Origin of the sequence: Paenibacillus sp. FSL P4-0176 (genome assembly GCF_037975265.1) — a bacterium.
Classification (GTDB): Bacteria; Bacillota; Bacilli; order Paenibacillales; family Paenibacillaceae; genus Paenibacillus; species Paenibacillus amylolyticus.
Window position 1 is genome coordinate 2,768,234 of the sequence record NZ_CP150242.1, and the last position, 57,671, is coordinate 2,825,904.

At 41.5% G+C, this 57,671-nt stretch carries 67 protein-coding genes and 1 pseudogene (2 of these 68 running past the window's edge); 63 read left to right on the plus strand and 5 right to left on the minus strand.

What is annotated here, in order from left to right:
• From MKY95_RS12820 to MKY95_RS12935, 24 genes and pseudogenes are all read left to right on the plus strand, one after another.
• Positions 1-188, plus strand: partial view of an HAD hydrolase-like protein gene (locus tag MKY95_RS12820; protein ID WP_076318564.1) — the 3' end only. Its footprint begins 457 nt before the window's first position; only the last 188 of its 645 coding nucleotides appear in the window; its start codon lies beyond the left edge, outside the window; its stop codon occupies positions 186-188.
• A 216-nt stretch (positions 189-404) separates the two neighbouring features.
• A complete protein-coding gene (locus MKY95_RS12825) occupies positions 405-809 on the plus strand; it encodes a DUF4259 domain-containing protein (protein WP_076318565.1) in 405 nt (134 codons plus the stop codon).
• 217 nt (positions 810-1,026) lie between these two features.
• Entirely contained in the window at positions 1,027-1,635 is a 609-nt protein-coding gene (locus tag MKY95_RS12830; RefSeq protein WP_076318566.1) for a Type 1 glutamine amidotransferase-like domain-containing protein, read from the plus strand.
• Between the two features lie 255 nt (positions 1,636-1,890).
• Positions 1,891-2,670: a Cof-type HAD-IIB family hydrolase gene (locus MKY95_RS12835; RefSeq protein ID WP_179088645.1), complete on the plus strand. Its 780-nt coding sequence runs from the start codon at positions 1,891-1,893 to the stop codon at positions 2,668-2,670.
• Between the two features lie 200 nt (positions 2,671-2,870).
• A complete protein-coding gene (locus tag MKY95_RS12840; protein WP_076318568.1) occupies positions 2,871-3,638 on the plus strand; it encodes a nucleotidyltransferase domain-containing protein in 768 nt (255 codons plus the stop codon).
• 117 nt (positions 3,639-3,755) lie between these two features.
• A complete protein-coding gene (locus tag MKY95_RS12845; protein WP_076318569.1) occupies positions 3,756-4,214 on the plus strand; it encodes a VOC family protein in 459 nt (152 codons plus the stop codon).
• 184 nt (positions 4,215-4,398) lie between these two features.
• Complete coding sequence (locus MKY95_RS12850; protein WP_076318570.1) at positions 4,399-5,031, plus strand: hypothetical protein; 633 nt, start codon at positions 4,399-4,401, stop codon at positions 5,029-5,031.
• Positions 5,032-5,167: 136 nt separating this feature from the next.
• On the plus strand, positions 5,168-5,968 hold the full coding sequence (locus tag MKY95_RS12855; protein ID WP_076318571.1) for an inositol monophosphatase: 801 nt from the start codon (positions 5,168-5,170) through the stop codon (positions 5,966-5,968).
• A 208-nt stretch (positions 5,969-6,176) separates the two neighbouring features.
• A complete protein-coding gene (locus MKY95_RS12860) occupies positions 6,177-6,830 on the plus strand; it encodes a lysozyme inhibitor LprI family protein (protein ID WP_036670467.1) in 654 nt (217 codons plus the stop codon).
• Positions 6,831-7,309: 479 nt separating this feature from the next.
• A complete protein-coding gene (locus MKY95_RS12865; protein WP_179086413.1) occupies positions 7,310-7,531 on the plus strand; it encodes a helix-turn-helix transcriptional regulator in 222 nt (73 codons plus the stop codon).
• A 186-nt stretch (positions 7,532-7,717) separates the two neighbouring features.
• Positions 7,718-8,119, plus strand: a complete 402-nt coding sequence (locus MKY95_RS12870; RefSeq protein ID WP_076249971.1) for a GNAT family N-acetyltransferase — start codon at positions 7,718-7,720, stop codon at positions 8,117-8,119.
• 102 nt (positions 8,120-8,221) lie between these two features.
• Positions 8,222-8,434 carry a helix-turn-helix transcriptional regulator gene (locus tag MKY95_RS12875; RefSeq protein WP_076318572.1) on the plus strand — a complete coding sequence of 71 codons (213 nt, stop codon included), beginning with the start codon at positions 8,222-8,224 and terminating at the stop codon, positions 8,432-8,434.
• A 366-nt stretch (positions 8,435-8,800) separates the two neighbouring features.
• Positions 8,801-9,358, plus strand: a pseudogene (locus tag MKY95_RS12880) (HAD-IIIA family hydrolase).
• A 188-nt stretch (positions 9,359-9,546) separates the two neighbouring features.
• Positions 9,547-9,948: an NUDIX domain-containing protein gene (locus MKY95_RS12885; protein WP_036609128.1), complete on the plus strand. Its 402-nt coding sequence runs from the start codon at positions 9,547-9,549 to the stop codon at positions 9,946-9,948.
• A gap of 181 nt (positions 9,949-10,129) precedes the next feature.
• Positions 10,130-10,657: a YfiT family bacillithiol transferase gene (locus tag MKY95_RS12890; RefSeq protein ID WP_256721272.1), complete on the plus strand. Its 528-nt coding sequence runs from the start codon at positions 10,130-10,132 to the stop codon at positions 10,655-10,657.
• Between the two features lie 29 nt (positions 10,658-10,686).
• Positions 10,687-11,073, plus strand: coding sequence for a VOC family protein (locus MKY95_RS12895; protein ID WP_076318573.1), 387 nt, complete (start codon positions 10,687-10,689; stop codon positions 11,071-11,073).
• Between the two features lie 78 nt (positions 11,074-11,151).
• Complete coding sequence (locus MKY95_RS12900; RefSeq protein WP_076318574.1) at positions 11,152-11,706, plus strand: helicase; 555 nt, start codon at positions 11,152-11,154, stop codon at positions 11,704-11,706.
• Between the two features lie 42 nt (positions 11,707-11,748).
• A complete protein-coding gene (locus MKY95_RS12905; RefSeq protein ID WP_076318575.1) occupies positions 11,749-12,405 on the plus strand; it encodes a DUF4367 domain-containing protein in 657 nt (218 codons plus the stop codon).
• A 30-nt stretch (positions 12,406-12,435) separates the two neighbouring features.
• Positions 12,436-12,918, plus strand: a complete 483-nt coding sequence (locus MKY95_RS12910; RefSeq protein ID WP_076318576.1) for a DinB family protein — start codon at positions 12,436-12,438, stop codon at positions 12,916-12,918.
• Positions 12,919-12,972: 54 nt separating this feature from the next.
• Positions 12,973-13,512: an AAA family ATPase gene (locus tag MKY95_RS12915; RefSeq protein WP_036609118.1), complete on the plus strand. Its 540-nt coding sequence runs from the start codon at positions 12,973-12,975 to the stop codon at positions 13,510-13,512.
• 84 nt (positions 13,513-13,596) lie between these two features.
• Positions 13,597-14,394 carry an AAC(3) family N-acetyltransferase gene (locus MKY95_RS12920; RefSeq protein ID WP_162158966.1) on the plus strand — a complete coding sequence of 266 codons (798 nt, stop codon included), beginning with the start codon at positions 13,597-13,599 and terminating at the stop codon, positions 14,392-14,394.
• 36 nt (positions 14,395-14,430) lie between these two features.
• Entirely contained in the window at positions 14,431-14,910 is a 480-nt protein-coding gene (locus tag MKY95_RS12925) for a DinB family protein (RefSeq protein WP_051447114.1), read from the plus strand.
• Positions 14,911-14,997: 87 nt separating this feature from the next.
• Positions 14,998-15,933 (plus strand): acetamidase/formamidase family protein, encoded by a 936-nt coding sequence (locus tag MKY95_RS12930; RefSeq protein WP_036609114.1) that lies wholly within the window; start codon positions 14,998-15,000, stop codon positions 15,931-15,933.
• Positions 15,934-15,981: 48 nt separating this feature from the next.
• Positions 15,982-16,563, plus strand: coding sequence for an HAD-IA family hydrolase (locus tag MKY95_RS12935; protein ID WP_036609112.1), 582 nt, complete (start codon positions 15,982-15,984; stop codon positions 16,561-16,563).
• Between the two features lie 106 nt (positions 16,564-16,669).
• Here MKY95_RS12935 and MKY95_RS12940 read toward each other — a convergent pair whose 3' ends face one another.
• Positions 16,670-17,119, minus strand: a complete 450-nt coding sequence (locus MKY95_RS12940; RefSeq protein ID WP_036609111.1) for a DUF1569 domain-containing protein — start codon at positions 17,117-17,119, stop codon at positions 16,670-16,672.
• 157 nt (positions 17,120-17,276) lie between these two features.
• On the opposite strand from MKY95_RS12940, the gene MKY95_RS12945 reads away from it, so the two are divergent.
• The 7 genes from MKY95_RS12945 to MKY95_RS12975 all read left to right on the plus strand — a co-directional run bounded on the left by MKY95_RS12945 (position 17,277) and on the right by MKY95_RS12975 (position 22,354).
• Positions 17,277-18,053 carry a class I SAM-dependent methyltransferase gene (locus tag MKY95_RS12945; RefSeq protein ID WP_083669777.1) on the plus strand — a complete coding sequence of 259 codons (777 nt, stop codon included), beginning with the start codon at positions 17,277-17,279 and terminating at the stop codon, positions 18,051-18,053.
• Between the two features lie 44 nt (positions 18,054-18,097).
• Positions 18,098-18,925: a methyltransferase domain-containing protein gene (locus MKY95_RS12950; protein WP_339199050.1), complete on the plus strand. Its 828-nt coding sequence runs from the start codon at positions 18,098-18,100 to the stop codon at positions 18,923-18,925.
• A gap of 34 nt (positions 18,926-18,959) precedes the next feature.
• Positions 18,960-19,892 carry a hypothetical protein gene (locus MKY95_RS12955; protein WP_339199053.1) on the plus strand — a complete coding sequence of 311 codons (933 nt, stop codon included), beginning with the start codon at positions 18,960-18,962 and terminating at the stop codon, positions 19,890-19,892.
• 96 nt (positions 19,893-19,988) lie between these two features.
• Positions 19,989-20,795, plus strand: a complete 807-nt coding sequence (locus MKY95_RS12960) for an aminoglycoside phosphotransferase family protein (protein WP_339199056.1) — start codon at positions 19,989-19,991, stop codon at positions 20,793-20,795.
• A gap of 180 nt (positions 20,796-20,975) precedes the next feature.
• Positions 20,976-21,422, plus strand: coding sequence for a GNAT family N-acetyltransferase (locus MKY95_RS12965; RefSeq protein ID WP_339199059.1), 447 nt, complete (start codon positions 20,976-20,978; stop codon positions 21,420-21,422).
• Between the two features lie 45 nt (positions 21,423-21,467).
• The gene (locus MKY95_RS12970) at positions 21,468-21,791 is read left to right on the plus strand and encodes a hypothetical protein (protein WP_339199062.1); all 324 of its coding nucleotides are present in this window, start codon (positions 21,468-21,470) and stop codon (positions 21,789-21,791) included.
• 38 nt (positions 21,792-21,829) lie between these two features.
• Positions 21,830-22,354, plus strand: a complete 525-nt coding sequence (locus MKY95_RS12975) for a GNAT family protein (protein ID WP_339199065.1) — start codon at positions 21,830-21,832, stop codon at positions 22,352-22,354.
• Between the two features lie 136 nt (positions 22,355-22,490).
• Here the strand turns inward: MKY95_RS12975 and MKY95_RS12980 are convergent, their stop codons facing one another.
• The 3 genes from MKY95_RS12980 to MKY95_RS12990 are packed head-to-tail and all read right to left on the minus strand — an operon-like array spanning position 22,491 to position 26,855.
• Entirely contained in the window at positions 22,491-23,456 is a 966-nt protein-coding gene (locus tag MKY95_RS12980; RefSeq protein ID WP_339199068.1) for a substrate-binding domain-containing protein, read from the minus strand.
• The gene (locus MKY95_RS12985; RefSeq protein WP_339199958.1) at positions 23,449-25,038 is read right to left on the minus strand and encodes a response regulator; all 1,590 of its coding nucleotides are present in this window, start codon (positions 25,036-25,038) and stop codon (positions 23,449-23,451) included. Before MKY95_RS12985 ends, MKY95_RS12980 begins: the two co-directional genes overlap by 8 nt.
• A 5-nt stretch (positions 25,039-25,043) precedes the next feature.
• On the minus strand, positions 25,044-26,855 hold the full coding sequence (locus tag MKY95_RS12990; protein WP_339199070.1) for a sensor histidine kinase: 1,812 nt from the start codon (positions 26,853-26,855) through the stop codon (positions 25,044-25,046).
• 243 nt (positions 26,856-27,098) lie between these two features.
• On the opposite strand from MKY95_RS12990, the gene MKY95_RS12995 reads away from it, so the two are divergent.
• The 32 genes from MKY95_RS12995 to MKY95_RS13150 all read left to right on the plus strand — a co-directional run bounded on the left by MKY95_RS12995 (position 27,099) and on the right by MKY95_RS13150 (position 56,102).
• A complete protein-coding gene (locus tag MKY95_RS12995; protein WP_017689009.1) occupies positions 27,099-28,121 on the plus strand; it encodes an ABC transporter substrate-binding protein in 1,023 nt (340 codons plus the stop codon).
• A gap of 85 nt (positions 28,122-28,206) precedes the next feature.
• A complete protein-coding gene (locus MKY95_RS13000; protein WP_339199073.1) occupies positions 28,207-29,718 on the plus strand; it encodes a sugar ABC transporter ATP-binding protein in 1,512 nt (503 codons plus the stop codon).
• Between the two features lie 4 nt (positions 29,719-29,722).
• Positions 29,723-30,766, plus strand: coding sequence for an ABC transporter permease (locus MKY95_RS13005; protein ID WP_339199076.1), 1,044 nt, complete (start codon positions 29,723-29,725; stop codon positions 30,764-30,766).
• Positions 30,756-31,730, plus strand: a complete 975-nt coding sequence (gene yjfF / locus MKY95_RS13010) for a galactofuranose ABC transporter, permease protein YjfF (protein ID WP_017689006.1) — start codon at positions 30,756-30,758, stop codon at positions 31,728-31,730. The genes MKY95_RS13005 and yjfF overlap by 11 nt, the downstream gene beginning before the upstream one ends.
• A gap of 108 nt (positions 31,731-31,838) precedes the next feature.
• Positions 31,839-32,891, plus strand: coding sequence for an ABC transporter substrate-binding protein (locus MKY95_RS13015; RefSeq protein WP_036609093.1), 1,053 nt, complete (start codon positions 31,839-31,841; stop codon positions 32,889-32,891).
• Between the two features lie 220 nt (positions 32,892-33,111).
• Positions 33,112-34,176, plus strand: coding sequence for a polysaccharide deacetylase family protein (locus MKY95_RS13020; RefSeq protein WP_036609091.1), 1,065 nt, complete (start codon positions 33,112-33,114; stop codon positions 34,174-34,176).
• Positions 34,177-34,366: 190 nt separating this feature from the next.
• Entirely contained in the window at positions 34,367-34,897 is a 531-nt protein-coding gene (locus MKY95_RS13025; RefSeq protein ID WP_076249727.1) for an AAA family ATPase, read from the plus strand.
• 237 nt (positions 34,898-35,134) lie between these two features.
• Positions 35,135-35,620, plus strand: a complete 486-nt coding sequence (locus tag MKY95_RS13030; protein ID WP_245837937.1) for a GNAT family N-acetyltransferase — start codon at positions 35,135-35,137, stop codon at positions 35,618-35,620.
• Between the two features lie 12 nt (positions 35,621-35,632).
• A complete protein-coding gene (locus MKY95_RS13035; RefSeq protein WP_076318579.1) occupies positions 35,633-36,163 on the plus strand; it encodes an AAA family ATPase in 531 nt (176 codons plus the stop codon).
• A 50-nt stretch (positions 36,164-36,213) separates the two neighbouring features.
• Positions 36,214-36,681, plus strand: coding sequence for a DUF2691 family protein (locus MKY95_RS13040; RefSeq protein WP_076249724.1), 468 nt, complete (start codon positions 36,214-36,216; stop codon positions 36,679-36,681).
• 642 nt (positions 36,682-37,323) lie between these two features.
• Positions 37,324-37,683, plus strand: coding sequence for an NIPSNAP family protein (locus MKY95_RS13045; protein WP_256721273.1), 360 nt, complete (start codon positions 37,324-37,326; stop codon positions 37,681-37,683).
• 23 nt (positions 37,684-37,706) lie between these two features.
• Entirely contained in the window at positions 37,707-38,204 is a 498-nt protein-coding gene (locus tag MKY95_RS13050) for a GNAT family N-acetyltransferase (RefSeq protein WP_076318581.1), read from the plus strand.
• Positions 38,205-38,206: 2 nt separating this feature from the next.
• Positions 38,207-38,749 carry a GNAT family protein gene (locus MKY95_RS13055; RefSeq protein WP_076318582.1) on the plus strand — a complete coding sequence of 181 codons (543 nt, stop codon included), beginning with the start codon at positions 38,207-38,209 and terminating at the stop codon, positions 38,747-38,749.
• On the plus strand, positions 38,746-39,315 hold the full coding sequence (locus MKY95_RS13060) for a hypothetical protein (RefSeq protein WP_076318583.1): 570 nt from the start codon (positions 38,746-38,748) through the stop codon (positions 39,313-39,315). The genes MKY95_RS13055 and MKY95_RS13060 overlap by 4 nt, the downstream gene beginning before the upstream one ends.
• Positions 39,312-39,770: a GNAT family N-acetyltransferase gene (locus MKY95_RS13065; RefSeq protein WP_076318584.1), complete on the plus strand. Its 459-nt coding sequence runs from the start codon at positions 39,312-39,314 to the stop codon at positions 39,768-39,770. Before MKY95_RS13060 ends, MKY95_RS13065 begins: the two co-directional genes overlap by 4 nt.
• 108 nt (positions 39,771-39,878) lie before the next feature.
• Positions 39,879-40,355 (plus strand): GNAT family N-acetyltransferase, encoded by a 477-nt coding sequence (locus MKY95_RS13070; RefSeq protein ID WP_076318585.1) that lies wholly within the window; start codon positions 39,879-39,881, stop codon positions 40,353-40,355.
• A 241-nt stretch (positions 40,356-40,596) separates the two neighbouring features.
• Positions 40,597-41,271 (plus strand): serine hydrolase, encoded by a 675-nt coding sequence (locus tag MKY95_RS13075; RefSeq protein WP_256721274.1) that lies wholly within the window; start codon positions 40,597-40,599, stop codon positions 41,269-41,271.
• Positions 41,272-41,291: 20 nt separating this feature from the next.
• Complete coding sequence (locus tag MKY95_RS13080) at positions 41,292-41,759, plus strand: NUDIX domain-containing protein (RefSeq protein WP_076318586.1); 468 nt, start codon at positions 41,292-41,294, stop codon at positions 41,757-41,759.
• Between the two features lie 360 nt (positions 41,760-42,119).
• Complete coding sequence (locus MKY95_RS13085) at positions 42,120-42,653, plus strand: GNAT family N-acetyltransferase (protein ID WP_076318588.1); 534 nt, start codon at positions 42,120-42,122, stop codon at positions 42,651-42,653.
• Positions 42,650-43,285, plus strand: coding sequence for a hypothetical protein (locus MKY95_RS13090; RefSeq protein ID WP_076318589.1), 636 nt, complete (start codon positions 42,650-42,652; stop codon positions 43,283-43,285). Before MKY95_RS13085 ends, MKY95_RS13090 begins: the two co-directional genes overlap by 4 nt.
• 51 nt (positions 43,286-43,336) lie before the next feature.
• Positions 43,337-44,365, plus strand: coding sequence for an alpha/beta hydrolase (locus tag MKY95_RS13095; RefSeq protein WP_076318590.1), 1,029 nt, complete (start codon positions 43,337-43,339; stop codon positions 44,363-44,365).
• 26 nt (positions 44,366-44,391) lie between these two features.
• On the plus strand, positions 44,392-44,808 hold the full coding sequence (locus tag MKY95_RS13100; RefSeq protein ID WP_083669779.1) for a hypothetical protein: 417 nt from the start codon (positions 44,392-44,394) through the stop codon (positions 44,806-44,808).
• A 207-nt stretch (positions 44,809-45,015) separates the two neighbouring features.
• Positions 45,016-46,203, plus strand: a complete 1,188-nt coding sequence (locus tag MKY95_RS13105; RefSeq protein ID WP_076318591.1) for a glycoside hydrolase family 5 protein — start codon at positions 45,016-45,018, stop codon at positions 46,201-46,203.
• A 204-nt stretch (positions 46,204-46,407) separates the two neighbouring features.
• Positions 46,408-46,947 carry a GNAT family protein gene (locus tag MKY95_RS13110; RefSeq protein WP_076318592.1) on the plus strand — a complete coding sequence of 180 codons (540 nt, stop codon included), beginning with the start codon at positions 46,408-46,410 and terminating at the stop codon, positions 46,945-46,947.
• 166 nt (positions 46,948-47,113) lie between these two features.
• Complete coding sequence (locus MKY95_RS13115; protein WP_076249712.1) at positions 47,114-47,389, plus strand: hypothetical protein; 276 nt, start codon at positions 47,114-47,116, stop codon at positions 47,387-47,389.
• Between the two features lie 11 nt (positions 47,390-47,400).
• Positions 47,401-48,201, plus strand: coding sequence for a phosphotransferase (locus MKY95_RS13120; protein ID WP_076249711.1), 801 nt, complete (start codon positions 47,401-47,403; stop codon positions 48,199-48,201).
• 237 nt (positions 48,202-48,438) lie between these two features.
• Positions 48,439-49,320: an AraC family transcriptional regulator gene (locus tag MKY95_RS13125; protein WP_036609061.1), complete on the plus strand. Its 882-nt coding sequence runs from the start codon at positions 48,439-48,441 to the stop codon at positions 49,318-49,320.
• A 22-nt stretch (positions 49,321-49,342) separates the two neighbouring features.
• Positions 49,343-50,614, plus strand: a complete 1,272-nt coding sequence (locus MKY95_RS13130; RefSeq protein WP_076318593.1) for a sugar ABC transporter substrate-binding protein — start codon at positions 49,343-49,345, stop codon at positions 50,612-50,614.
• Between the two features lie 91 nt (positions 50,615-50,705).
• Positions 50,706-51,611 (plus strand): sugar ABC transporter permease, encoded by a 906-nt coding sequence (locus tag MKY95_RS13135; RefSeq protein ID WP_074094691.1) that lies wholly within the window; start codon positions 50,706-50,708, stop codon positions 51,609-51,611.
• The gene (locus MKY95_RS13140; protein ID WP_036609056.1) at positions 51,611-52,435 is read left to right on the plus strand and encodes a carbohydrate ABC transporter permease; all 825 of its coding nucleotides are present in this window, start codon (positions 51,611-51,613) and stop codon (positions 52,433-52,435) included. The genes MKY95_RS13135 and MKY95_RS13140 overlap by 1 nt, the downstream gene beginning before the upstream one ends.
• A gap of 53 nt (positions 52,436-52,488) precedes the next feature.
• The gene (locus MKY95_RS13145; RefSeq protein ID WP_339199099.1) at positions 52,489-54,996 is read left to right on the plus strand and encodes a hypothetical protein; all 2,508 of its coding nucleotides are present in this window, start codon (positions 52,489-52,491) and stop codon (positions 54,994-54,996) included.
• Between the two features lie 35 nt (positions 54,997-55,031).
• Positions 55,032-56,102 carry a glycoside hydrolase family 88 protein gene (locus tag MKY95_RS13150; protein WP_076216230.1) on the plus strand — a complete coding sequence of 357 codons (1,071 nt, stop codon included), beginning with the start codon at positions 55,032-55,034 and terminating at the stop codon, positions 56,100-56,102.
• A gap of 60 nt (positions 56,103-56,162) precedes the next feature.
• Here the strand turns inward: MKY95_RS13150 and MKY95_RS13155 are convergent, their stop codons facing one another.
• Positions 56,163-57,671, minus strand: the 3' portion of a protein-coding gene (locus tag MKY95_RS13155; RefSeq protein WP_339199960.1) for an FAD-dependent oxidoreductase. 774 nt of this gene lie beyond the right edge of the window; the window shows 1,509 of its 2,283 coding nt (coding positions 775-2,283); its start codon lies off the right edge, out of view; its stop codon occupies positions 56,163-56,165.

Here is a 57,671-nt window from a genome sequence, read left to right on the forward strand (position 1 = left end):
GATCTATCCTTATGAAATATCACATCAACAATGCTGCTGTAGTTGGCGACAGGATCTCTGATATCAATGCAGCAAAAAACAATGGATTGAAGGCTTTTGGTTGTCGATTTGACTTTGCCCAAGAATGGGAGCTTAAACAAGCAGATTATATTATTGATGATTTACTTGAATTGAAAAAATATATTTAACATCATGGGAAGTGGAATATTTGTGTAAGTATTTTCGAAGAAGACGCTGACATCCTATAACATCATCATATTCAAGTAGCGGCTCCTCACGGAGCCTTGGTCTGCAAGGATTTCGGAGAGGAATTTAAGCAGACACCCCCTTCGGGGTTCATGAATACAGGAACGTTATGTACCTAAGAGCTTTAAAACATAATGACACTTTTTGGAGGTTAATTGATGGGAGCATGGGGAACTGGAATTTTCGAGAACGATGATGTATTAGATTGGAAGGCAGATTTACTTGATTCTGATGACATCGATTTAATTGAAGAGACGATTGAAGAAGTATTAGAAGAAGATTATATTGAGTCAGATTTAGCTTCCAATGCTTTAGGCGCAATTGAGATCCTTGTAGCATTACAAGGTAATCCTGGGAAAGAAATTTTGAATAATCAAAGTAATACAGAGGATCTATATGACTGGATCAATAGACATAAAGGTAAAGGAAAAAAACTCATTTCAAAAGCTAAACGAGCAGTTAAGAAAATTAAGAAAGATTCAGAACTAAAAGAGCTATGGGAAGAATCAGAAGAATACCCAATATGGTTAAATACAATAAATGACTTAGAAAATCGATTGTAAAGAAATTGATAGTTTTTCGAGAAGAGGAAACTTCACTTAACAAAATATTCAAGCTGTGGCTCCGTTGGAGCCTTGGTCTGCTGGAAGGTCCGATGAGGCAATTTCGGCAGACAACCCCTTTGAGGTTCATGAATAAAGGAACGTTAGCAGAAATCAGGGGAATGATTAATTAAATTATAAAGATTAGATAAATCATTAGTTAAGGACGGTGATTTCAATGAGTAGCTTGTTACTAACCTCTTGTGGTTTTTATACTGAAGATATTAAAAAACAATTTCTGGATTTTATTGATGGAGATATCTCTCAATTAAAAGTCTCAATTATTACAACAGCATCCCCTTCAAAAGAAACGAATAGATATGCACAAAGAGCAATGCAGGAGTTTAAGGACATGGGATTTCAGCATATCAATTTTGTAGATATAGAATTTGATGACCCGCAAATTCTCTTACATAGAGATGTTATATATATCAATGGTGGAAATCCATTTACATTATTGTATTACGCGAAGAAAAGTGGTGCTGATGAAATTATCAAAACACTGGCCGCACAGAATGTAATTATAGTTGGAGTAAGTGCAGGAACGTTATTACTGGGGCCGAATATTAACATTGTCGATTTCTTTACTCCACAGATGAACACAATGAATTTAACGGATTTTAAGGCATTAGGTGTAACCGACAAGCTTATTTTTCCTCACTATGATCGAGAGGATATATTTAAAGATAGCACTAATAAAACAATTGAAGAGAGAATAGTAGAATTTGAATCCAATGAGAACTGTAAGGTGACAAGGCTTAAAGATGAAGAATATATCTCAATCTAAATGAACCAAGCACATTGAAAGTCGTAAATTCATTGAAAGTAGTTCGAAGAAGCCCCTGAAATCTTGCCAGTACCGTATTCACGCTGAGGCGCTACGCCCCTTGGTCTATCAGTGGGATTTCGAGGAAGTAGTATCCAGAAGACAACTCCTGCGAGGCTAAGTCTTCGACCCAGTCGCTCCTTTAAGTCTCTCGGGTTCGTGAATACAACAACGGTAGATAATATAACGAAGAAGTTTATATTGGGAGTTGATTCATTGAAGTATTCAACTGTAGTTCTTGACTTGGACGGAACATTATTAAATTCAAAAAAAGAAGTATCTAAGAGAAACGTAGATGCGGTCTTATCTTGTTATCAGAAAGGAATGAGAATAATACTTGCAACAGCTCGACCGCCCAGGGCGGTTAATTGGTTGCTTCCACAAGGATTAGTAGATATCGGGGCTTTTGTATATTACAACGGAGCTCAAGTGATATGTAAGGAAACCAAGATAGAAATTAATGAATCAATCCCTACTAATGTAACTACAGAAATTCTTGATTACTGTTTGAAGTGTGACCCTCAAATTGAGCTGACTATGGAAGTGAAGGATGAGTGGTTTAGTTTAAGAGAGCTTGATTATATTAGCTCAATGAACACACAATCAAACCCCATAGTAAAACCCTTAAAAGAATTAAAGCAATATGATGCTACGAAGATACTTCTGACTGGCAATAATCACAATTCTGGATTGTTTGAAAAATTCGAGGGTAGAGTGAATATACTAATTACGGATAATAATAAATTAGTACAAATCATGCCTCTCCTGGCATCTAAGGAAATGGCAATTACTAAACTCTGTGAATTATATAATGTAGAATTGGATTCCGTTATTGTATTTGGTGATGATAATAATGATGTAGGCCTCTTTAAGATGGCGGGATATTCTATTGCTATGGGAAATGCGATTAGGGAATTGAAGGAAATCGCTGATGAAATAACCGTTAATAATGATGAAAACGGTGTTGCTGTAAGTCTAGAAAGATTTTTTGGGTAACTCAAGGTACTTTATCTGACAGTACATTCATACACCGTCGCACTTGCTCCTCGGTCGCCAAGAGGGATATCGGAGAAGTTGATTAAGGCGACACATTCAATCAGCTAAGTCTATTGACCCGTTCCCTACGGTAAGCTGCTTGAACGTCAGGAGTACAACAACGTTAGCCGAAAGAAGTTCTTATTTTAGGAGGAGTCTATATGATATTAGAAAAAGTTATAAATAGAATTGCAATACAAAGTGAATATAAGGACTTGGTTGATAAGTATGTGGATCGTATCCTTAACGAATTTAAAGGTAAGATTCATAGCATATATATGTGTGGCTCGATTCCCAAAGGAACAGCTCAACCTTTTAAGTCAGATGCAGACTTTACTATTGTATGTGCAAATCCCCAAGATATCGATTACGAAAGATTGTCAAATATCAAAGACAGGCTTTTGGAAGAATATCCATTCGTCACTAAGATGGATACGATCATTTGCTCAATTGATGATGTATTAAGTAGACCGAATGATTGGGGTTTTTGGATTAAGATCATTTGTGTTTGCATACATGGGGAGGACATTGGTGAAAAAGTACCCCCGATCATAATTTCTCCAGAATTCATTGTAGACTTAAATACAGATACCAAGGAGGAAGTGGATCGTGTACATCGTTCACTTTCTAATGTTAATGATCATTCAATGAAAACTAGATATATTAAAGGTTACTCTAAGAGATTAATTCGTGCATTATACTCTTTGGTTTTAGAAGATACAGGGGTATGGGAAGATGACATTATTAAGATGAAGAATGCCATATTAAACTATTGTGAAATTGACGGCGCTTTAGTTGAGTATCTGTATGCTTGTTACTTGGATAGCGATGTATCTGTTGCAGAGTTTCTGGAAATCGCAGATGAAGTATATAGCTATTTTGAGAACGCCTTAAATACAATGGCTGCTTCCAGAAATTCATTTGGCTAACAACATATTGACGCACGAAGTCACTCTGAGAAACGAGAGAACACATCCAGCCCCTAAGGCTATTGGACGTCCTCAATACAAAAAGTCTGAAACTGGCAAGTTCGAAAGGAGAAAAGCATGATACTTGGGTTGTATGAAGCACATTTACCAGTGAGTAACTTAGATCAATCAATCGAATTTTATTCTAAATTAGGATTAGAGCTGGCCTGGAGAGATGAAGATACAGCTTTCTTCTGGATTGAAAAAGATAAGAGTTGGGTCGGTCTATGGCAAGGCGATGAGTATCTCACTTCTTATCATCCATCATTAAGGCATATAGCATTTCGAGTGAGTTATGAAGATCTTCGAGACAGTGTGAAATGGCTTCAAACCATTGAAATAGAACTTGTCCCATTTGGAAAAAGAGATTCAATAGATCCATTTGTTAGGCCTAATCAGGGAAATGCTTCGGTCTACTTTAATGATCCAGATGGAAATAGTTTAGAATTAATGTGTTTTGTAAGTGTCCCTGAAAACTTAAAGAATATATCAAATAAATTATCAATCGAAGAATGGGAAGACCTTTTGAAGAGATAAAAACTAAAGAATGTATTTGGGGATTTAAAAGAAGTATCAGCATCAGATAACATAATATTCAGGCTGCGGCTCCTTCGGAGCCTTGGTCTACCGAATGAAAGCGTTTCATAAAAAATATTAAACTAAGTTGAACGTATGAATACAGAAACGTTAGGCGAAATAATGCTAGTGGAAGGAGATTTAAATGCATATTAGAGGAGTGATTCTTGAGGGGTACTCAAATGCCGGGAAGACTTCAGTATTAAAAGCAATTAAACGATATCAATCACAAGAAGAATCCTCAGAACGGAGCGTAGTTATCCTTGGAGAACATTATACTCAAATTTTGAATAATAAACATGGAGAATATGTAAGTCTAACCCGGGAAGGACATATTGAGTTACTTAAAGAGCGGGTTGACATGCTAAAGAACCTTAACGAATGGGCAATTCAACTTGGTCCTGCATCTAGAGGATCTAGGGGACTATTTTATGTTCTGGAGAGGTTTCACTTAAATCATAGAGCTGCATTTGTAGATTCGGATTTGGATGAGATAAATAAAATAGAAGAACAGCTTGAGTCTTTAGGTGCCAGGTGTATTTTGCTTACAATCTCGCCCGAAGTTGTAGAAGAAAGAATTAAAAGTAGACAACCAGAAGAATGGATCTATAAAACAGAAGAAGAAGTAAGATCGTCGGTAAGTGAATTATTAAGAATCCAAAATGTATTAAGACATCAAGCTCAAATCTCAAGAGTTCCAACAATAGAAATCAATACAGATGATAAGAATTGGGATGAGTATGTAAGGGTAATCATGGAGGGCAACGACATTGCCTAACCAGATGTTCAAGCATCGTCGCTAGTGCTCCTTGGTCGGGTAGAAACTATAAGTAGAAGAATGTATCCAGCCAGTCGTCGTGAACACAAAATGTTAGATGAAATCAGTTAAAATCAAAATCAATATGAGGTGCGTAATGGATCGTAAGATTATTCAAACCGCAAAAGAGATAGCAATAAGAATTATTCGCGAAGCAGGTCTAATCTCTAAAGAGAAGTTTGATAACTTTGTTGAACTGAGATCTAAAGATGAATTTGGGGATGTGGTTACTGAAGTAGATCATATCTGTGAAGAAATCATCATCAAACAAATACAAGGCGTATTTCCAAATCATCAGATACACAGTGAAGAGGCAGGGCTTATCGGAACTAAGCACGATTGGTTATGGTTAATTGATCCTTTAGACGGAACTAATAATTTTGCGATTGGTTTACCTGTTTTTACGATATCAATTACCTTAATGTACAAAAGAGAGCCTGTGCTTGGAGTGGTCTATGAACCTCTAACAGAACGTTTATTTGTATCTGTTATTGGTGAAGGGACAAGCTGCAATAATCGACAAATACAAATTAAGAGTAACCCGAATATTTTCAAAGGAAATATAGGTTGGATTCAAGGTCACAGAGTACAAAACGACCCACAAGCAGTAAAACTAAGACAATACATTGATATTAGATTTAAACGAATGTTAAGATTGTGGGCTCCAACGCTTCAATGGTGTATGTTGGCCAAAGGAGATATTGATGGAATTGTTCTGTACAATTCTGAAGGTGATGACTTGTATTCAGGTATCTTAATGGTTAAGGAAGCAGGGGGGCTTGTTATAGATTTTGAAGGAAATAAGTTTAATGGAATGAAAGAAGAACCTTATTTAATTGCATGTCACCCAGACCACAAAGAAGAACTATTGCAAATTGTAAGAGAAGGATTGAGCTAACACCTAGAAGCAACTGACTTCGGCTAACATTATATCCACGTTTGGGAGCCTGACAGTTCCTCGATCGGCGAGAAGCAATCGGCAGGGAAGAGAATTCAGCGGACACATCCGTACGACTAACCGCATCGCGCCCGCTCCAATTGGTCGCTTAAGTTGGTGGGAGGGTCGTGGATACAGTAACGTTATGCGCCATTAAAGGAGATAATTTATGAAAGGTAAGATACTCTTATTAGTTTTTATTACAATAGTGTTTTCATCTTGCCAAAATAGTAGTCAATCGACTACCTTGAACAGCGAAACTAAATCAAAAATGAATTCTGAACTGCCTCCTGATGAAGAGAGTACAGGTAATGGAACAGAACCGAAAGAAATAACTGAAGGTCGATCAGATGCTTCTAACAATGAAGTGTTATCCATGAGCATTGGGAACTATGAATTGAAAGGAGAATTTTATGATGAAATGCTTCGAAATCCTATAGATCATGATTATGAAGTGGAATTTAATGAGGCTCAAAATTCAAAAGAGATTATTACAACAATGGGATGGGGGGCGTTGGAAAGCAAATATACAGAGATTTGGGATAAAGAGTTGAATCAAATATATAAAAAGCTTCGTTCTAAGTTGGATAGAGAACCAAGAGAAGCACTAATCGAATCGCAGAAAGAATGGTTACAGTATCACTTAAAGGAAACAAAATTTGTAGAGAAGGCATTTATTAATAATGGTTACCTTGGATCAAAAGGATCGGTAAGCCTAGGCACGGTTATACGGGAGAGAATTAGGGAAAGAACAATGCAATTATTTGAATATCGATATTTGTTAGATGGTGAAGTTGAGTTTTTATACCAAAGTAAAAAATAAAGTTGGAATGTTTATTATAGGTTCTAGGTGATGCTTCGAAGAGAGTAACGGCGCATAATAATGTATTCAAGCTGTAGGGATACCACCCTTTGGTTGTGAGATGTATAATCATGGAAGAACACTTAGAAAATACGACTCAGCTTAAGATAAGAGCTATCTAAGGCTGGGTATTTTCGTGAACGTGCAGGACGTTATACGACAGAATCAAAAACAATAGAAAAGAGGGTCATATAGCCCTCTAAATACTAGAATTCTGCAATACACTAAATAGTTGTAGGGCATCTTTGCAACCTTGTATGTAGATACTTCTTTCTAGGATGGATTGGAGTGAGATTTGTGCGTCTTCATAAAGAAAAACTGTATGTTGAAGTTTATCGGGCAAAGCATCACGAAGTGTTTTAAAATATTCATCTGTCTCCACAGAAAGCTGAGTGTACTCCCTATGACACTCCAGAAGATAGAATTATGGAGGGAAAAAGATGAACATAATCAAATGTAATATACGAGAACTCATGGCAGAACATCGAATAGATGATATAACAGAATTGATGGCAAAATCGGGCTTAAGTCGGAATTCGATCAATAAGCTCTATAGGGAAACGAATATAGAAACAACAAAGCTGGAAACCTTATTCAAGCTATGCGATACATTTAATTGTAAATTATCTGATTTAATTGAATACGTACCAGGAGAAAAATAAATCGTGAAGGTCAATTCGAGAAGCGATTCAGTCCTATAATATAATATTCAAGCATTGCTCCTTCGGAGCCTGGGGCTGCGGATGGATTTCGAGAAAATTTTCAACGGACACCCCCCTTTGGGGTTCATGATTACAGAAACGGTATCCAATACTCTCAACCAAAACAACAAGCATAGGAGCAATATTATGACAATCATTTTCAAAGAAATAAAAGACATTGATACACAGGCAATTCAAGAACTGTTTCATTCGGTGGACTGGAAATCAGGAGATTTCCCAGAAGATCTTAGACAAGCAATAAACAACTCGCATACGGTTATTACTGCATGGGATGATAACAAATTAGTTGGTTTAATAAATGCATTGTCTGACGGCGTGATGACAGTATATTTTCATTACATGTTAGTACACAAAGAATATCAATCATTAGGAATTGGAAAGAGAATGATGGAACAAATGCTTAGTCGATATTCTAATATCAAGACAAAAGTGCTTATATCTTATGATAGTGCAGAAAAATTCTATGGATTATTTGGATTTAAGCCAGAAGAAGGAACTAAAGCCATGTTTATTTCAGATATGGTATAGCATTGAAGTAAAGATTCCGATCAGATGAGAATTGATTATAGATGAATTTGTTTTTGAGAAGGTCCTATATAAAGCTTCAATTCGGATATGAAGGGATACCAGATGATAAGTTATAAACCATTTCAAAAATTATTGATTGACAGGGAGATTAAGAAGCAGGATTTATTAAAAATCACGGGGATCTCATCGGCAACGATGGCAAAACTTAATACGAATGAGTATGTATCGTTAGAAGTAATCGATAAATTATGTACGGCATTGGGATGTCAGCCTGGAAATCTATTGGAGCATATAGCAGATTCGAAACTCAGTTGAAGAAATAAATAATATGTTAGTCAAATCAGAGAATCGATTCCGCCGTATAACATTATATTTATGCTGTGGCTCCTAACGGAGCCATAGTCTACTGGAAGTGTATTTTATGGAAGCGCTTCAGCATACATATTTAAAAATGAACGTCGTGAGTACGGGAACGTTTTGTGAGATTATCGCTAATGTTAAAATCAGGGAGGAATAACAGTGGTTTGAAGACAGACTTTAGCTAGATTTAGAATCAATTCTTAGATGTTTTCCAAGAGATAATCTTAATATTGGTCTCGAGTGGTGATTACAGAAACGTTATCGAAAGCTTAGTGAAGGTGTATTTATAAATGATCAAAATCCGATAATTGGAGGTTAATTATGAGAGTATTCACTGTAGACGCAGTTTTTATCGATCGTGATGGAACGATCGGTGGTTCAGATGAAGTCCTTTACCCGGGGGAATTTGAATTGTTTCCATACACTAAAAAATCTCTGGAAAAATTAAAAGTACTTGGAATTAAACTGTACGGATTTACGAACTAGCCCGGTATTTCAAGAGGTGAAGCTACAAAAGAAGCATTTGTAAGAGAAATGATAGAATTTGGCTTTGATTATGTTTTTATATGTCCGCATCAACATACGGAGAGATGTGAATGCCGCAAACCGAACCCCGGAATGTTACTTGACGCTGCTAAGAAAAACAATTTAGATTTAAGTAAATGTATTGTAATTGGGGATCGATGGTCTGATATTTTAGCAGGTCATCATGCTGGATGCAAAAAGATATTAGTTTTGACTGGAGCAGGGAATGAAGCTTTAAATAAATACAGACATAAATGGTCAAACACAGAAGCGGATTTTATTGCAAGTGATTTCGAAGAAGCAGTTAATTATATTATTAGTCTGGAAGGAACGATTGAAGCGGACCTAAGATAGGAACTATCTAAGGTCTGCTTGTGTTGTGAATATGGGAACGTAATATCAGATAGATACTAACAGAAAAACTTGGAAAAGAGCCTATAAAAACTATGTTAGATGTAGAAATAAGACATTTAAGAATAGTAAATATTGGATTTTATTTGTATGATTATTTTAAAAAAATTGATTTTATAGGAGGAATTAGAATGAAATTTATCGTTTCTGCTAGTGTAATCGTTCTCAATGAACATAATGAGATTTTACTCATGAAAGGACGAAGAGGTTGGGAAATGCCTCAAGGTTGTGTTGAAGAAGGAGAGACTATTAGGCAGGCAGCAGTCAGAGAAGTGAAAGAGGAAACAGGGATTGATATTGAATTAATAAAATTTTGTGGTTTGTATCAGAACATAACGCGCGGTGTATGCAACAATATATTTACTGGAAAACCGATTGGTGGAGCTTTAACTACCAGTGATGAAAGTGAAGAGGTGGGCTACTTTACTTTAGAAGAAGCTCGACAAATGATAACATGGGGAAATTTCTATGACAGAATTCATAATGCATTAGATGAGAAAAGTCATCCTTTTTTGATTGAATTTTCAGAATAAGGACATCCATCAGATCCTAGTTTTCTAATCCAAATACAGATATGAGAGTAGTTTAATATAAGGAGCAGCCCGAGAACAAAGGTTGCTTCTTTTTTTGCTTTTACACTTCGCAAATGGAACATTGTGGGTTATATTGGATATGATTTGGTTCTATAGTAGAGAAATGGAGAGGTGGTCAACCTTGGATGAAAATGTACGCTTTCCGATAGGACACTTTGAGCCAAATCTTAAACTCTCTAATGAGGACAGAATCCATATTATTCGTCAAATTCCCGAAATTACGAAGACCTTAAGAGAGATTACACAATATCTCAATGATGAACAACGTTGTACTCCTTATCGTAATGGCGGTTGGACAATCACACAGATTGTGCACCATCTTGCGGACAATGACATGAACGCTTATATCATATTTAAGAGAGCCTTGACTGAAGATGAACCGGTGGCAAGCTCATATCGAGAGGATTTATGGGCATCATTACATGATTACAGGAATACGCCCATCGAAGATTCAATTTTGCTGATGGAGATACTGCACAAGCGATTTCTCACGTTGCTACATGGTTTACATCCCGATCGGTTTAGACGAAAACTCCAAACAGAAGTGTTAGGTACAATTTCATTGGATATTGCTCTACAAAGATTTGTATGGCACGGGCAGCATCATATTGCTCAAATTAAATCTTGTATAACATCGCAGAGGTGGTAGGGTCTTATCTCAGGTGTGGAGGTAACATAATGGGGAAAGGAAGAATTCTAGGCATAGCATATAATGTAATTCCAGCGAAAGATTTGGAAGTGTCAGCTGCCTGGTTTGTAAAGCATTTTGGATTTAACATTCGCCACCAACGCGAAGGATATTTGAGTTTATTTCGGGGTGATCGCCCAATTTTGGACTTGATTCAAAGCGACAATGAAACACGAGCGACATTTGAAGTGCATCAGAAAAAGAGATGGGTCATTACATTTTTCACTGATGACATTGGTTCTTTACATACATCAGAGAATGTGAAAGTAGGGGCTATTAGTGATGAGGGACAGTATGGGAAGTTTTTTGTGTTAGAAGATCTGGACGGTAACTTATTTGATTTGTGGGAACACCATGATTGTGAATTGAATTTTTAATGAGAAGCCTTGGTCTGCTGCTATCACTTACCTAGGATCTGTATGTAAACGAATTCAGAACTAGATTAGGGGATGCGGATGTTGATTGAAGACGAAAAAGTATACCCTGACTGTTCAGTTGAAATAAGAACGGTAGACGTTGGCGGTTTAACAAAACCACAGCTTATACAGAAACTGGACCAACACTCTATTTTATTGAATAAATATGGAGAACAGTTGTTAAATGATGAGAGATTTATAGTTTCCAGTACAAAGCGAAGATTGCAAACGGTTGAGTTGACCGTCAGACAACTTGGATTTTCGGATGGTGCTACGACTTTTCAGCTCTTTCGAAGAGCAAATGATCTTGGGTTAGAATGTTGTCCGGTTGAGTTAGGACCTTATCTAAGAATGCAATATTTGGATCAGCCTGAGATATGTTCTACCAATATTTCAGAGGGTAACAAAGCTCCGTCCGGCTCCATTACGATAGCATCTGCAGCCCTTACGGAGGATAATGAATTTCCAAAAGGTTTTTATCTCAGACGAATAAACGACAAGTTATGGTTACGAGGATATCTTACCGACGATTTGCATATTTGGAGTCCTCATGATCGTTTTATCTTCTGTAGGTCTCAGCTTTCTATAGCATGAAGATCAGAAAGGTATTTTTGAAAACAAAGGAGTGAAAGAACAATGGATATCAAAAACAAAAGCGGAGATGTGCTTGGAAAGATTCAAATTGAATCCTTACGCAATGATCATGCGATTGACCGAATCGTCTTTGACTTAAAGCCTGGTGAGGGGAAGGCGATTTATACCGCAGATGTTATAGAAAATCAATTCACGCAACAGACCAATTATGCACCCATTCCATGGGAAGACGGTTTGAAACAATTGCAGAAACATTATTCTCCATGGCAGCCGAAATTTCCGATTGATTCTGATATAGATGCCATTCATGTACTTTATGGATTTGATAATTTAACTCCGCAAGAAATTGATGAAATGATTGAAGAAAGTAACAGGTCAGGCAGAAATGTAGTGATACGCGACTTGAAGCCCAATAAGAGGGTTGTGGGCATCAGCATCACCTATAAAGAATACGGTGGTTATAAACTTAATATTTTCGGGACAACAAAGAGCCGGATCGCATTGTCTGATCATGATGGTACTAAGGTTAAACAGGTAGCCATACGTGGCGTCCAAGCATTTTATATTTTCAATAACGAAACTTCCCAATTGATATGGATCGAAGAGGATGTGCATGGGAAGGCGCTACAATACGAGATCATTGGCGGAAACATGTCAGAAGATCTTGTGATGAAGATTGCGAAGTCAATGAACGGATAAATTTTATATTAATCTGAGTGAGGTGCAGCGATGAGTTACAAAGCTATTCTCATAGACCAATTAAACGCCTGTTATCATGACAAGAGCTGGTTTATTCCGCTTCATGATATTTTGACAGACCTCAATGCGGCGGAAGCCTCTTATGTAAAGAATGAGGGAGAGCATTCCATTTGGGCGATCGTCAATCATCTTATTTTCTGGAATGAGAAGTGGCTTGAGAGATATATTGCCGAACAGGTCAACGGGCAGAATTCAGTGAATAATGAGGATACATTCGACATAGATCCGTCTAACCTGAATGATGTGGAGTGGCGCAAGACATTACATAGACTGAAAACCGTGTTTAGTGATTGGAACAGGGCACTCGAAGATAGTGAAGAACATAAATTGACCCGTGAAATCCCTGCCTATTTCAACGCGCCATGGTGGGGAGTTGTATCAAATCTATGTATTCATAACGCCTATCATATTGGCCAGATCATGCTGCTCAAAAAATCAATGAAACACACGTAGTACACGCTATATTACATTTATGAAATTATACTTAAGCAAAGGAAGATGACTATCATGGAAAAAGGCAAAATTATATTTTTGAACGGTGTAACCAGCTCTGGTAAAACTTCAATTGTAGAGGCGATGCAATCATACGATGATCCGTTTTTCTATGTTGTGGCTAATGATTTATTTGAAAATACGATTGGTGATAAACATCTACAGACGGATTACTGGAAGTATCTGAGTGAAGCGATTGTAATGATGTATCATACGGCAAAAGTATTTTCAGACCATGGCAAGCATGTTCTGATCGATGGCATACTTGTGGAAAGACCAGAGCTCGCGCCGCATTATGAACAAGTCAAACAGATTTTTGAAGGGTCTCCACTGGATATTGTGGAACTGTACTGTCCTCTCGATATCTGTCGTCAGCGGAACATTGAACGTGGTGATCGAAGAGAAGAGCAATCGGATGAGCAGCATCAAATCATGGCTAAAAACATCAACTATAGCTACTCCATTGATACCAGTATGAACACACCGGAAGAATGTGCGGAGAAGATTATTGCAGCACTGTTCAAGAACCATCATGAACCATTGAAAAATATGTAAAAATTATATTACGAAGCTGTAGCGGAATCGATATCTAGTAATAACTTTGTCTGCTTTGGTCTGGAGGATTAAATGAGGATTTCAATGGAGTTACAAACAAGAAAAAGTATAGTTAATGATTTAAATTCAATGGGGATAAGGGAGGGTATGACGATAATCGTTCATTCCTCCTTCAAAGCAATAGGTAAGGTTATAGGCGGCCCGGTAAGTGTTATTTTAGCTCTGGAAGAAGCCGTTGGAACCAATGGAACCATTGTCATGCCCACTCAAACAGAACATCTTTGTGAACCTTCAGAGCATGACGCGAACCTGTCTTCAGAGGAAATTGAGTTTATCAAAGACAACATGCCTATTTATTATCCTGATTTAACACCAACCTCGTATATGGGCATCATTCCTGAGGTGTTTCGGAGGCAAGATGGTGTGTTTCGAAGCTCACATCCGCACATGTCTTTTGCTGCCTGGGGGAAAGAGGCCAAACGGATAATGGAAGATCACAACTTGCATTATGCATTAAATGAGAAATCTCCGTTAGGAAAAATCTATGATTTGAGTGGATACATTCTGTTACTTGGTGCGCCTACAAATAGTAACACCTCCTTGCACCTGGCCGAATATAAACAGCAGAATTCATTTGTTAAGCCAAAAGTCTGGGGAGTAAAAATGCTGGTGGATGGATTTGAGCAATGGACTACATACGATGATATTAACAATGAATCAGATGATTTTGAATTAATTTTTAATGAGTTTAAGATCCAGACTAACGCTGTTACCGAAGGAATGGTAGGGGAATCTGTGAGTTATCTGATACCCCAAAGAGAGATGATTGATTATGCTTTGGGATGGATGAATCGTAACCGAAGAGAACATATTGAGCAGTGAATCATTTCAAAAAAGATAGAAGGGGGAAATGTAATCATGACTAAAGAGATTGAACATTTGCTTCAAACTTTTGAAGAATGGGCGTTGTTTGTCAAGACGATGAATCATCTTGAAGAGAAGACCTGGAATTCCAGCATGGAAGAAGGGAAATGGACGATAAAATCAATCGTCACTCATATCATGTTATGGGACCGATATTTTTACAAGGAAGCGATTGAGAAGATTGCTCTGAAGCAGCCAGTTACGTTGAAACATATGAATTTTGAAGAGTTTAATCGCAAAGCTATTGAATTTGGTAACCGCACAGAGACGTCCGAAATCGTAAACAAGGCTATCACGTACCGCCATAAAATTATGAATGACATTCGAGGATTATCGGAGGAACAGCTTCATCAGACGTATTTGGACGCAGAGGGGAACGTATTTTATATTCCCCAATACCTTGAAGATTTTATATGGCATGACCAGCATCATATGGAACCGTTGAAGAAATATCTTGCCAACCTTGAAGCGTAAAGGATTTAGCAGGCAGGGGGTGACACGGAACACAACATGTTGCTTGCTTTGAATATAATATGTATCCCAAACCAGGGAGGGATTGTAGTGAGTAGTCATACGATTGAATTAACTCAGGAAAATCTGATCGGTTCATTTACCAATGAGGTAACCCCCATTTTGAGCGTGAAATCTGGTGATTCCATTCGTTTTCAGACGCTGGATGCGGGCTGGGGAACAGGTGTGAGTTATGTGGAACGCATGAAACCTTTTGATCGTCAAGGTGAAAAAGATGGAGGTCATGCCTTAATCGGTCCGATCTATATCGATGAGGCGAAGCAAGGACAGACGTTGGAGATTATTTTCAATGAGATCGTACCCGGGAGTTACGGGTTTACTTCCGCTGGCGGATATCCGAACTGGCAGAACCAGAAGTTACATCTAACAGAGGTTGAAGAACTGTCGCTGAACTGGACACTTGATCGCCGAACGATGAGTGGAAGCTGTGAAATAAAAGGAAAGTCCTTCACTGTATCTCTCTCGCCGTTTATGGGTGTAGTGGGCATGCCGCCAGAGTCAGGTGGAATTCATACGACTTGGCCGCCTCGCTATTGTGGAGGGAACATCGACTGCAAGGAACTGGTGCAGGGAAGTAAATTATATTTACCTATCCCCGTAGACGGGGGTTATCTCGCGATTGGTGATGGTCATGCACGGCAGGGAGACGGTGAAGTCAGCTGTCAGGCCATTGAATGTCCGATGAAAGTGGTGGATGTCACGCTTAATGTGATTGATGATATGATTTTGACCAATCCTCGTGCACATACGCCATCCGGCTGGATTACCTTCGGTTTTCATGAAGATCTGAATGAGGCTACGGTTGAAGCATTAGATGGGATGCTCAATCTGATGGGTGAGTTGTACGGACTAGAACGAGTGGAAGCGATTGCACTTGGAAGCGCGGTAATTGACCTGCGTATCACCCAAATTGTGAATGGCGTTAAGGGTGTACATGCTGTCCTTCCGCATGACGCTTTTAAGTGACTTAAGGACTGTTATACGTCGTATTAGTTGAACTCGGGGGTCGATAAAATGAAAGGCAGACCACAGATCGTTTTAGATATCGCAGGGGTTTTGTTAAGTAATATGTCGTTGACGTGCTGGAAAGATATGAGTGAGGAAACCAACCTATCGGCAGAATCTTTGAAAGTACATTTTGCAGGAATCAAACGAAAGCTCTGGACAGGAATGATGAGGGAAGAAGAGTTCTGTCAATCGTTGAAGGAGATGTATCCTGAATTATCAATAAGCCGAGCGAAGGACATCTTATACAATTCGATTGTTCCCTTACCAGCCGCTCAATACCTTGAGCGATGGAGTGAGTTCGCAGATCTCCATCTACTCAGCAATCATTGTAAGGAATGGATTGAGCCGAATCTGAGCCGTTTATTCTCATTTACCAAAAGTGTAACCATCTCTAATCAAGTGGGTTTATGCAAACCTGAGATTGAGATATACCAACGGGTCAAAACCCTCCTGGCAGCTGGAGAAGAGGTTCTATTTATAGATGATCAAGAGAAAAATTTACATTCTGCTAAACTACTTGGTTGGAGGACTTTACTGGCTGACGAAGAAGGAGATTGGGTTAATGAAGTTGAGTCATTGCTAATTTAGAATGTAATCCAGAAACCAATAAGTTCCGGATATTACATGCTGAACTCGTCAGTCAATGAAAGGAATAATAGAACAGCATGCATAACTGGCACACCGTGCATAACCGCTAAACTCCAAATTGCTTTAGATGATGATCTAAATGCTTGTATATGCCTTTACCCCATTGCTCGGCTGTTAATTTTCCGAAGAAGGGATGGGGGTGGCGGGAGAATTTTTCTGAAGCACCTTGTTGAAAGATATTAATCTGCTGCTCAAGCTTTTCTTTTTCTTCTATAAACTGTCGTTGATCATCAATAATGATTGTCGGGATCGTAGACATATTATGGGGCAAGGGCTTGTCATTATAAAACATTGGTTTTGCGAACCGTCCTATAAGTCTCCCAAGTAATCCTCTAGGTGGAAAAGCATTTCCTAAGGGGATATCATGAAATGCTGAACAGTGAGCCAGCATTTGAGAGACCTGCATCGTGCCCCATTCAGGGATGGATTTTTCACTAAGTTGAGCCATGCGCTCTGTAATTTCAGCAGCATTGATCGTATCAAATATACTTTTCACAAGAACACCTCAGTCCTCTAGGATATAAAATTTGAACTTAAACTATCATCATTCTCTTATTGAAAGGTTTATCCTCTTACTATCAAGAATAATAAGATATGGTAAGTTTAGTCAATGTATTATTGGAAAACCACAACTGAAATCGGAGGATGCGAACTTGGAAAATAAGGAAACGTTTAATCTCGTAGCAGATGAATATGAACGATATAGACCCGTCTATCCGAGTGAAATGTTTGATGATATTTTTACATATCTGAATCTTAATAAAGAGGATTCCATTCTTGAGATTGGCTGCGGAACGGGGCAGGCCACTGGCGGATTGGTGAGCAAGGACTATACAAACATCACGTGTATTGAATTAGGCAGCAACTTGGCACAGTTCACCGCAGACAAATTCAAGTCCTATCCATCGATTCAAATAATCAACACTTCCTTTGAGGACTGGAATAACGAAGGAAAGCGATTTCAATTGATTATGTCAGGAACGGCCTTTCACTTCATTGATCCGGAAGTTGGTTACCACCGGGCTTGGGAATTGCTAGAGAATACAGGCGGCATTGGACTTTTTTGGACGATTCATGTTCCGAATTATGACCCGCTGCATACTGAAATTCGTTCCCACTACATAGCATTAGCCCCTCATCTGGATGATTCTCAATATCCTTCGCCAGATGAAGTTATCCAGGAGCGTAAAGAAATAACAGAAAAATCTGGCTTGTTCACGGATATTGAGGTTAAGGAGTATAACTGGATACAGTCCTGTTCCAGCGAAGAGTATGTCGCGCTGTTAAATACCAATTCCGAACATCAGCAGCTTTCTATTGATGTTCGGCGTTCACTTCTAGAGCGAATCAAACATTCCATTGATGCTGCAGGTGGAACGATAGAGAAACAACATAAGGTTGCCCTTTTTCTAGGGAAGAAAAAGGTCTAAGGATATATGTTTTTATTTTTCCACAGAAGAACAGGAGAGAATATATGAGTGATCCACGTTCAACATACAGTATCCAAACGGCAGTGTTAAGTTTACAAGAGGAATTAGAGAGGTTAAAGATGCAGGCGATAATGGGGTGGTCCAAAGAATTCCGAAATCTAGAATGGTATGGTTTGAAAAATGGAATGCGTGTATTGGAGGTCGGAAGCGGACCAGGTTACATTACAGAGCAATTATTGAACAGTCTGCCAGACAGCGAGCTTACCTCGCTTGAGATTGATCGTTCATTGCAAGCACAAGCCAAAGAACGGCTGAAAGATATTCCTTCCACGCGATTGCAATTTGTAGAGTCTTCCATCTACCAGATGGATCTGCCTGATGATTCTTTTGATTTTGTCGTGGCAAGACTGATCTTTCTTCACTTGAACAATCCTGACGAAGCTGCAAAAGAGATATATCGTGTGCTGAAGCCTGGTGGCCGTCTTGCTATTATTGATGTGGATGACGGCGTTTTTGGAGCAGTGAATCCTGATGTTCCTGCTTTGCATAAGGTATTAATGAAAATTTCGGACTATGTAGCACAACACGGCGGTAATCGCTTAATTGGCAGAAGTCTGCCGCGTCTCCTTTCTGAGAGCGGATACATCGATGTTGACATTGATTCTGTCCTTCAACATAGTGATCTGTTAGGCATAGAAGGGTTTAAGCACCAGTTTAATCTTAATCGTTTTGTACATTTTGCTGAAAAAGGTGTGATCAGTTCGGAGGAATTTGCTCAGCTGCAACAAGCATCTGAAGCGATAAATCATTCGCCGGAAGCCTATGCCATGATGAATTTCATTACAGCTTGCGGCACGAAGCCATTGACATAGCTGGGTTGAAACTAATTAGGGACGGAGGATGGGGATGAATATCGTTCATTTTTTTCAGGAATTAGTAGTTCGAGGGGATCATCAGGGTATGATTGAGTTACTGAAAAACTTCGAACAATCCAGGAAATTGTCTGTCCATGAACGAGGCTGGGTCTACTGGAATATTTCAGATGGTTATGCCTTGTTAAGAGAGCCGGAACCGCTTTATGCCAATCACCAGGAATTCTTCAAATGGGGAAAAGAAAATCTCGCCCCGGAGCAGTTACACTGGATCGTTTCGGATTCGACACAAGCGTTGTCATTATCTCTGGGGAACTACTTTGATCATTGGATGGATTGGTACCAATATGCTAGCGATTATGCCCCGAAGTTCGATACCAACCGAGGTGTTCGATTCGAAAGCCATCGGGCTTTGGGTGGTTCGCTTTGGGTTTTGGAGAGATACAGTGAAATGGGCAGTGTGCTTGAAAATATGAACCAACTCATACAAGAAGATGAGACATGGTCCAATATTCTTTTTGCCCGGATTACATATAACAAACAGCGTCTGGCCTATCTGCATCATGTTGGGGAGGTTAGAGAAGTAAATCTGCTTCTGGATGAAACGCTGAATTTGATAAACAAGATCGACTGGTCAGCATTAGATCAAATAAAAAATCAGGAAGTTGTAGGTAGCTGGAGACAATTGAATTCATCCAGTAACTCACAGAGAGATGTTCACATCGCGATGAACAATCTGGCATGTATTTTGACAGATATTGAAAAGGTAGAGGAAAGTGTGGGGTTATTCAGACGGCTACAGGACAATGGATATGCTTTGAATGGGTATGCTTTTTCTAAATATGTCTGTTCGGTCTGGAAGTCAGAGGGGGTTGAAGCTGTTAGGGAAGTGTTAGGTGCCAATAAATCTTTTGAAATCGCTGAACTGATTAAACATAGCCCTATGCTTTCAGAGATCGAAGATTAGGTTTGAGGTTGTCTAAAAGAGGACTGAACTTCAAGGACTAAGAAAGAAGGAATGTATGAAGTGAACCATGACATCTTGTTAAACAGATTTCCGAATGTGAACATTGTTAAACTAACAGGTGGTTATACCAATACGACCCTTTTACTTGAGGGAACTGATCCGCAGATGATTGCTAAAATCTATCATGTAGAAAATACAGATGCAAGGACAGAAATAAGCGCGCTAAGGTTGTTAAATCATTCTGGCGTGACTCCGCGAGTGCATGATTGCTTTGAAAAAGAAAACTGGCTGTCTGTTATGATGGATTATGTTCCAGGAATAAACGCACAGAGGCTGCTGGATCAAGATGGACGTGACCAAGGCAGGAAAATTTATGAGCAACTTGGTATATATCTCGCCAGAGACGTGCACACAATCAAACGAGGTGACTGCGAAGCAGAGCTGCCAGTCATAACGAAGTCCGCTAATGATGTGGAGGAACTTGAGTTTGTACCCTCCGGAATCAAAAGCATGGTAAAAGAAGTGTTGGACATTTCCGATCATTGGGAGCAAACTCTGATTCACGGAGATTACGGACCACATAATGTCATGTTATCCAACGATTCAATGTTCATTTTGGACTGGGAGTGGGCAGGATGGGGCAATCCGTTGTTTGATATCGCATGGGTGGTCTGGTTTGTGCATCTTCATTACCCTCACATGGCAAAGGATCTGTCAGAAGTCTTCTTAAATGCATATACAGAACGTACAAATATTGATGTAACAAATGATCTAATTCGGGCATATTCCACATCCAAAGTAATACAGATCATGAACCGAATCAAGAATGCTCATCCAGATGTACATAGGGAATGGCTCCGCAGATTAGAATGGACACTGCAAGCGAGCTTTAACAAGTCTTAATCGTGAAATTTCGTTGAAACGCTGAAATATACGTGAGAGGAGTGATGTGATATGAGAAACAATACGAATCTGAAAAGTAGAAATGAAGTTACAAGAGGTGTTTTTGTCTAGCGCAGAGGACCCAAGGAAGTCTTCAGTGGGATTCCTCTGTGTAATTTTCACTAGGAGGAGTTTCAATTTATGATTCAATTAAAAAGTGTGTCGGTGGATAATTGGTATGCATGTACTCAACTGAATGTAACGGAAGAACAGAAAAAAAGTTTTCCCGCGCCGGTTGTATATTGGATTGCTGAATCCAAGGTTGTGACTGATTTTCGACCCATGGCCATCTATTTTGATTCGGATCTGGTTGGATTTGCTGTGTACTCAGATAAGCCGGATCATGAGGATAACTACTGGCTTTTTGCTCTAATGATAGATACAAAATATCAGGGCAGAGGTTATGGAAGAGAAGCGTTGAGGAAGTTAATTGATCTAATGAAAGAATCGCTGAATTGCAAACGCATCATGATTGGACACAGGCCGGAAAATGGTATCGCCGGAAATCTGTATGAATCATTTGGTTTTCAGAGAATAAGTGAAGGGCTGATTGATGGCGAAGTCGTTCGGCTTCTAAGATGCAAGTAGTGCCAAAACACACGCGATGTGGATTGTAAAGGAGGTAGCTTGTCTTTGAAGCATGTACACATTATTTTCTCATTACTCTTTATCATGTTAGGAATTGTGATTATTACGATCTCGAAAATGATTGAAGAGGTGATTCCCAAGCTAGGCTATGCAGCATTCCAGTCAGCAGCAGCTGGCAGTTATACTCCGAGTGATTATCAAGTGAATTTTGCACTGAATTATTGGATAGCCGCGATATGTATTTTGGGTGGAGTTATCTGTTTAATTAGTACAATGAATGTTGTCAGAAACTACATTCGTGAAATGAATATAAGAAACAGAGCGTTTGATGAAACTCATAATTATGACGATACAAGAGAACTGAAATAGGTTATGATATGACATAAAAAAAGAAGGGGCGGATACACATGATTACATTCCAATACTTTGAACCGGAAGATTTTGATCAACTGATCGAATGGAGTGGGGATGAAGCATTTTTGCTCCAGTGGGCCGGCCCTCAGTTCCAATATCCACTTTCCAGAGAGCAGCTATCGGATTATTTGCATGGTGCCAATGATAAGAAGACTTCAAATAAGTTCATTTATAAAGTGATGGATGAATCGATTCAGGAGATTGTGGGACATATTGCTCTTGGCGGTATCGATCGATATAATCGTTCAGGGCGTATCGGTAAGGTGCTTCTTGGCAAGCCATATCAGGGTAAAGGTTATGGGAAGCAAATGATCGATGAGGCACTTCGAATTGGATTTGAAGAGGAGAAGTTGCACCGGATCAGTCTGGGCGTATTTGATTTTAATGTCTCAGCCATCCGATGTTATGAAAAAGCGGGCTTTGTACAAGAAGGACTTATTCGTGATGCGAGAAGATACGAAGATACCTTCTGGAATCTAATCGAGATGAGCATATTAGAAAACGAATGGAAAAAATGACTTTTTAAAAAGGATCATCATACTTGAGAGTCATCTTTCTTGAGAAACACTTCGATGAACGGATGTAATAACTACGTGTACGTAAAATTTAAATGGGGAGGTCCTCCTGTCATCAGAATGACAGGAGGACCTCCCCTTAATTACTTCCTTCCTGGTTTATTTCAATGATCCCCGTATCAATAAATTCCTTCACAGGCACACTGTCGCTAGCGAGTAACAGGGTCTCCATCATTTTGGCACCCCAGACTCCTTCATTCTGAGAAATGACAGCAGACAATTGACCGTTGAGCAACCCGTTTTCACTAGTCGGGCTATCACCGAACGCGATTAAATGCCGGTTAAGGCCTTTTGCTTTCCAGATCAGGGTAGAAGCAGAGACAGAAACAAAATCGAGCCCGATAATCGCATTGAAGTGAGGGTGAGCTTGAATCATGTTCTCCATATCGGACATGGCTTGATCTTCATTCCCTTGATGATAACGAACTTCCAAGATTTCGATGTCTGTTTCACTGCGGATATAATCAATGAATCCATTAAGCCGCTGCTGCAAACCTTGCATCTCCTCCAAACCATTCTCGACAAGAATCATGCCTTGATTATGCAGAAGTCTTGTAGTTGTCATCGCGAATTGCTGGCCGGTACGATAGTTATCGGCGCCCACATAAGCGATTCGGTGACTGGATGGAACATCTGACTCAAATGTAATGACCGGAATACCCGCAGCTTGGGCTGCATCAATAACGGGGGTAAGTGCAGCAGCATCCACAGGCGATATAGCGATTCCGTCCACATGCTGTTTGATCATATTCTCCATGATACGGATCTGCTGTTCGGTGTTGGCTTCATCAGGTGCGTTTACAATTAACGTGATATTGTGTTTCCCTGCATACTCCGTTGCATCCTTCGTGATCATCTCATAGGTTGGATACGTCATTGGATAAATAATACCGAAAGTTTTGCTCGCTGCAGATTTCTCTACAGGTGAAGTTGCAGGAAGTGCTGTAGCCATCTGTTGTGGGCGAATGTGTGCCGAACCGGATGAAATGATCATCGGGAACAGCAGTATTAGTGTAAGTAAAAGTGCAAATCTGGCTTTATTCATACATTGGCTCTTTTCTCGTATCTGATGATCTGGCTTGCGATTCCTCGGTTCCTTGAGTTCGGTATTCTCTTGGTGTAAAGCCTGTTGTTTTCTTGAATATATTTGAAAAATAGTGAGAGTCGTTGTAACCAACTTTGTAAGCAATCTCAAAGGTTTTGTTGTTGGTTGTTTTCAGCAGCTCCTTGGCTTTGCCGATTCGAATCTGGGTTAGATACTCTGTTATCGTTTGACCAGTTTCCTGACTGAAAATCTTGCTTAGATGACTTGGACTGATTCTGACGTGTGCAGAAATCATCTTCAACGAGACCTGTTCGTTATTGTATTCACGGGATACATAAGCTTTCACCTGATCAATGACATCACTGTATTTTCCAGAGCACGCTGCTCTTCTCTGCCATAACAGGTTAAGCAGGGAACACAGATATTGGGTACAATCCTCCCAGCACGTAATTTTCCGAATCGTCTGTTGCAGAGAAGTAATGTTCTCATCCGAATGGTCACTCATGCGGAACAACTGATTCGCGAGCCGAAAAGACTCCAGCGTAAGATCATTCAACAGATAGAAGCCATAATAAGAGGACTTCCAGTCGAAGGACTGTAATGGAGCGGCAAACTCTTGCACAAAATGGTCACGCAGATTGGTGCTGCCGATTTTGAGAAATTCAAGAAACGAATTCCTGTCGAGAAAAAGAGTCGTTTGCTCATCCAGGTTAATGTCATGTAGAGAAGCTCTGTTCTGAAGGGTGAGTCGATTAATATATTTATCCTCCTCCGCTTCCAGATACGAGACATGAATTCCTTGCAGCCGCTCCTGTTGACTGCCAATGCCCAGAATAATATTACATTTGAACGTATGCTCAAGCTCCATACGAACCCGCCCGCGAAGCTGCTCCAGATATACGGATATGCTGTCATCGGAGTGATACTTGAGCAGAAGCACCAACTCGGTCCGGCTTCGAATATAAGGAAGAAGTTCAACGTGGGGATCACGAGTTTCCTCCAGTAAGGGAAGCAGCTTCTTCATCAGGGATTCCGGGTCCCGGGAGTCATCTGTTAATCGAACGTCGATAATGACAATTGTATAATACCGGGCCGAGAGTGGAAGTGAGAGTAGTTTGGCTGATTCAATCGCATCGGTTGTACCGATGAGTCCTCCGCACAGATCGGCCAGCAGTTTTTCTTTGGTGATCGTTCGGTTTGTCATGCGTTGATGTTCTTCATCCATTTGTTTGCTGACCTTATGAAGCATTTGGATTAGCTCTGCTGCACTAATGGGCTTTAGACAGTACTCGGTCACACCAAGTCGGATAGCCTCCTGGGCATAACTGAATTCATCATGACCGCTCATGATAATGATTTTGATATCAGGTTGTTGAGTGCGAACGATGGAGGTCAGTTCCAATCCGTTCATAAATGGCATTTTGATATCCGTAATCAGAATATCCGGAGCCCATTCATGAATTAGTGGTAATGCAAGCTCGCCGTCGGGTGCATCCCCGCAATAGTGAAAACCTTCCTTTTCCCAATCGATGCAGCTCCGTATATTCTCCCGAATTCCAATTTCGTCATCCACAATCATCACCTTTTTCAACGGTTAACCTCCTTGCTTTTGGGGATACGAATCATAAATGTGCTGCCTTCCATATAGGTACTTTCCATTTCAACGCCATAAGCTGGTCCAAAATAGAGTCGAATCCGGTGATGTACATTGAGCAGACCGAATCCGCCTTCCTGCTCGTCATCTTGGGGTGAACGGGAACCGGCCGGCTTCTCCAGCTCTTCACGTAATTGTGCCAATCGATCCGCAGACATGCCAATTCCGTTGTCCTGTACGGTGAGAATGATGCTATTGTCCTCTACATATCCGTGTATGGATATTAGCCCTTGACCGCGTTTGTTCTTGATCCCATGGTAGAGCGCGTTTTCAATCAGGGGCTGTAGCGTCATTTTCAAAATGGGATAATCCTGAAGCTCACGATCAACGTTGATCTCGTAGGTGAGAATATCGTGGTACCTCATCTGTTGAATAACCAAGTAACTCCGCGCATGTTCAAGCTCGGTTTGAATGGATACCCAGTCGAATCCTTTGTTCAGACTCAAACGAAAGAACTTCGAGAGGGCTTGCACAAGTTTGATTACATTTTCTTTTTTCTCTGCTTCAGCCATCCATAGAATAGATTCCAACGTGTTATACAGGAAATGAGGGTTGATCTGAGCTTGCAGCGTACGTAGTTCAGCTATTTTTACCTGTTCATTCTCTCGAATGCTCTTTTCGATTAGTGTTTTGAGATTATCCAGCATCACATTGAAACTTTTGCCCAGATCAGCAATTTCGTCCGAGCCGTGTGGTGTGACTTTGGCTTCTAAGTAACCGTTTGCAGCTTTACGCATCTTGTTCATCAGAATCCGAATGGGAAGAATCAGTCGATTATTCAGGAAAAAATATAACGATATCGCAAAGAAAGCACTTAACAAAACGGTAATGATGATCAATTGGCGAATGCTATTGGCCTCTGCAATGATTTCCTGATAAGGAGCTACCCCGATCATTTTCCATCCGGTCTGTTTTGAGGTGCTGTATACAACAAACTGGGGTTTGGATCCTGCAGACAGGATAAAGCTGTCGTGCTGTAGATGTAAAGGGACCGATCGGATCTGATCCATCATGGTTATGGATGCCGGGGTGACATCCGGCCTGAAGAGTGTATTTCCGTATTGATCACTAATATAGAAAAAACCGGAATCCTTAATGGGGGTATTCGTCAAAAAATCATCAATGAATGAATCATTCAAATCAATTACTATGAACCCGATGACCTCATGCGTAATTCGCTCTTTGACCGTGGTTATAATTGAAAGCGCATTCTGTTTGGGGTAAGCAAACCCATCCAGCCTGTTATATTCGGCATAGGCTGCAGAATGAGGGATGCGCAGAATGGCATCCGGATACTGTATCAGATACTTGAAGTACGGGTTACGCAGCGGATTTCGTTCCAGCTTGAACACGCCTTTTCGTTCACTTATGCCTTTTCCATAGAAATTCACGAACGAGATATTAAGTACCTTGTCATACTTGTAGGTTTCCCGATAAAGTTTGTATGTCTGAAGGATGGCTTTGGCTTCTGGGTAGGACTCCGATTGAGAATACAAGTATTGAAGCACTTGCGGGTTCTTGCCCAGTTCGAGCAGCCGTTCCGTATCCTCAAACAAGATGTCAATGTTCCTGGCAAGCTGGTCGGCAACCAGCTGTGTCGAGGCCTTATTATGATTGGATACGACCGTATAGGATTTGTGGTAAGAAATCAATCCAACCACGATCAGTGGCACTGAACTGAGGATAATAAACATGCTGAGTAATTTAAGCCTGAGGCTTGAAGCAATCCATTGAATGAGTTTCAACGTATTCCACTCCATCTGAAGGGATCAAAAATGTATCATTAGTATAACATGATTTTCTAATATGTAAGAGAATCGCTAAATACTACACAATTAAACAAAGAAATTACACTTTTTAAACTCCATTTTTTGAAATTACTAAATTATTACATAAATAAAGTATGAGACTCCATATAAGCTCGGAATGAAAGCGTTCTATAATGTGGTCACACCACAAGGTGAAACGAAAAAAGGGAGGATCACAACATGCGAACCAAAAAAAAGTGGGGACTTGCCATAACATTGGCTATGGTGATGCTGGTCAGCACGGCATGTAGCAGTACCAATGGAGGAGCAGGCTCCGATAATGAAACTTCAACGAGTGGGAATGGCAGTACACCTGCCAGCGCCAAAACAATTACGCTTGGTTTTTCGCAGGTTGGTGCGGAGAGTGGCTGGCGTTCGGCGAATACCAAGTCGATTCAGGATTCAGCCAAAGAAGCGGGTTATGATTTGAAATTCTCCGATGCGCAGCAGAAGCAGGAAAATCAAATTAAAGCTTTGCGATCCTTCATACAACAGAAGGTGACGGTGATTGCTTTTTCCCCTGTTGTAGAATCCGGTTGGGATACCGTATTGAAGGAAGCGAAGGATGCAGGCATTCCCGTGATTTTGACGGACCGCGCTGTGGATTCCCCGGATAAAACCCTCTACAAAACCTTTATTGGCTCCGACTTTGTAGAAGAAGGACGCAAAGCAGGTCAGTGGCTTAGTGATCAATACAAGGACACACAAGACGAGATCAATATCGTTGAGCTGCAGGGTACAACAGGCTCCGCACCAGCGAATGACCGTCAAGAGGGCTTTATGGAATTGATTGCTTCCAATTCGAAGCTTAAAGTGATTGCTTCACAATCGGGTGACTTTACACGTGCCAAAGGCAAAGAAGTCATGCAAGCTTTCCTCAAAGCACATAAAAAAATAGATGTTCTCTATGCACATAATGACGATATGGCACTTGGGGCAATCCAGGCCATTGAAGCGGCAGGATTGAAACCAGGCGTAGATATTACCATTATCTCTGTGGATGCCGTGAAGGATGGTATGCAGGCTGCTGCTGATGGCAAAATCAACTTTATCGTTGAATGTAATCCGTTGTTAGGACCTCAATTAATGGAAGCGGTTCAATCGGTAGTGGACGGGAAAGACATCGAACCCCGAATCGTTACGGATGAGACGACCTTCACATCGGAGCAAGCCAAAGAAGCATTGCCAACACGTGAATATTAAAAGCAGATTCGTATAACACCGAAAAGTCATTTTTCGACCAGGCTGTCGCTAAATGACTTTTTTCCATAACAAAGGAGAGGGTTATATGGCCGAGCAAGCACCCATTTTGCAAATGACAGGCATCACCAAACAATTTCCCGGGGTTAAAGCGCTATCCAGCGTCAGCTTTCGCTTGTTTCCGGGCGAGATTCATGCCTTGATGGGTGAGAATGGAGCGGGGAAGTCGACGCTTATTAAAGTTCTGACTGGCGTTTATTCCATTGATGAAGGAACGGTAACCATGGATAACCGGCATCTTTCGATCTCCGGTCCGCTTGAAGCGCAAAAGGCGGGAATCAGTACCGTTTATCAAGAGGTCAATCTTTGTCCGAACTTAACGGTCGCTGAGAATATTTTCATCGGGCGGGAGCCGATGCGATTTGGCAAAATCAATTGGAAGCAAATGAACAAAGATGCGGAGAACATTCTGCGAGACAGATTACATCTGTCCATCGACGTTAAGGCTCCTTTACAGACCTACTCGGTCGCGATGCAACAACTGATTGCAATTGCAAGAGCACTCAGCATCTCGGCAAAAGTGCTCATATTGGATGAACCCACATCCAGTCTGGACAAAAACGAGGTTCAGCAACTGTTTCGTATTATGCACAAATTAAAGAGTGAAGGTCTGGCAATTCTTTTTGTTACTCATTTTCTTGATCAGGTATACGAAATGTCGGATCGTCTAACGGTGCTCCGTAACGGGGAATTGGAAGGAGAGTACATAGCCGCAGAACTTCCACGCATGGAACTGGTGCTCAAGATGATCGGCAAGGAGCTTGAGGTGCTTGAGGAGCTTCCGAAGGAAGCGGATACTGCCCAGGCGGAGTCGGGAGAAATGTTAATTACCGCTAAGGCACTTGGACGCAAAGGAGCAATTGAGCCATTTGATCTGGACATTCGCAAAGGAGAAGTCGTTGGCTTGGCTGGATTATTGGGGTCTGGTCGTACTGAGATTGCTCGCCTTTTCTTTGGTGCAGATCGTTCAGATGAAGGCAAGCTGCTCGTTGTAGATACAGGAAGTACGGTCAAGTCTCCGCGTCATGCAATTGATCAGAATATTGCTTTTTGCTCCGAGAACCGTAAAACCGAAGGCATAATCGATGATTTGACCATTCGGGAGAACATTATTCTGGCTTTACAAGCGACACGAGGCTGGTCCAAACCCATCTCACGCAAGAAACAGGATGAGATCGCCGAAAAGTACATCAACCTGTTAAATATCCATCCGAAAAACCCGGAGCATTTAATTAAAAATCTGAGCGGCGGTAATCAGCAAAAGGTGTTGCTTGCACGGTGGTTGCTGATGAACCCCGATCTGTTGATTCTCGATGAACCTACGCGTGGAATTGATATCGGTGCCAAGACTGAAATACAGAAGCTGGTGCTCTCTCTGTCGAAGCAGGGAATGGCCGTGCTGTTCATTTCGTCCGAGCTGGAAGAAGTGATTCGTGTCAGCCACCGGATTGCCGTAATCCGGGACCGCAAAAAAGTGCAAGAACTTAGCGGGGATCAGATCCATCAACAGCAAATCATGAAAGCAATGGCAGGAGGTTAAAGAGATGGCGGGCAAGATGCGTAAACATCATTTGTTTTGGCCGTTATGTATGCTTGGTTTACTTTTAATCTTTAATTTGCTGTACTCTCCGGATTTCTTCTCCCTCGTCATGCGTGAAGGGAATCTGTATGGCAGCTTGATTGATATTCTCAATTTTGGAGCGCCCTTAATTCTGGTATCGATCGGCATGACACTGGTGATTGCAACCGGAGGTATCGATTTGTCCGTGGGCTCTATTGTAGCGATCTCCGGTGCCGTGGCTTGTATGAGCATCAGCAGAGGAGTGGATCAGAGTTCGCTCTGGCTTGTGTTGGGTGCACTTGGATTATCTATAGGTCTCTCACTGATCTTGGGCATATGGAACGGGGCGCTGGTTTCGGTTGCCCGAATCCAGCCCATTATTGCAACGCTTATACTGATGGTAGCCGGACGTGGGATTGCGCAATTGATTACGAGTGGACAGATTATTACTGTATCCAACGCGAACTACGCCTATATCGGTGCAGGTTCGCTTGCAGCATTGCCTTTTTCCATCTTCATCGTATTAACTGTGCTGATAGTTGCCTCATTGTTGACGAGAAAAACGGCACTGGGACTGTTTATCGAATCGGTCGGAAGTAACGCAAACGCGAGCCAACTGGCAGGTATTCGTTCAAAAACGGTTATTCTCACGGTATATGTCTTCTGTGGTCTGTGTGCCGGCATTGCCGGGCTTATTCTCAGCTCGAATGTATCCAGTGCGGATGGCAATAACGCAGGTCTGTGGTATGAACTTGATGCCATTCTTGCTGTAGTCATCGGGGGTACTTCGCTCAATGGTGGTCGTTTCTATCTAATGGGTACCGTCGTTGGAGCACTCATTATCCAAACCTTAACAACGACGATCTATATGATTGGAGTCCCGCCAGAAGTTACGTTGGTTGTCAAAGCCTTTGTTGTACTGGCCGTATGTTTGATTCAATCCGATTCATTCCGCAATTCCATGGTGATCCGTTGGAAAAAACGGAAGTTTCCAGCCGAACAGGGGGTTAACCGCCATGTTTCTTAATCGTAAGTATCTCCCCGTCTTTGTCACCTTCGGTTTGCTGGCCGTGATGTTTGCCATAGGCTCTTTCCGGTATACGGGGTTCTTTTCCACACAGGTACTGCTTAATCTTCTCATTGATAACGCATTTCTGATTATCACGGCAATTGGCATGACTTTTGTGATTGTATCGGGAGGAATCGACCTGTCGGTAGGTTCTGTCATTGCGTTGACGACCATCATTAGCGCAAGTCTGGTCGAGAAGCAAGGGTGGTCGCCTGCGATCGTTATACCTATGGTGCTTGTCATGGGCGCGTTGTTTGGCACAGTCATGGGGGCGATCATCCACTATTTCAAAATCCAGCCCTTCATCGTGACATTGGCAGGCATGTTTTTGGCGCGGGGGCTGTGTTATGTCATCAGTCTCGACACCATTACTATTACGAATCCATTTTACACACAGGTTGCGCAGGCGAAAATTTCCCTGCCAGGGGGCAGCTTTGTCTCCATTAATGTGATTATTGCACTGGTTATTGTACTGCTCGCGATCTACCTGGCACATTACACCCGCTTTGGGCGCAACGTTTACGCCATCGGCGGAAGCGAGCAATCCGCGCTGCTCATGGGGCTGCCGGTTGCACGTACCAAAATTCTGGTGTACACGTTCAGCGGTTTGTGCTCCGCGCTTGCCGGTGTTGTCTTTACCTTCTATATGTTATCCGGTTATGGATTACACGCCATGGGTCTTGAACTCGATACCATCGCGGCTGTTGTGATCGGAGGCACCTTGTTAACAGGTGGTGTAGGGTATGTGGCGGGAACCTTTATTGGTGTATTGATCCAGGGGGCTATCCAAACTATAATTAGCTTCGAAGGTACGCTCAGCTCATGGTGGACCAAGATTGTGATTGGCCTGATGCTGTTTGTTTTTATTTTGTTCCAGCGACTTCTTAGCGGGCGGCGAGTATCCTCGAAATCACTGCATTAAGTTGATCGAATTAAATGATATTGAATACGGATACCGACACAATGATATAACAATATGCGCTCTGCATTGGTGAATGTTGAGCGTAACATGGAGATGGGGGATGCGTGAGTGAGAAGACATGTGAACTGGTTGTGTTTGTTCATTCTACTGCTGCTTGTCGGCTGCACAACCCCTGAGTCTGAATCTGTTCCTCCTCCCATCTCGTCTAACAACTTAGAAACTCTTCCCTCCGTTGAGGAATGGATGGAATCAGCGGTAGCAAGGGATACCTCTACGAAACCGATTGTCTTAGGTTTTTCACAACTGGGCAGAGAGAGTGCCTGGCGTCTGGCAAACTCCACGTCTATTCGCAATGCTGCGGCTGAATCGGGAATCTCCCTTGTAATAAAAAATGCAGAACAGTCTCAGACGAAACAGTTCGAGGCTGTTCGGTCGTTCATCAGGCAAAAGGTGGATGTCATTGCCATTGCACCGGTCGTGGAATCGGGCTGGGATGGTATTCTTCAGGAGGCCAGGGATGCAGGTATACCCGTGATTATCGTAGACCGGTCAGTTGATGTCAAAGACACTTCACTTTTTGTGACAACGATTGGATCGGACTTTTATGAGGAAGGTGTGAAGGCTGGGAAGTACATTCAGGATCGGATGCGAAATCATCCGGGTTTGATACGGATTGCCGAACTGCAAGGCACGAGTGGTTCTACACCCTCTATCCAGCGTGGCGAGGGATTTAGAAGCATTTTCGAAACCAGAGCAGATATCATCTTCTCACAAAGTGCTCCTGCCGATTTTACGGAGGACAATGGGAAACAAGTGATGAAAGAATTCCTTCAGGTCCCGGAAGACGAACGGCCGCAGGTTCTTTTTGCCCATAATGATGAAATGGCTTTTGGCGCTATACAAGCGATAGAAGAAGTTGGGCTGAAGCCGGGAGAGGACATTATCATTGTCTCGGTGGACGGCTCCCGCAAAGCAATTGAAATTCTGGCGAGTGGGAAAATCAACGCTGTGGTGGAATGTAACCCGCTGCTTGGTCCTCAGCTTATGCAGGCTACAAAAGAAATTATTGCAGGGCGTACACTCTCAAAGCGCATGGTGCCCCCGGAGGATATTTTTACACAGGAGAGTGCTGGACGGGAGATGTACAACAGGAGATTCTAGAATATGTGGATAAATAGAACATTTTGGATAAAATTCAATTTACTTTAAATAAACTTATCGTTTATACTGAACTCACCTTGAACTAAAAGCTCTTCTCTATGAGAAAGGACGTAGCGGATTACATACTTTTGAAAGCGCTTTTTTCGAGGGGTGAGAGTTCGATAAAGAGAGGGAGTGTAGAAGGTAGTATGCTGTGAATATATTATGAGGAGGTAATTTTATGTTCAAAGTTAAGCTGGCAAAGGCGGTAATATCTCTCGCACTTTTCGGTACCTTGTTTTCTATTCCGGGGGTGCCTGATGCTCGTGCTGCAGATGCAAGTTGTCCGAATGGTTATGTAGGTCTGACGTTTGATGACGGCCCATCTGGAAATACAACAAACATGCTTAACGCGTTGAAGCAGGCTGGCTTACGGGCAACGATGTTCAATGTTGGACAAAATGCACAAAATAATAAATCTCTGGTTTCTGCACAAGTAGCAGCTGGTATGTGGATTGGCAATCATTCCTATACACATCCAAACATGACTACATTGAACAGTTCTCAGATGTCGTCAGAGATTACTCGGACACAACAGACGATCCAGTCTATTACCGGAAGTTCACCTAAACTGTTCAGACCTCCTTACGGTGCGACAAATGCGACCTTGAAATCCGTTGTGAGCCAAAACGGCCTGAAGGAAGTACTGTGGAACGTAGATTCCCAAGACTGGAATGGCGCCAGCGCAGCCCAGATCGTAGCAGCTGTGAATACGATGAAAAGTGGTGACGTCATACTAATGCATGATCAGTACCAGACGACACTTCAGGCCATTCCGCAGATTGCACAAAATCTGAAGAATCGTGGCCTTTGCTCAGGTATGATCTCATCAACTACCGGTCGGGCAGTCGCACCAGATAATAGCACTACCAATCCCCCGAATAACGGAACAAAAGTGGAAGCTGAGAACATGACCAAAGGTGGACAATACACCGGCAATATCAGTTCTCCTTTCAATGGTGTGGTCCTTTATGCCAACAATGATTTGGTTAAATACACTCAGAATTTTGCAACGAGCACTCATAATTTCTCGCTTCGTGGAGCTTCAAACAATGCCAACATGGCTAGAGTTGATTTGAAGATTGGCGGACAGACGAAGGGAACCTTTTACTTTGGCGGAAGCGCTCCAGCGGTTTATACCCTGAATAATATCAGCCATGGGACGGGAAATCAGGTCATTGAGTTGGTTGTAACAGCCGATGATGGGACATGGGATATTTATATCGATTACTTGGAAATACATTAACAAGCTAAGGTTGATTGAAAAATAATGCACTATAATGAAATCCCGTTGGGTTGACCCAATGGGATTTCATTATGTTTTTTGCCATTTTGTAACACAAAAGTGGAAGGAAAACATTTATAATGGATGAAATTGTATGTGAAGAATCTGGTTTCTATTGAAAAATTTCATTGAATGGGAGTGAAATCATCAAATGATCATCATGATTAATGGAGCGTTTGGTTCGGGAAAAACTTCTGCAGCAGAAGCACTTCAACCTTTGATTGCCAACAGTATGATCTACGATCCTGAAGAAATAGGTTATATGCTCAGAAAACTTCTCCCTGAGAATTGTAGAGAGGAAAGGGAACGTACGGATGATTTTCAAGATATCGATCTATGGAAAATTCTAACCGTAAAGACGGCAAAAGAAGTAAAGCAGAAATACAACAGACACTTAATTATCCCCATGACCATCTATAAAGAGGAAAACTTTAATTACATCTATAACGGGTTGAAAGAGATCGATCAGGACATTCATCATTTTTGCCTTACGGCTACAGAAGAGACGATTTATCATCGTTTGGCTAAACGTGGAGATGAGTATGGAGGCTGGCAGTATCAACAAGCACCAAAGTGTGTTGAAGCTTTCAAAGATGAAAAATTTCAAACTCGCATTATTACCGATCATCTGGAGACTAGTGAAATCATAGAACTCATATTGAGGAAGGTCCTATCCAAATAATTATCATTTTTTATTAAGGAGGATTTTAGGATGATGATTGTACATGTACTCTCAAGAAAAGAGTGGGAAGCCGCGTTGATCAATGGGATTTTAAAATAAAATCCAAAGTTATATGGGAAGATCTGTATAATGAAGGCAGGGAATATCCTCATATTTACGGTGAGTTAAATCTAGACGCGGTATTTCATACATACGATGAAGAAATCAACTGAAGAGGATGGAACCTAATTGACGACTGTGACTTTTGAAGAGGTGACCGAACAACACCTCCCTGAAATTAGAGAGATTTATAACTATTATGTAATGAATACAACGATTTCATTTCATACGGAGGAATTAGATCTTGATCAGATTAAATCCTCTGTGATGAACAAGGATACGCGGTATAAAACTTATGTAATTCTTGAAAACAATCAAATGATGGGTTATGTTCTGATCACTCAATATAAGAGTAAACAGGCATATGACATTTGTGGTGAAGTCACCATATATCTAAAGCCCGACATTTTGGGAAAAGGCTTGGGGAAACAAGCACTACGTTTTATTGAGAAGATTGCAAAAGAACAAGGGTTCCATACCTTAATTGCGACGATTTGCATGGAGAATACAAGAAGTAAATCATTATTTGAGAGAAATGGTTATGAACAATGTGCTCTGTTTAAAGAGATTGGATATAAATTCGATAGAAAGCTGGATATCGGAAGTTTCCAAAAGATATTGTAAGGAGAATAGAGAATGAGTAGAAACCTATATATTATATCTGGCCCCCCTGGAGTAGGGAAATCTACAACTTCCAAGCTGCTGGTTCAGACTTTAGATAAAAGTGCCTACATTTCTGGAGATGCGGTTAGTCACTTTCCGGTCAAAGGGCGAGGTAAACCCTGGCTTGATAAGGATACAAACGACTTAACTTGGAAAAATATATCTAGTCTAGTGAAAAACTTATTGGATTATAAATACGATGTAGTGCTGGACTATGTGGCCTTTCCTGAAGACATTGATGGATTAATGACAGAATTGGAAGACTATCATGTTCGCATAATCTATGTTGTACTCATGGTTGATCGTCAAACGGTTATTCGTAGAGACCGTCTAAGAGCGGAAGAATATCAAATGAAAGAAAGAAGTATAATTCTGCTGGATGAGTTTGAAAATCATCCGGATCTGAGAGTAGATAACAAGCTGTATACTAATCATTTTACAGAAGCACAATTACCTGAAATAGTAAGTGGAATTATAAATAATGAGAAGTATCGATTGAAATAACTGTACTGTTATTATGCTTCGAATTGTAAAAATGATAAGAGGGTGAACAGGTGAACAGAGGAATACGTTTTGAAATACCAAATGCCTATGGTCGCTTTCTTGGGGAGATTTTAAAACCAATGGAAGTATCTAATTTCGATTGGTTTATTGGTGAGGAGGAGTCCTATTTCGTTGTTGATGATACGTTAGGGGATGATCTTTTTCCGGATGTGATTATGGGTATGAATGGAGAAGAATTACAGAAGATTATTGATGACAACGAGTATTATTTAATATTTGCGAATTTAAAAGCATTTCCAAAAGGCTCACAAATAACAGATATTATCACCTATGAAGATTATGTGGAGAGTGACTGTCAGATGGTTCTTCTTGTGATCGATAGTACCTACGTCACGGTTTATTGTAAAGATTTAGAGAAAGTCGAGGAATTATATAATCATATAAATAGACAGGGATTTGAATCTCTCGCATATTTAACGGATGAGAATGATGCTAGGACAAAACTATCGGTCTGGTGATAAAGGAGCATGGGATTAATAGCGATGAGTTAGGTGTTAACGCTAACGAACCTGACACGTCTTATTCGGGAATTTGAAACGCCCTCCGAAATCTAAGGAATCTGAGACACGCTATACCAGAAAAAATAGCCTTTTGTAGCGTTTTTATCAGATGATTTTGGAAAATAAGATGCCTCATGTTCTTTACAATTTTAAAAGAGGACGTGAAGGCCGAATAAGATGTCCTGTGTTCCTTAGAAAATCGCCTGGCCATGCGCCAGCATCATCCACCCTGAACTTCAGCAATTTTCGGACAGTAAGCTGGCACCCAACATCGTTTACTTGCCTGAGTTTGAAGACACACTCTAGTCCGTTTCCTCATGATATTTGAATATTTATGAATACGATTACATCTTTATGAAGCTGGGGAATTGCCTTGTCTGATTACTATTGGGATGACCAAATTGAATATCTGAGAAATATGCGGTGGCTTTACTATAACGATGATTATCTTGAATTTTTGTTTTTGGTTCAACGTGTATGGAAGATTGAAAATTTAGTATATATTATCAACTTGGTTAACCTATTCTCCGAACATGAAAATTACATCGGGAATTGTGACGAGATAGGTGTACTGCTTTTATTACACATAAGGAGGTACACATGATGATATATAGGAGAAAAACTTATATTATTGCGACTTCTTTTGTAGAAGAGTTTAATGCTCTATTTAATGATATTTTGCTGCCATCCCAGTTGAAATACGGATCAAGACTTATTGGGAGATGGCACACACCAATCGATGATGAAACTAGCGAAATTTTTGCGATGTGGGAATACGATACCCTTGAACAATACGAAGATATTGAGAAAAAGATAAAATCAGATACAGAACACGTAAAGCGAGTTCAAGCCCGTTTTGATCAGATTGGAAGACATCGGTATAAAGAAGTATTTCGTGACGAGATAAGGCAAGTGTTTTTCACATCGACAGTAGATCGCGAACAAACGATTTTGAAATAAATGAAGAAGGAGTTGAGAGGAAGATGGAGACAGAACGACTTATATTTCGGAAATATACTAAAAATGATTTCGATTTACTTTTTGAGATGACACGTGAGCCAAATATGATGAAATTTATTAGACATGGAGGACCCTGGACGAAGGAAGAAACCATGCAAAGCCTGGAAAAGTTCATCAACTGGAATAAAGACGATAAAGGGCTGTTACTCGCATTTAACAAAGAGGATAACAAGTTAATTGGAACCTCTGGACTGATTCCTCAAATCATTGAAGGCAATGATGAGCTTGAAGTTGGTTACTGGGTTGTAGAGCAATACTGGGGAATGGGTTATGGTTATGAACAAGCAAAAGCGTGGAAAGAATATGGCATGGATCACTTGAAGCAGAAAAGATTAATATCGTTAATTCAACATGGCAATGTGGGTTCTATGAAAGTCGCGCAAAAGAATGGCATGAAACACGAGAAGAACGTAGACATAATTGGTAAAAATGTAGCAGTGTACTCAATTGAGGTGAAGTGAATATGACACCTTTTCCTGAACTTGAAACCAAAGGACTGCTGTTAAGAGAGATTAAACAAAGTGATTCCCAAGATATATTTCATATTTTTTCGTCAGATGAAGTTACAAGATTCTACGATGTAGAAAGTTTTACGAATACCAAACAAGCGGAAGAACTTATACAAAGGTGGAAAGAGCGATTCGAAAATGGTCAGGTCATCCGTTGGGGAATTGCTTTGAAATCGGACAACAGAATTATTGGAACATGCGGATTTCATGGTTGGATGAAACAACATTATAAAGCTGTGATGGGATATGAGTTAGCACCGGAGTTCTGGCGGCAGGGTTACATGACCGAGGTAACTCAGAAAATCGTTGAATATGGATTCAAGAACCTTGAATTAAACAGAATTGAAGCATTTGTAGAGCCAGAGAACGCGGGATCAAGGAAGTTGCTTGAGAAAATTGGGTTCAGTGAAGAAGGCATATTGAAAGAACATTATTATTGGAAAAATCGATTTGTTGATAATGTTATCTATGCATGTTTGAAGAAAGAATATGTATGAGAATACGAATTATTGGATCTTGTGGTAGTGGGAAATCAACATTAGCCAAAGAATTGTCGGATAAATACGGTATTCATTCCTATGAATTAGACAATCTCATATGGGACAGAAGCGCAGAAAATCTGAGATATCCTGAAAGTGTTAGGGATGAATTGGTTCAATCTATTGTCAGTTCAGAGGCTTGGATTATAGAAGGAGTGCAGTGCAAAGATTGGACCATTAAGTCCATCCAGGAAGCGGATTTGATTTTTGTATTAGCTCCAAATGTTTTCATTAGAGATTATCGGATTATAAAAAGGTTTGTATTGTCCAGAATGGGTTTGCAACCGTGGAATTACAAGCAGTCATTCAAGAACTTATGCAAGATGATTGTGAAATGGAACCATCAATATAATATAGAAGAAGTTATACGTACAATTAACAAAAACCATAAGACTGCAACAATCACGAAGAATAAAAAACAAGTGATACAGTTGATTGAACATCATTTGGAAGTGGTTGTAAGTGAGAGTGAAAAGAACCTTAGAGGTAATCAAAGATTATCGAAAGAGGAGATACAGTGGTGAATATAAAGATACAACCAGTCACACGAGAGAATTGGGAAGAGGCGCTGAAGATCTCTTTGTATGAACACCAAGTCTCATTAGTTCCATCTGTTATTGAGGGGATCGCTTACGCCTATATAAAACCGTGGGATGAAGCATTTGATCCTTACGTACTTGAGATTGATGGGAAGGTATTTGGTTTCTTTTATCTAAGTTATACGCCAGATAGTACAGATAATTACTGGATTGGTGGTTTTCAAATCGATAAATCCTATCAAAGTAAAGGAATGGGAAAGCGCGCTATAAGAGCCATTCTAGATTACATTACGAAACAGCATCCGGTATGCAAGATTATTTCATTAACGGTTGAACGTGATAACGAAATAGCACAGAATTTGTATAACAGTATGTCTTTCATTAGTGAGAATAGAACCAATTCAGATGATGAAGTGATCTACAGGTTGGAAATAAAATGATAGACTCAACATTTCAGAGGGCAATATATCTATATGAAGAAGGCTATAGAGCATTTGGTAAAATAGATGAATATCTGGCTGAACAAAACACAACTAGGAAGTGATAAGATGATTAGTTTGAGAAAAATTACGTTGGATAATCGTCGTGCAATATTTAATCTGGAGGTCTCGGATGATCAACGGCAATTCGTGGCCTCCAATCTGTCGAGTGTAGCTTCATGTTATGTTCTTTCGCAAAATGGAGGTCATCCATTTCCTTTTGCTATATATATGGACGATCAACCGGTAGGATTTGTGATGATTACCTATGGCATTACTGGATATGATCTACCCTCTATCGCAGATAGTAGTTATTGCATTCTGAGACTGATGATTGATCATCAATATCAGAACCGCGGATATGGACGACAAGCTATGGTAGAAGTTTTGGAATTTATTCGTACATACCCAGCTGGACCTGCACAATATTGCTGGATTTCCTATAGTCCCGAAAATGTCAGTGCGAAAAAATTATATGAAAGCTTTGGTTTCGTAGACAACGGCGAAATCTGTCATGATGAGTTAATAACCGTATTGGAGCTTTAAATCACAGGAGAAGGGAGGTATCTTTATCACTGAATTTAATGATCTCGAAAGAGAGATAAAACGAAATAAAGCGGAGAGCTGCATGATATACCGAGAAAACTCAATTCAATATGAATTTTATCGAAATCGAAAAACGAAAGAAAAACAACATAAAGTGAATTCAATTACAAAAAGTGTGGTATCCGCATTGGTGTGAATAGCTATAGAACAGGGCTACATTGAGAATGAGGATATTCCAATTGTGAATTATTTTAACGATCTGGATGATAGCAAAAAGGGGATTATGATTAAGTATCTGTTAACGATGTCCTCGGGCCTACACTATCCGGGGAATGAAGCGATGATTCCATCTAGGAATTGGACGGAATTTGTTCTTGAGCAGCCTGTTGAATTCGAACCTGGAGTTCAAATGAAATATAGTTGCGGGAGTTCGCATATACTTAGCGCCATATTGCAGAAGGCAACTGGTATGAACACTTTGGAATTTGCAAGAAAGAACTTATTTGCACCTCTAGGTATTAACGATTTCCATTGGTATCAGGATACACAAGGGATTGCGATCGGTGGTTTTGGTTTGCGAATGAAGATCGAAGATATGCTGAAGTTTGGAGTGTTATACGCTCAGAATGGAGCGTGGAATTCGAAACAACTCATCTCTGCTGACTGGATTGCTAGAAGTGTAAGTCCTTCTCTTACTTCCGAAACCTTATATAGCTACCACTGGCGCATAATGAAAAGCGTTAAGAAAGAAGACGCTAAAAATAAAACGTTTTATGCTATGGGTATGGCCGGTGGACGGGGGCAATATATCTTTGTTAACCAAAAGCGAGGATTGATTGCGGTATTCACAACGATTATATCCGATGATAGCTTGTTACCACTTCAATGGTTTAACAATTATATATTGAAAGAATAGTTGTTTATGGGAGAGATAACATGGGCCACTGGTTTGATCTAGATGAACTTGATCCAGAGTTAATCAAATTTGCAGTTATGATCGCTAAATACAAAAATAAATTCATCATTATAAAAAATAGGAAAAGAGGAGGTTGGGAGATCCCAGGAGGCAACAAAGAAATAGGGGAAACCATTTTACACACGGCAAGTCGAGAACTCTATGAAGAGACAGGGGCAGTACACTTCGAATTAATACCTTATGGTGTATATGAATGGAATGGGAGCTTTGGTATGGTTTCTTATGCTGAGGTTAAATTGCTGGAGAGCTTACCGGAGTCTGAAATCGATGAAATAAAGCTTGTGGATGTATTACCTGAAGGCATGAACTTCGGAGATATGTTTTATCGTTTCTCAGACAGATGGGATGGACTTGAGAACCATAAGCTTAAGAAATACACTATCGAAATAAATCATTTGAATGAGTTACCTGAAATTAAAATAAGCTAGTTTTAGTTGGAGGAACTCTGTTTTGAAACTAAAGGAGATGAAAAGAACTAGTGAATAAGAATAAGGGACTCATCATGTCACTATTACTTTTATTGATTTTAATTTTGTTATGGAATTCCTTTCGAACTTCAATTTTTGAAGCAGTTACTGTTCAAAAGATTAATGAAAATGAAATGACTGTAATTAATTTTAATAATCTTGAAAGAACAATAGCCGTTCCAATGGATATGTCAAAACTAATTGAAGAGAACAAGGAATACACTATTTTGTACGATAAAAGGGTCTTTGATAAATATAGACTTCGATCAATAAAGCCATAGGATCTTAGAAATAACATGGGGAAGGAGAGATGCAACAATCATGATAACGTATAGAACATTGACCCTTGATGATGTGAATCAGCTGCAGGAAATAGATCGTTCGGAACATATTGATCTCATTTATGAAATGAGAGAGAACCGATTGGTTGAACTTGAACAAAATCATGAATGCTCAAACTGGGATGAGATGCTTTTGAAAGAGATTCAAAATCGATATGTCTATGAATTAGAACAAGGTGGCATGGCATATGGCGCGTTTGCTGACGATCAATTAATCGGATTTGGTGTGCTGGCACATCAATATAGAGGAAAAGAACGAAATCAAATACAAGTTGACTTGATGTATGTCTCACGCGGGTACAGAAGACAAGGCGTTGGAAAACGTATTCTAAACGAGTTAGGTGAAGAGGCTAAGAAACGTGGTGCACAGTATCTGTATATCTCCTCCACAGAGACGAAATCAGCGGTATCCTTTTATAGAAGTCAGGGCAGTCAGATTGCAAGTGAGATTGATCAAGAACTCTATGACAAAGAGCCGAAAGATATACACATGATAAAGGAGCTGGGCACATGACAACGGTTGGGATACTCGGCACCATTCATAATCCTGAACTCAGGGAGCGATATCATTGTTCCCTTTCTCTTTACAAGAATGTGATAACTGAGTTTAAACCAGATCTCATTTGTGGTGAAGTTCATCCGCAGAGTTGGTTGAGGTATCTGAAGGACAAACATGATAGAGGATACTGGGGAGAACCAGCCAGTGAGTATTGGGAATTGGTCTTCCCTTTATGCGAGGAGCTGAACATCACATTTGTCCCTATAGATTGGTTTGAATTAGATGTGTGGAATGCTTTTGATCCATTCAACTGTTATTCGGGCGTGGAACGCCAAGAACTTGAACAACGGGATGATCATTGGTTTGCAGAGCAAATGGAGACGTATCAGTTTGGCGAGATTCCTTTTAATTCAAAGGAGTTCGATCGTGTAACCAGACAAAAATATGAATGGTTGCATCAGGTAAACGCGAAGGCACAGAACTTTCACTGGGTGGTCCGTAATCAGATTATGATTCAAAGAGTCAAAAATACAATTGAAGCTCATCCAGGAAAACGAATCCTCTGTATCGTAGGAGCCGATCACAATTACATCTTCCAAGAAGAGCTGATGATAGAACCCGTTGAATTGTTGTATCCGTTACGATAAAGGAACCGTTGGTAGAATTACAAATGAAACTTATTATTTAAGGAGCATTACATGCGCAAAAAAATACGTAAAACACTCAAGTACAGCATATTCAGTATTATTTTAATGGTTATAGTAGCTCTGATATTTCCCACATGGACACCCAAAATTAAAGGTGAAAACAGCATCAGCATGTTAGAACAGGTCGAAATTAACGGTACAGGACATGAAGTCATGATCAGGGGTGTTGATCGGACTAACCCTATCCTGATTTTTGTGCATGGTGGGCCAGGATGCTCGGAGATTCCATACGTAAGGAAGTATCAGAAAGAGCTTGAGCAACACTTCACGGTGGTGCATTACGATCAACGTGGGAGTGGGAAGTCCTATCACTTTTTTGAAGATTACTCGAATCTCACAACAGATGTATTAGTAGATGATTTGTTAGCGTTAAGGGATTATGTATCTAAGGAGTTAGGTCAAGAGAAGGTTATATTAATCGGTCATTCATTTGGTACATACATCGGGATGAAAGCTGCGGCTAAAGCACCTACTCAGTTTCACGCTTATATAGGCATTGGACAGATGGCTAATACACTTCAGAGCGAACTGGAAAGTTTGGAGTACACGTACGAGCAAGCGAAACAAGCCGGTAATGAAGATGATGTTAAAAAACTGGAGCTAATCCGCAGCTCGATCGAGCATGGAAAGGAACTTACGCCTAGAATTTTGTTGCAAAAGTACGGTGGTGCAGCCAGACTCATCAACGAGAATAGAGATTATATTTCAGGATTCCTTTTAAATCCCGAATATAATGGGCTGGATATGATTCGCTTTTATACAGGGATGTTCAGTTCACAAGACATCTTACTGAAGGAAGCATTTGATCAAAATTTACCCGAAATTGTTGATCATCTGGAGATTCCCACCTATTTTGTAACGGGTAAATATGATTATATGACCACTGCGAATGCAGCACGTGATTATTTTGACGTATTGGATGCACCGATCAAAGACTTCATTGTATTCAACGAGTCGGCGCATTACCCACAGTTTGAAGAGAAAGAAAAATTCGTAAAGTGGTTAAATGAGCTATTTTAATATGCATGGAGAGGAGCAAGATCATATTGTTAAATGAATTCATTGAGCTTGAAGAAGAGAGTGATGAGAGTTACCGGTGTTACACTCTGCAAAATACTGTGCAAATATTTAAACATTGCATACAGGATGAGGATTTAAATGACGTTCGAATATATGTGTCCACTAATACACCGTTAGATTCAATTGTTCATAAAATAGAAGATTACATTAAGTGGTTTTCAACTTGTGAGACTGTCTTTCGAGATTATTATGAGAATGAACTTCAGGAAAAAGTACATCAGAATTGGTTTAATGAGATTGAAGTCTATCGTGTGGATATCACATTTAACAGTGTAACCGACTACGGCGCAACAATATCTTGCGGAGATCATATTTTGCGCGATCACATTATGATTATTGATTTTGATAGAGAACAAATTCAAGCAATCCACTTAAATGGATAGATGGATTATTTTGTAGTAAATAGTCACAAAAAACAATAAAGATATCGCTTTATTTTCCAAAAATGTGTTATTATGTTGGTGTCAGGCGGAAAATTCATTTGTTTGATCGATAGGGAGAGGAGGCAAGTATTCTCGAATCATTCAATCTGTAAGGATAGATTAACTGCACTGCTTGTTAAAAATAATAGAATAAGCGGAGGTATGGTTATGTTCAAAAAATGGAAGAAATTTGGCATCAGCAGCTTGGCACTGGTATTAGTGGCTGCGGTAGCCTTTACGGGATGGAGCGCTAAAGTATCAGCAGCGGACGCTTCGCAAATAGTGTCTGAGATGGGTGCAGGATGGAATCTCGGCAATCAGCTGGAAGCATCGGTGAACGGTACACCGAATGAGACAGCTTGGGGCAATCCTACGGTAACTCCAGAGTTAATCAAAAAGGTAAAAGCGGCAGGCTTCAAATCCATTCGTATTCCCGTTTCCTATTTGAGTAACATTGGAAGCGCTCCCAATTATACAATTAATGCGGCATGGCTGAATCGAATTCAGCAAGTCGTGGATTATGCGTACAATGAAGGTCTGTATGTGATCATCAATATTCATGGTGATGGGTTTAATTCCGTACAGGGTGGATGGCTACTCGTGAATGGTGGCAATCAGACTGCCATTAAGGAAAAATATAAGAAGGTGTGGCAGCAGATTGCCACCAAGTTTAGCAACTACAATGACCGTCTTATTTTCGAATCGATGAACGAAGTATTCGATGGCAACTATGGCAATCCAAACTCGGCGTATTACGCCAATCTGAACGCATACAATCAAATCTTCGTGGATACGGTTCGTCAGACTGGAGGTAACAACAATGCCAGATGGTTGCTGATTCCAGGCTGGAATACCAATATTGACTACACTGTTGGTAATTATGGCTTTGCTCTTCCGACAGATAATTACAGATCCTCGGCTATTCCTAGTTCGCAGAAGAGAATCATGATCTCGGCACATTATTACTCTCCGTGGGATTTTGCAGGTGAGGAAAACGGTAATATCACACAGTGGGGTGCAACTTCTACGAATCCTGCCAAGAAGTCTACTTGGGGACAAGAGGATTATCTTGAATCGCAGTTCAAGTCCATGTACGACAAATTTGTGACTCAGGGCTATCCCGTAGTGATTGGTGAGTTCGGTTCCATTGATAAAACGTCCTATGATTCCAGCAACAATGTATATCGTGCTGCATACGCCAAAGCAGTTACCGCAAAAGCTAAAAAATACAAAATGGTTCCTGTTTATTGGGATAACGGGCATAACGGTCAACATGGATTCGCATTGTTTAACCGTTCAAACAAAACCGTGACGCAGCAAAATATCATTAATGCCATCATGCAAGGTATGCAATAAATTACTGTCTGGCTGTATCCGTGTAAACGGCGTGTTCCTGTAAAAGGGACATGCCGTTTTTTTGTGCTACCGGAGATGAAGATGAACAACATTTACCAATGCATTTTACATAAGCCACATACAGAATTCATTAAATCCCACAATAGCTTTTATATACTTAATTTGCTTGATATAGCGAACTAAAAGGACTAGGTGGTAGACAGAATGTTAAAAAAACGTGATTTGCAGGAATGCCTTTCACTGTACAGCTTAATGATGGACCCCGCAGTTTCTCCTTACGTTCGTTATCAATGCCAATCGTATGAAGAATATCTATTCCTGACCAAACAATTGATGGTCGAAGAAGAGCAAAAGACAGTGATTTCCCGAACGATTTTGAATGAAACAGGGCAGCCTATTGGAACCATTGATCTATATCATATCGAGCATCAAACCGGTTTTTTAGCCACATGGATTGGTTCACCGTTTTTTGGAAACGGGTATAGCCAAAGAGCCAAATCAGCCTTTTTTGTTGAATTGTTTCTGGAACATGGGATTGAAACGGTATTTATGAAGATACGCAAGCAGAATATAAGATCCAGAAAAGCGGTACATAAACTACCTTATGTGAAGTTAGCCAATGATGTGTATCCAAATGTATATCAACGGATTAATATGAATGAACAGATGTATGATCTGTATTATGTTGAACGGTCAGCCTTTTTCGAAAATAGTATGGATCTGCACCAAGTGGTAGCTACGTAACTTATTCAGAGAGCGTCAACAGCGGCGTCAGTGATGACGCCGCTATTTGATATGATGATATAGGAACGGACCGTTAATATAACATGCAGGAATATGGACTAGAGAATCGAAAGACATTAAGTAGATAACCTCATAAAAAGTGGACGGTTAATCAAGGAGGCATGAAATGAATAATATCAACAAGATTTTGGGTGTAGTCCTCATGCTTGGCAGTGTGTTTATTTCAACGATGGACAGAATTTCAATACGAGTCTCTGTCGCTATAGTAGAAGCAGGATATGCGTCAGGAGGGACGAACGTACCCCAGTTTGCTCAGATGAACGAGCATCCAACAGGTTTACTCGTATACTTCATGTTTTTTGTTGGATTCATACTATTGGTGGCGGGATTCCCGGGGAGTTATAAGAAAAATCGTAATCATGGGTATAACAAGGAAGTTTAGCTTGAGGAGGGATGAAAGTGGCCCAACAGGAGGAAGTGTTATCAGGAGGTAATGTGAATCAGGTCGTCAGAATAGGTGAGACGGTTCGCCGGCATGTGAAACCAAATCCATATGTGGTTGAACTGCTTTTACATCTCGAAAAAGTTGGTTATGATCATGCCCCTCGATTTCTGGGAATAGATGAACAGGGGAGAGAAACGCTCTCTTACCTCGAAGGCATCGTTCCAGGCAATGACTACCCTGATCTAGAAGAGTATATGTGGTCAGACGAATCTTTGATTGAAGTCGCAAAACTGTTGAGAAGTTACCATGATGCGACCATTGGATTTACAACAACATCAGTATCAACGAACAGATATCCAGGCATAACAGAAGATGAAGTTGTATGTCATAACGATTTTGCGCCGTATAATGTGGTGTACAAGGATGGCCGTCCTCAAGGCATTATTGATTTTGATATGGCGGGCCCGGGTCCGCGAATGTGGGATATCGCCTATGTCTTGTATACGTCCGTTCCACTCGCAAATTTCTCACCAGAGATGGACGGAAAGGGTGTAATGCCATACGTCAGCCAGGCACACGGAACTGTTCGAAAAGAACGGATTGCCTTATTCATGGCTACGTACGGGCTGAGTGTTCCAGCAGATTTGAAGGATTGGGTCATATCACGTATCCGTTTCATGTGTAAAACACTGACTGATCGTGCGGCTGATGGAGATGTCGCTTTTATGAAGATGGTCGAAGAGGGGCATCTGGCCCACTATGAGAAAGAAGTCATTTTTCTTGAAAACCATTGGGATGAATGGGTTTGAAAGGTAATGCTAATGGACCGCGTGATAGCCTACGGGCTGGACAGCGGTTTTTTTTGTTTTCATCTTTCAAATCCCTATAAATTCCTTTCTAATCATTTTCAACAATTGTGATCAACAATACAGCAATATAGTTCAGATTAGATCGAAATAACTGTGATACAATTCATTGTAAAGCGCTATCATTGTAAATTATTAAACTATATTGCTTTTTATATTCTGGGAAGGGAGATCTTACTGATGCTAACCATACACACCCCGACGAATATTGCTTTGCAGGAAAATGAAGTTTATGTGCGATCAGAAGCAGATAATTTTCAGGATGAATGGCCTGTTCATACGCATAATGGGTATGAGATACATTATTTTATTCAAGGAGATGCAACCTTTTTAATCGGTGACCGAATATATAAGCCGCTGCCTGGAGATATGTTTATATTCAGAGGCGGTGTGCCCCACCGAATCAATCCTTCAAGAGAAATGGTGTACAAGCGAAGTTTTGTCAATTTCACGGAATTATTGCTTTTGGACATGCTTGCTGTCAGTCAGTTGGAGAATCTGATGTCCATATTCCGTCATCCCAATGGGTTATTGGTGCATTGGCCTCCGGAGGAGCGTGAGTATATCACAGCTATATTTAAGGGAATCAAGGAGGAGATGGGGGCAGGAAATACAGGGTACAAAACAATGGTCAAATTAAGTCTTACCCAATTGCTACTGCGGATTTACCGGAAAACAACCAGTGAGCAATCCGCCAATCCTATCTTATGTTCTTCCCAGAAGCAAACAAGCGTAAGCCGGGTTCTTCATTATTTAAACCAGAACTACACGGAGAATGTTTCATTGGATGAACTGTCCAAAACACTCCATTTGAATAAATACTACATTTGTCATTCTTTCAAAGAGACGACGGGATATACCATAAGCAACTATGTTATACGGAAAAGAGTTGCAGAGGCCAAAAAATTGTTGCTGTCTACGGATGCACCGATTTTGTCCATATCTGAGACGCTAGGTTTTAACACACCTGTATATTTTAGCAGGGCCTTTAAACAATATGTGGGTGTATCACCACAGTTATTCCGTAAAAGTGAATTGCTCAACGAAGCCAAAATTCATTAGAACCTTCCAAGGAGATGTTGATATGACAAGAAGAACAACGTTTAAGCTCATCACTAGCATGGTATTGGTCATGTTACTCATCGTATTGACTGCTTGCGGAAATTCAGGTACCAATGCTAATTCAAAACAAACAACCCTGGATTTCCTGTGGTTCTCTGACGGAAAAGAAGGAGAAGTCATCAAGGAAATCATTAAAGATTATGAGCAGACCAATACCAAGGTTAAAATCAACCTGATTGAAGTTGGCTTCAAGGATATCCAAACCAAATTAAAAACAATGTTATCCGGTGGAAAGCCACCTGCCCTGAGCCGGGTCACGGATACCGGATCATTTGCTAATCAGGCGGTTGATCTGACACCTTACGTGGACAATGCGGACCAATTCGAGGATCAATTTATTGACTCACTTAAACCTTATTATGTTATTAATGACAAGCTGGTAGCGGCGCCTATGGATGTTACAGCGAATGGGCTTATTTATAACAAAACCTTATTTGATAAAGCGGGCGTCAAAGTACCGACCTCTCCTGACCAGGTATGGACGTGGGATGAATACACAGCTGCGTTAAAAGAGGTTATGGACAAAGGCGGAGCACGTTATGGCATGGTATGGGATGTCACACCGCATAGATGGTCCACTCTTTTGTATCAGAATGGCGGAAGCATCTTAACAGAGGATGGCACTGCAGCAGCGATTAACAGTGAAGCCGGAATCCGTAGCATGGAGCAGTTCAAGCAGCTTCATCAAGAAGGGATCATGCCCGAATCCGTATGGCTCGGAGGGGAAAATCCGAACAACCTGTTCCGTTCCGGGACGGTGGCTACCCACTGGGCTGGCAACTGGATGATCAGCAATTACAAGGATATCACCGATTTTGAATGGGGAGTCACCTATATGCCAAAAGGAACACAACGTTCTTCAGTACCAGGCGGGAAGTTTCTGATGGCTTTCAAAGGCAGCGGATATGAGCAAGAAGCAGCAGAATTTATTGAATACTTAACGTCCAAAGAAGTGAATTCAAAATATAACCAGGAGTCATTGTTTATGAGTCCGCGGAAGGACAGCTCTGTATTGAATTATGAATTCGGCAAGGAAATGTTTGAAATTTTCGCAGATGAACTGAAGAACAGTTCGCCTCTTGCAGCTAATGACTGGTCCAGACAGACCATTATATCCAAAATTTCAACGGACCTGAAAAATAATATTGTTGAGGTTTTATCCGATAAGGCAACTCCGCAGGAGGCATTGGATCGAACAGCCAAACTGATTAACGAGGCTATTGGCAGTCAATAAACGTAAAGCGCTTTGGTTAATTCGTATACGGGGGCTTACCGATTCCTGTGAAGCCTCCCTTTCGAATAACGCATAAGGAAGGGGCAAGCAGATGAGTGAAGGACAACGATTAAACAAAAATACGCTGGCAAAACAGAACAGGAAGCTCGTTATTGCTCCTTATCTGTTTATACTACCCAACCTCCTGATCTTTGGAACTTTTATCGTATTTCCTTCTTTATTGGGCCTCTATTATTCCTTCCATGTCTATGATGGATTGAACCCAATGAAGTTCAACGGGCTGGATAATTATATCAAAATTATAGGGGATCGGGAATTTTGGTCGACCATCGGACGAACGGGGATTTATGCAGCGATTGTTGTTCCGCTAATATATGCAGCAGCGTTAGGCATTGCTTTGTTGCTTGCGCGCGAGATTAGAATGCGCGGGTTCTTCAGGGCCGTATTTTACTGGCCGACCATGATTTCTTACATTATTGTAGGATTGACCTGGAAGTGGATTTTCGGAGATTCATTTGGCATCTTGAATCATCTGTTAACCGTGGTTGGTGTGGAACCTGTTGGTTTTTTAACTTCTTCCTTTTGGGCAAATACGGCTGTAATCATCGCGACGGTATGGTCACGTGCAGGCTTTTTCATGGTCATTTTTATCGCGGGTTTGCAGGCTATACCTACGGATTATTATGAGGCTGCCCGCTTGGACGGGGCAACGGGAATAAAGGTGTTTCGATATATTACGCTCCCGTTGTTGAAGCCCACAAGTTTGCTTGTTGTTATGCTGACTCTGATTGACGCGTTCAAAGCATTCCCACTTATGTTTGCGCTTACAGGTGGTGGGCCGGGCAAAGATACCACCTATATTGTTCAATATATTTATGAGATTGGCTTTAACAGACAGGAACTCGGTCTGGCCAGTGCCATGTCGGTGATACTGTTTATCCTTATTGGTGGATTCTCGGCTCTGCAATTCCGTCTATCGAAAGGAGGGGCTACGTAATGGTAATGAAGCCTATGGTCAAAATCTTCATCTACAGTCTGTTAAGTGTTGCCGCAGTGGTGTGGCTCCTGCCTGTCCTGTGGGTCGTGATTTCTTCTCTAAAAACGAATAGCGATCTGTACAGCTTCCCTCCCAAGTTATGGCCGCAGCCAATCACCTTCGAGCATTTCAAGGAGGCATTCAGTAAAGGCGATTTTGGCTTGTATTTTATGAATAGTACGATCGTAACTGTAAGCTCAACGCTGCTACTGTTATTGATTAACTCCATGGCAGGTTTTGCATTGGCGAAATATCGCTTCCGCGGAAGCGCGATCATATTAATTGCTTTTGTCTCAACACTCATGATTCCGATTGAGGTAATTATGATCCCTATATTCAAAGTGCTGAGTGCACTGGGGTTGTATAATAGCCTACTCGCGATTATTATCCCGCCAGCAGCAACCCCAACAGGTGTGTTCCTTATGCGGCAGTATTTGTTGTCCGTACCGGACGAGCTGTTGGAAGCTGCCCGGATGGATGGAGCGGGCGAATGGAAAATTTACTGGAGCATTATTCTTCCGATAGCGAAGCCGATTCTTGCGGTGCTCGCAATCTTCTCCTTCATGTGGAGATGGGATGATTTTGTATGGCCGTTAATTGCGATTAGTGATCCATCGAAATATACGATTCAGCTTGCGCTCTCTAATTTTATTGGTGAATACAACGTGGATTGGGGAAGTTTGCTTGCGATGTCCGTCATCACGATGCTTCCGGTACTGATTGTTTTTATGGTTTTCCAGCGGTATTTTGTCAGCGGTATGATTACTTCAGGAATGAAAGGATGAGTTGAATGTCAGATACCACCCGGAGTGGGATGGATACCTTGAATTATAAACCTATGAAATTAGGTCACAATCAGGTCATTAATCATTGGATGATCAGCGGCATATATACGAAGCCTGTTGCCTTTGTTCCAACAACGATGGAGGGAGATATTAATGATTGGCTTATCGATGGTTTTGCCATTCATGAGAATCCATGCAGAAAGGAATTTGTAGAACATAGGAGAACGCAGCCTGTGAACCGATTTTTTGATCAATGGAGCGAGTTTCCTAGCCCGGGAGACGACTTCGTTGGAGAAGAGAACGGAATGCCTTGGGCACTGTATTCACCTTGGAATAATCCACGGGTGGAGCAATCAGGATTTTGGTTTGTACCGACACATCTGCGCAGTTACGCGGCAACAAGACTCATTTCTCCGACTGCTCATACCGCCGCTTTGCGGATTAAGACCTATGGCAGTCTGACGTTGTGGGTGAATGGGGAAATGGTAACGGATTTTGCGCCACTCAAGCGTAACAAGGAGCAGGAAATCGTTATTAAAGCTGAACTTGTAGCTGGAATCAATGAGATCTATGCCTGCTGGGAGGATCTTGCTGAGCGGGATACGATGTATGCTTTCGCGGTGGAATACCTGGGAGACGAAGAATTGGTGATTTCCCTGCCTATTGCTCCTCATTTGGCGGAGTCTGTAAAATCCGCAGAGCAAGCCCTCGAACAGGCTTATTTTCCTTCGGATCTCTTCAGAGGTGAGCAGATTAAGCTCAAGCTGCCGCTTCCCTTGCCGGACATCGTTAGAGAGGTTGATATTCAGTATGGCAATTTTTTTGACGGTACCGAAAATAAGACGATACACATCGCCGAAAAGGAAACGGACCTGGTCCTGGCACATACGAATCAACTCGGTCATCATTACGTATATTTCACGCTGGCTATTTCAGTTTCAAATGTTGTACTAACCAAGAAGTTTGGCTGCCAATCCTATGATACGAGCTATGATGAGGCTGCTCAGCAAGCTGCGGATATTGAAGCTCGCAAATCCCTGGCTCTGCGATGCATTGCAGAGAAGGGCAGTCCCAATATTCATAAGGCCATCGCCATGCTGAAAACAGGAGGGAATCTGCAAGAAGCGGAGAACATTTTGCTTGAGGGTGTGGAAGGGATTGAGCAACGGAAGGATTGCAGTGACTTCTATCTGGTGGGACTGTTCCGTCTTTGGAGAGATGAGCGAAATAGCGGTCTGTTCAGTGAATCGTTCTGGGATCGGGTAAAAGCAAGCATTCTGGGCTATCGGTATTGGATTGATGAACCTGGCGATGATGTGATGTGGTTCTTCAGTGAGAACCATGCCTTGTTGTTCCATACCAATGAACTGTTAGCGGGACAGCTGTTTGGAGATGAAATGTTCAGCAACAGTGGTGAATCCGGTGAAGTACACCGTCAAAAAGCAGAGCAGAGGCTTGCATTATGGTTTGAGCGCTTTTTGGATGAAGGATTGGCAGAATGGAATTCAAGTGCATACATTCCAATTGATGCGGTTGGGCTATTGCATATCTATGAATTTGCCCATAATGAACAGCTCAGAGAGCAAGCCAAAAAGGCAATGGACTTGTTATTCTATTATATTACCGTTCAGATGCATCAAGGAGTCTTGTCCACAACTTTTGGGCGCAGCTATGAGAAGGAACTGCTGGGTGGTTATGCAGCGGGAACCACTTCAATGTGCTGGATCGCTTATGGCGTTGGCAATGTAAACAATTATTCAATAAGCAATGTTGCCTTGAGTTTATCGGATTACAGTCCTCCAGCAGCATATCAGGAGCATCTGTTGCTTGGAGAGAATCAGCAGTTGGTGTTCGCCAATCAGCAGGGTAAGGGAGGTTACGCCAAGCTCTATCATTGTCGGACCAGGGAATACTCCTTATCCTCAATCATTCGCTTTCGTCCAGGCAAGCCAGGTTATCAGGAGCATGTCCAGCATTTATCTCTGTCACCTGAGGCGCTGATCTGGGTGAATCATCCGGCAGAAATATACAAGCATGGGGATGGTCGACCTTGCTTCTGGGCTGGGAATGGGATATTGCCCGATGTTGTTCAGCATGAGGGGATCGCTTTGATGATGTTTGATATTCCTGCGGATCACAATTCTGACTGGACACATGCTTATTTTCCTACTCACTCCTTCACGGAATGGGTAAGGCATGAGAACTGGCACTTTGCCCGTTTGGATAAGGGTTATGCAGCTATATATGCGGCCAACGGGACGAGTATGGAGAGCAGCGGGGTGACAAGAAAACGTGAGCTTATTTCACCTGGCTTGCGTAACGCCTGGATTATAAGAGCAGGAAGCGAACAGCAATTCGGGTCATTTGACGCTTTTATCAACCAAGTTCGTTCTGCAAGCCCGCAATTCGATAATCAAGCTTTAACTCTCACTCTAACAGACCCGGTATATGGTCCAATTCAATGGGGAATGAACAAGCCTTTTCTTATTAAAGAAGAGGAAATTATACACGAAGGTTATGGAGTGAAGGGACAACTGAAGTTACTGGACATGGAGCGCTGAATCGTGTGTAAGAAACCAAGGGAGTGATAACCAACATGCTGAATCAAATGGTGCTACAGGAGAGAATAAGCAAGGTATCCCAAGCGATGGAGTCTATGAAAAACACAAGCATCAATGAACAGTTTCCCATCGGACTAATCGACATACATCTATGGGAATGGCCGCAAGGTGTCGGTCTGTATGGCTTGCTTCAGCTCCATGAGGCAACGAAAGATCCCAAAGTGCTAGAATTTCTGGAATCATGGTATAATGCAAGGCTGATGGAAGGGTTACCGGAAAAAAATGTGAACACCTGCGCTCCGCTCCTTACTTTGATCTCATTATGCGAGCTGACCGGAAACAAGGAGTACGAACAGGTCTGTGAGGAGTGGAGCAGTTGGATCATGGATGGACTGCTGCGAACCGGAGATGGTGCGTTTCAACATATGATCACGGGAGATGCCAATGATGGTCAAATTCTGATTGATACCCTGTTTATGACGGTGCTATTTTTGGCCAAGGCAGGGGTATACTTCAAGAAACCCGACATGGTGGAAGAAGCCAAACGACAGTTCCTTGTGCATATCAAATATCTATATAACAAGAAAACCGGATTGTTCTATCATGGCTGGGATTTCAATGAAAATCATAACTATGGTGCTGTTCATTGGGGAAGAGGCAATGCATGGTATACGGCGGGAGTTATGGATTTCCTGAATATCATTCCGATCGAAGACGGGCTAAAGGCATATCTGTTGGATACAGCAACCGCTCAAGTCAGAGCACTGAGCAAGCTTCAAGGTGAGGATGGCATGTGGCACACTGTGCTGGATGATCCAACCTCTTACAAAGAAACCTCGGCAACGGCAGCGATTGGATACGGCATTCTCAAGGGAATCCGGTATGGATACCTGGATGAATCCTATCGCCAGAATGGCTTGAGTGCGCTTGAGGCGGTGTTGAAACAAATTGATGATCACGGAGTTGTACAGCAGGTGTCCTATGGTACACCTGTGGGGCAGGATGCTCAGTTTTATAAAGATATAGCGATCAGTCCGATGGGTTATGGACAAGCACTTACGTTGTTTATTCTGATTGAGGGCTTGCGGGTTCCAACCGCCGACTAGAATAAGGTGGACTTTGTGTGGAGGATAGGGGATACAGTTTCCTGTATCCTCCTTTTTGTTTTAGTAAGCTCGAATCTCGATTAATTCGGCATATCTGCTGCCATTTGTGGCATCAATTATGATTCTCAGAGCCTGAGCTGACACAGGGACATCCAGGGAATGAATAACTTTTCTTTTGTGATTTTCTTGAACACTTGCGACTTGTGTCCATTCGCCAGCCGGTGTCAGCACATCCAAGCGATAATCACGCACCAGCTCAGGCATCACACGGAATGTTGTGTGATGGTGATGTAAATTAACCAGATCCTCGTTCACATCATCATTAAACGTCAAGTGCAATTCAGCCAAGGTTTGTGGCTCTTCCCATGTCAGTTGTACCCATTCCGGCTTGCCAGACTGCATCGGCTGCGACATCCACTGTTGCGGCCCACCGAAGGGGCGATGGTAACCGTTGATCGTATTGTCCGCTGAATAGGCCGTGGTCTCAGAGAGGTTACGACAGCAGAAGGGCTGACGCGCCAACCCCTGCATGGACCATAATACGACAGGCTGATCCGTGGCATGATCCTCCAGATTTTTGGACACGTGGTTTTCTTCTGTTTTGAAGAAGATCAGCACCCCGCTGTGTGCTTCTGTCGAATGGTAGAGTGAGACGGCTTTATTGGAGCGGATGATCATAAAAGCATTCTGCGGTTCTTCCGGTCGCCATTCGAGCGGCAGCTTCACCCACTGCGCAGTTCCTGTTGTAACGTTAACAGTCGCCGTAACTTGTAACGAATGCGGGACGTAGTTCTCCTTACGCCCCGTATCCCACAGCTCTACCGTCAGCGCGGTATCGCTGGATGCATCCAGCAGCAGCTCCAGGCCGCTGAGCACTGGATGCACAGGCAGCAACAGGGCGACATCTGTACCCAGCGGGTACGTCTCGCCAGGCTGCTCAAGGGCGATGCTCGTCAGCGTGCTGGAGGCTGTAGCCTTGGCACGCCGGGCCAGATCCAGCTCATCGTGGCTGCGCACCCCGATGATGGAAGCGTCCTGCCGCAGCAACGTCTGCTGCAGGACCGCCAGATGCCTCGCGTGCAGCTCGCGCGGCGATACCCCCATGGACGCGCAGAGCGCCGCGCCCGTACCCGCGGCTTCGCCGATGACCGCGCATGTTGCCATGACGCGCGTTGTGCCGAAGGCGACATGTGATGCACTGATGTCGCGCCCGGCCATGAGCATATTCCGCACATTCGCGGAATACAGCGAGCGGAACGGCACGTGATATACGCCATCGGCATGCATATGCTTCGAGCCACTCGCTTCGGCGTACATGCCCTGCGGAGGATGCAGGTCAATGGACCAGCCGCCAAAGGCAACGGCATCCGGGAACTCCCGCTGGCTGATAATATCGTTCTGGGTGAGCACATAGTCACCCGTGAAGCGGCGGTACTCCCTTTTGCCAGGTAGCGAACCAATCCACTCCAGCGTCATATGATCTGCATCAAACTTGCCGGAGTTCTTGATATAGTCCCAGATCCCGTAGATCACGGACCACAGTTCATCACGGATCAGCTCATTGTCATG

What these genes read in the sequence shown, in the direction of transcription:
- MKY95_RS12825 (WP_076318565.1), top strand. Translation starts at nt 405, where the DNA reads ATGGGAGCATGGGGAACTGGAATTTTCGAGAACGATGATGTATTAGAT.
- MKY95_RS12830 (WP_076318566.1), top strand. Translation starts at nt 1,027, where the DNA reads ATGAGTAGCTTGTTACTAACCTCTTGTGGTTTTTATACTGAAGATATT.
- MKY95_RS12840 (WP_076318568.1), top strand. Translation starts at nt 2,871, where the DNA reads ATGATATTAGAAAAAGTTATAAATAGAATTGCAATACAAAGTGAATAT.
- MKY95_RS12845 (WP_076318569.1), top strand. Translation starts at nt 3,756, where the DNA reads ATGATACTTGGGTTGTATGAAGCACATTTACCAGTGAGTAACTTAGAT.
- MKY95_RS12850 (WP_076318570.1), top strand. Translation starts at nt 4,399, where the DNA reads ATGCATATTAGAGGAGTGATTCTTGAGGGGTACTCAAATGCCGGGAAG.
- MKY95_RS12855 (WP_076318571.1), top strand. Translation starts at nt 5,168, where the DNA reads ATGGATCGTAAGATTATTCAAACCGCAAAAGAGATAGCAATAAGAATT.
- MKY95_RS12860 (WP_036670467.1), top strand. Translation starts at nt 6,177, where the DNA reads ATGAAAGGTAAGATACTCTTATTAGTTTTTATTACAATAGTGTTTTCA.
- MKY95_RS12865 (WP_179086413.1), top strand. Translation starts at nt 7,310, where the DNA reads ATGAACATAATCAAATGTAATATACGAGAACTCATGGCAGAACATCGA.
- MKY95_RS12870 (WP_076249971.1), top strand. Translation starts at nt 7,718, where the DNA reads ATGACAATCATTTTCAAAGAAATAAAAGACATTGATACACAGGCAATT.
- MKY95_RS12875 (WP_076318572.1), top strand. Translation starts at nt 8,222, where the DNA reads ATGATAAGTTATAAACCATTTCAAAAATTATTGATTGACAGGGAGATT.
- MKY95_RS12885 (WP_036609128.1), top strand. Translation starts at nt 9,547, where the DNA reads ATGAAATTTATCGTTTCTGCTAGTGTAATCGTTCTCAATGAACATAAT.
- MKY95_RS12895 (WP_076318573.1), top strand. Translation starts at nt 10,687, where the DNA reads ATGGGGAAAGGAAGAATTCTAGGCATAGCATATAATGTAATTCCAGCG.
- MKY95_RS12900 (WP_076318574.1), top strand. Translation starts at nt 11,152, where the DNA reads ATGTTGATTGAAGACGAAAAAGTATACCCTGACTGTTCAGTTGAAATA.
- MKY95_RS12905 (WP_076318575.1), top strand. Translation starts at nt 11,749, where the DNA reads ATGGATATCAAAAACAAAAGCGGAGATGTGCTTGGAAAGATTCAAATT.
- MKY95_RS12910 (WP_076318576.1), top strand. Translation starts at nt 12,436, where the DNA reads ATGAGTTACAAAGCTATTCTCATAGACCAATTAAACGCCTGTTATCAT.
- MKY95_RS12915 (WP_036609118.1), top strand. Translation starts at nt 12,973, where the DNA reads ATGGAAAAAGGCAAAATTATATTTTTGAACGGTGTAACCAGCTCTGGT.
- MKY95_RS12920 (WP_162158966.1), top strand. Translation starts at nt 13,597, where the DNA reads ATGGAGTTACAAACAAGAAAAAGTATAGTTAATGATTTAAATTCAATG.
- MKY95_RS12925 (WP_051447114.1), top strand. Translation starts at nt 14,431, where the DNA reads ATGACTAAAGAGATTGAACATTTGCTTCAAACTTTTGAAGAATGGGCG.
- MKY95_RS12935 (WP_036609112.1), top strand. Translation starts at nt 15,982, where the DNA reads ATGAAAGGCAGACCACAGATCGTTTTAGATATCGCAGGGGTTTTGTTA.
- MKY95_RS12950 (WP_339199050.1), top strand. Translation starts at nt 18,098, where the DNA reads ATGAGTGATCCACGTTCAACATACAGTATCCAAACGGCAGTGTTAAGT.
- MKY95_RS12955 (WP_339199053.1), top strand. Translation starts at nt 18,960, where the DNA reads ATGAATATCGTTCATTTTTTTCAGGAATTAGTAGTTCGAGGGGATCAT.
- MKY95_RS12965 (WP_339199059.1), top strand. Translation starts at nt 20,976, where the DNA reads ATGATTCAATTAAAAAGTGTGTCGGTGGATAATTGGTATGCATGTACT.
- MKY95_RS12975 (WP_339199065.1), top strand. Translation starts at nt 21,830, where the DNA reads ATGATTACATTCCAATACTTTGAACCGGAAGATTTTGATCAACTGATC.
- MKY95_RS12980 (WP_339199068.1), bottom strand. Translation starts at nt 23,456, where the DNA reads ATGAATAAAGCCAGATTTGCACTTTTACTTACACTAATACTGCTGTTC.
- MKY95_RS12995 (WP_017689009.1), top strand. Translation starts at nt 27,099, where the DNA reads ATGCGAACCAAAAAAAAGTGGGGACTTGCCATAACATTGGCTATGGTG.
- MKY95_RS13000 (WP_339199073.1), top strand. Translation starts at nt 28,207, where the DNA reads ATGGCCGAGCAAGCACCCATTTTGCAAATGACAGGCATCACCAAACAA.
- MKY95_RS13005 (WP_339199076.1), top strand. Translation starts at nt 29,723, where the DNA reads ATGGCGGGCAAGATGCGTAAACATCATTTGTTTTGGCCGTTATGTATG.
- yjfF (WP_017689006.1), top strand. Translation starts at nt 30,756, where the DNA reads ATGTTTCTTAATCGTAAGTATCTCCCCGTCTTTGTCACCTTCGGTTTG.
- MKY95_RS13020 (WP_036609091.1), top strand. Translation starts at nt 33,112, where the DNA reads ATGTTCAAAGTTAAGCTGGCAAAGGCGGTAATATCTCTCGCACTTTTC.
- MKY95_RS13025 (WP_076249727.1), top strand. Translation starts at nt 34,367, where the DNA reads ATGATCATCATGATTAATGGAGCGTTTGGTTCGGGAAAAACTTCTGCA.
- MKY95_RS13035 (WP_076318579.1), top strand. Translation starts at nt 35,633, where the DNA reads ATGAGTAGAAACCTATATATTATATCTGGCCCCCCTGGAGTAGGGAAA.
- MKY95_RS13045 (WP_256721273.1), top strand. Translation starts at nt 37,324, where the DNA reads ATGATGATATATAGGAGAAAAACTTATATTATTGCGACTTCTTTTGTA.
- MKY95_RS13050 (WP_076318581.1), top strand. Translation starts at nt 37,707, where the DNA reads ATGGAGACAGAACGACTTATATTTCGGAAATATACTAAAAATGATTTC.
- MKY95_RS13055 (WP_076318582.1), top strand. Translation starts at nt 38,207, where the DNA reads ATGACACCTTTTCCTGAACTTGAAACCAAAGGACTGCTGTTAAGAGAG.
- MKY95_RS13060 (WP_076318583.1), top strand. Translation starts at nt 38,746, where the DNA reads ATGAGAATACGAATTATTGGATCTTGTGGTAGTGGGAAATCAACATTA.
- MKY95_RS13070 (WP_076318585.1), top strand. Translation starts at nt 39,879, where the DNA reads ATGATTAGTTTGAGAAAAATTACGTTGGATAATCGTCGTGCAATATTT.
- MKY95_RS13080 (WP_076318586.1), top strand. Translation starts at nt 41,292, where the DNA reads ATGGGCCACTGGTTTGATCTAGATGAACTTGATCCAGAGTTAATCAAA.
- MKY95_RS13085 (WP_076318588.1), top strand. Translation starts at nt 42,120, where the DNA reads ATGATAACGTATAGAACATTGACCCTTGATGATGTGAATCAGCTGCAG.
- MKY95_RS13090 (WP_076318589.1), top strand. Translation starts at nt 42,650, where the DNA reads ATGACAACGGTTGGGATACTCGGCACCATTCATAATCCTGAACTCAGG.
- MKY95_RS13095 (WP_076318590.1), top strand. Translation starts at nt 43,337, where the DNA reads ATGCGCAAAAAAATACGTAAAACACTCAAGTACAGCATATTCAGTATT.
- MKY95_RS13105 (WP_076318591.1), top strand. Translation starts at nt 45,016, where the DNA reads ATGTTCAAAAAATGGAAGAAATTTGGCATCAGCAGCTTGGCACTGGTA.
- MKY95_RS13110 (WP_076318592.1), top strand. Translation starts at nt 46,408, where the DNA reads ATGTTAAAAAAACGTGATTTGCAGGAATGCCTTTCACTGTACAGCTTA.
- MKY95_RS13115 (WP_076249712.1), top strand. Translation starts at nt 47,114, where the DNA reads ATGAATAATATCAACAAGATTTTGGGTGTAGTCCTCATGCTTGGCAGT.
- MKY95_RS13120 (WP_076249711.1), top strand. Translation starts at nt 47,401, where the DNA reads ATGAAAGTGGCCCAACAGGAGGAAGTGTTATCAGGAGGTAATGTGAAT.
- MKY95_RS13125 (WP_036609061.1), top strand. Translation starts at nt 48,439, where the DNA reads ATGCTAACCATACACACCCCGACGAATATTGCTTTGCAGGAAAATGAA.
- MKY95_RS13130 (WP_076318593.1), top strand. Translation starts at nt 49,343, where the DNA reads ATGACAAGAAGAACAACGTTTAAGCTCATCACTAGCATGGTATTGGTC.
- MKY95_RS13135 (WP_074094691.1), top strand. Translation starts at nt 50,706, where the DNA reads ATGAGTGAAGGACAACGATTAAACAAAAATACGCTGGCAAAACAGAAC.
- MKY95_RS13140 (WP_036609056.1), top strand. Translation starts at nt 51,611, where the DNA reads ATGGTAATGAAGCCTATGGTCAAAATCTTCATCTACAGTCTGTTAAGT.
- MKY95_RS13145 (WP_339199099.1), top strand. Translation starts at nt 52,489, where the DNA reads ATGAAATTAGGTCACAATCAGGTCATTAATCATTGGATGATCAGCGGC.
- MKY95_RS13150 (WP_076216230.1), top strand. Translation starts at nt 55,032, where the DNA reads ATGCTGAATCAAATGGTGCTACAGGAGAGAATAAGCAAGGTATCCCAA.